The sequence below is a fragment of the Klebsiella sp. JN_Kp127 genome (genome assembly GCF_040062505.1).
Lineage (GTDB): Bacteria > Pseudomonadota > Gammaproteobacteria > Enterobacterales > Enterobacteriaceae > Klebsiella > Klebsiella quasipneumoniae.
In genome coordinates, this window is the sequence record NZ_JBEAHS010000044.1 from 1 (window position 1) to 55,467 (window position 55,467).

Here is a 55,467-nt window from a genome sequence, read left to right on the forward strand (position 1 = left end):
GGGCAAGATATCAGGCACGGTACCTGTAATTTCGCCGGGTGGCGGCTGTCGCCTTGCCCGGCCTACAGGGCCCTCTCACAGGCTCCCCCCCGTAGGCCCGCGCAAGCGCAGCGCCGCCGGGCATGAGGAGATTTACTTCCCGGCTTCCGGATGGGTATCGAATGCCGCCATCACCGCCGCCAGCGCCGCTTCGCTGAAGCCATGTTTAGGATCGTCCACGCCGAGGCCGAAGCGGGTCTGCAGCCCTTCGTACAGCGCGGAGACATCGGCAAAATCGACCTTCTCCACCACGTGGTTATTCTCCCAGTGGGTAAAGTGGAAATTGGTGAGGGTCATTTTGCCGCCGTCAGGCAGATGACGGCACATCAGCAGGTGGTGACGGAAGTGGGACTGCGGCCAGTGCGCCGACCAGAAGTTACCCATCACATAATCAGACGCATACTGGCGGCCTAAATCGAAATGGTACATCGACTGCCAGTGTTCGTGATGGTTGAACTGCAGCGTCCACTCATCCCCTTCATGCACCAGACGATAGCTGCCGTGCGGCGTCTGCTGCGGGATATCGGCCAGCAGCTTGATCGGCGCGGTCAGCGTCTGGCCGCCGAAGCCAACGTCGGCTACCCAGCGCTCGCCCGCCACTTCCACCAGCAATAAACGGTGAGTGCGCGGCGGCATCTGCGGCGGATTGGCCAGCACCACCCGGCCAAGCAGGCTGCGAACGTTAAAGCCTATTTCGCGCAGCGCGCGCTCCAGCAGGCCATTTTGTTCAAAACAATACCCCCCGCGGCGGCCGGCGATCAGCTTCTCTTCCAGCGCCAGGTCGTCAAGATGGATCTCGCGCGGCAGCAGGACGTCGAGGTTTTCAAAGGGGATGGCGCTGTTATGCTGCAGATGCAGTTGGCGCAAGGTATCAATAGAAACATTAGGCTCACCCGTCCAGCCCAGACGGGAAAAATAGGCGCGTAAAAAGGGACTCATCAGGGTCTCCAGCTGTAGGTGTCCGACATTTATAGCCTATTTTTCCGCGCCGACCCTCTTTTTTGTGCGCTTGCCGTTAACCGCGCGTGCTGCGCTGCATCAGCGCCAGCGCCGTCAGCATCAGGACCAGACCGGTCAACAGCGTCAGGCTGGCCATCGCCATGCCCTGACCAACGGATCCCTGTTCAAACTGGCGCCAGATAATCACCGCCACGGTCTGCGTGCCGGCGGGCGACAGCAGCAGCGAGGTCACCAGCTCCCGGGACTCCACCGCGAACACCATCAGCATCGCCGCCAGCAGCGCCGGAAAGACCAGCGGCAGGACAATCAACCGCAGCGCCCGCAGCGGCGACGCGCCGTGCACCCGGGCGGCGGGCTCAAGGTTCGGGCCCAGCTGGCGCAGCGCGCTGCCGACATAGCGCACCGGCCAGGGCAGCAGCAGGCAGCAATAGGAGAGCAGCAGCATCCACAGCGTGTTGTAGGGCGAACGCGGCCAGAAGGGCTGATTCCACAGCAGGATCAATCCCACCCCCACCACCACGCCGGGCAGCGCCGCCGGCATTAGCGACAGCGCATCCACCACCCCGCGCCCTTTGATCTTCTGCACCATTACCAGCCAGGCGGCCAGCAGCCCCAGCGCGCCGACGATCAGCGCCGAACCTAACGCCAGCGACACGCTGACGCCGAGGGCCGACAGGGCATCGCCCTGCTGGTCGAACAGCGCCGCGAAGTGACGCAGCGTGACATTCTCCAGGCTCACCCCGCCCGAGAGGGTGCCCATCAGGCTGGTGAGCATCATCGAGACGGCGGGGACCCCGACCGCCAGGCCGCCGACGGCCGCCATCACCAGCAGCGCGGGCAGCGTCATCCAGCCCAGCGACGCTCCGCGGTTTTCTCCCGGTTTACCGGTGACGCTGGTGACCTCCTTCTCACCCACCAGCCGCGTTTGCAGCCACCAGGCGAACAACGCCACCGCCATCAGCAGCAGCGACAGCAGCGCAGCGCCGGTGAGATCCACCGGCCAGTCAGCCAGCTTTTTCTCAATGCCCACCGTCAGCATCACTACTCCCGCCCGACTGCCCAGCGCCGCCGGGACGCCAAACTCCTCGATGGCGAGAGTAAACGCCAGCAGCATCCCCGACGCCAGCGCCGGGAAGAGCATCGGCAGCGTCACGTGCCAGAAGGCGCGCCAGGCGCTGGCGCCATGGCCCCGGGCGACCATCGCCAGCCGTTGCCCGCTCGCCAGCAGGCTGCGGGAGACGGCAAAGTAAACCACCGGAAAAATGTTAAAGGTCATCACCAGCACGATCCCGCTGCGGCTGAACAGCAGATCGTTTAGCTGCCAGCCGGTCAGTTGCTGCAGATAGCCCTGGCTTTGCAGAGCCAGCATCCACGAGAGCGCCGAGATATAGGGCGGCGTCAGAAAGGGGATCAAAAACAGCAGGTCCCACAGCCGGGGTAACGGCAACGAAAACATACCGCGCAGAATACCGAGCGGCAGACCGATCATCACGCTGGCCAGCGCCACGCCGCCGGCAATCCACAGCGTACCGCCGAGCATCGACGGCAGCTGGGGGTCGGCCAGCAGCGGCCAGACGCCGCCAAAGGCGTCATGGAGCGAACCGGCGCTAAAATGGGGGAAAATCGCCTGCAGCAGAATAAACAACAGCGGTAACGCGACCAGCAGCGTCAGGGCGGCAAGCGTCACGCCGGAAAGGAATTTTTGTTTCACAGCGGTTCCTGAAACGAAGCGTTCTCCGGCGGCCAGCGCCGGAGAACCGTGTCAATTAGTGGGCATACAGCTGACTGAAGCGGCTGAGGACGGCGCTACGCTCGCTACTCCCCTCGCCGCTGGTGGGCAAGACCTTCAGCGCGTCCAGCAGCGGGCGTTTGGCGGCCACATCGCGGCGAGCGGGCATCAGCCAGGCGTCGGCGACCCGCGCCTGACCTTCCGGCGACAGCACGTAATCGATAAAGGCTTTGGCCTCGTCGGCATGCTGGCTGGTTTTGAGGATCATCATCGGGCGCGGGGCGATCACCGTCCCGCTGGCCGGGAAAATCACCTTCAGCGACTCGCCCTGCTGAATATTGCCGTAGGAGACATAATCCACCGCGCCGAACACCGCCGCTTTCGCCCCCTGCATCACCGGCGTCACCGCCTGGGCGTTGGGGCCGCTGACCACCATGCCGTTCTTTTTCAGATCGTCAAACAGCTGCCAGGCCTGGTCGCCCATGCTGTTTTGCAGGCCAATCAACAGATCCAGCGACGCGCCGGAGAGCGACGGGTCGGGCGTGGTCACCTTGTCTTTAAACGCCGGCTGGGTGAGGTCGCGCCACTCTTTCGGCTCCGGAGTGCCGCTTTTGCTGTTCCAGACGATGCCAAGCGCCGAGACTCCCTGGGCGATATAGTCCGCCGATTTCAGATTAGCCGGTACCTTGTCGGCGTTAGCACTGTGAAAAGGCAGCAACCAGCCCCGGTTGTGCAGATCCTCCGCGGTATCCCATGAAGCGGAGATCAGCACATCCGCCTGCGGGTTGGCCTGCTCGGCCTCCAGACGGGCCATCACTTTGCCGGTGGTGGCCTGGAAAACGGTCACCTTCACCCCGGTCTGTTGTTCAAAACCACTGGCCAGGTTTTTCGCCAGCGAGCCGGGGCCGGCGGTGTAAACGGTCAGCGCATGGGCGCTGGAGAGCATCATGGCGGAGAGAGCCATCGCGAGTACCACTCCTTTCTTAACGGTCATAACGGTGTTCATGCAACTTCCCCTGAGGTTGGCGTAACGGCGCGGACAGCGGCCACGCGGCCCGCGGATAAATGGACGATCCGGTCGGCTAACAGGTCGGCTTCACGGCGGTCGTGGGTGACATACACGGCGGTGGTGCCGAGCTGTCGCAGCAGACGGCTCATTTCGCCACACAGCGATTCGCGCAGTTCGCTGTCCAGGTTGGAGAGCGGCTCATCAAACAGCAGCACCCGCGGCGCGGCGACGATCGCCCGCGCCAGCGCCACCCGCTGCTGCTGGCCGCCGGAAAGGCCTGAAGGTTTACGTTCCGCAAAGCCGTCGAGGCCCACCCGCGCCAGCGCCTCGTTCACCCGGCGCTCGCGTTCGGCGCGGGCAACGCCGCGCATGCGCAGCGGAAAGGCGACGTTCTGCGCCACGCTCATATGCGGCCAGAGGGCGTAATCCTGGAAAACCATGCCGATATCGCGCTGTTCCGGGGGCAATCCCCATCCTGCGCGGGCGACCAGCCGATCGCCAAAGCGAATTTCACCGCTGGCCGGCACGCTCAGCCCGGCCAGCAGGCGCAGCAAGGTGCTTTTGCCGCAGCCGGACGGGCCCAGCAGCGCCACAATGCTGCCGGGTTCGATATGCAGCGAGAAGCCATCGAGAATGGGGGTCTCTGCGAAGGCGAATGAGACCGCCTGCAGAGTGATAGGAGTCAGCGCGCGCATTGTCGCCCTCCCTTGCGGGAAAGCAACCCCTGCCCGGCGGTCGACATCCGACGGGGCGCGCTCACCTGGGATAACATCAGGGGAGCCAACATATTGTGATCCTCTTTGGGACTTTGTGCTGGCGACTATAGTCAGACGAGATGACGTATTGATTACATTTTCATTGCGGCTTAACGTGTTACCTGCCAACCGACCCATTACTCAAGGAACGCCTATGAGCCGCTTTCGCCACGTGGAACTGCAGTATGCCAGCCGCCTGCTCAACCACGGCCCGACCATTTTGATCACCAGCTACGACGCTGCCTCCGACCGGCGCAACGTCATGGCCGCCGCCTGGTCGATGCCGGTGGAATTCGCCCCGCCGCGGGTGGCTATCGTGGTGGATAAAAGCACCTGGACGCGGGAAATCATCGAGCGCAACGGCACCTTCGGCATCGTGGTTCCCGGCGTGGCCGCCGCCAGCTGGACCTACGCGGTCGGCAGCGTCAGCGGCCGCGATGAAGATAAATTCAATGCTTACGGAATTCCGGTGGTGAGCGGTCCGGAACTGGGACTGCCGCTGATCGAGGAGAAGTGTCTGGCATGGATGGAGTGCCGCCTGCTGCCGGCGACGGCGGCCCAGGAGCAGTACGATACGCTGTTTGGCGAAGTGGTTTCCGCCGCCGCCGATGAGCGCGCGTTTGTCACCGGACGCTGGCAGTTCGATGACGATAAGATCAATACCCTGCATCATCTGGGAACCGGCAATTTTGTCGCCAGCGGCCGCCACGTGCGGGCCAATACTCCGGAAGAGTAGCTCTCCTCGCCTCCGGGGCAATCCTTCACCACCCTGCGCGTCTCTCCCGGGGGCGGCGCGCAGCGCCTTGCCCGGTCTACCGGATCGCAGACCGCTGAGGACGCGTAGCCCGGACAGATGCGCAGCATCGCCTCCGGGGAGAGAACTAGCGCTGCAAACGCCGCCGGTCTTCGCTGGGCGTCAGGCCAAAAACCTTTTTATATAAAGTGGTAAAGTGATTACTGTTGGCAAAGCCGCATAGATAGGCCACTTCGGTAATCGTCATATCGGTCTCGCGTAATTTTACGCGCGCCGAAACTAATCGCAGACGCTTTAAATAATTATCCGGCGTCAATCCCGTCGCCTCTTTAATATGGCGAAAAGCGGTACGCGTGGTCAGATGGAATTTCTCCGCCAGTTGCTGCCAGTTATGCTCTTCAAAGCAGTGCTCCTGTAACCAGGTCAGCAATTTATGCAGCTTATATTTGGTGGTGCTATATTCCGCTTCGGTTTCGGCATGCAGAATCGTCGTCACCAGCTGGAAAAACGCGGCTTCGCGCAGAGCAATATTTTGCCCTTGTCGCAGCTCGGCAGAAAATATCTTATCCACCAGTTCCTTGCAGATATGGCGGGTGTCCGGCGCCAGCCAACCGTAGCAGGACGCATTCTGCGCAGAGAAAGTCTGTAATAAGGTATCGAGAGGCTGTAAATAATGAAAGCCTACCAACGGATTAATCAGCACATTAATTAACTTAAGCGTTCCCAGCTCATCATAATAATGAACGTCGCCAGGCTGAACGTAAAAAACGTCGCCCTGTTGAATATATAGTGGCCTGCCATTAATAACGTGTAAACCGTGCCCTTCCTCAACGATCACCAGCTCAGCAAATTCATGACAATGTTCATGGCTATTATCTTCCGGATCGCTGGCATACATGCCCAGCTTATCCTGCGGATGGGTGAAATAATACTCAACGGTCAACATCATCATCTGTAAAGTCCAAAACGGCTTACGGCGCAGAGGCAAGATAATGCATTTTCCCGACCGCCACGAGCAAGATGTTTGGAATTGTGATCGGCAACTCGCCCATCTCATTATCAGTGCCAATCTGGCAAATGCATTGGCATTGCCAGAGTGGTTGCCCCCGTGGCCGCCATCTTATGCTGCGGACAAATAAATACAGAGGACGCAGTATGTCACAGGCAATTCAGCATAATTCTCAGGTCTCGATGACCCGCCACCCGGATTTTCTACGCACCGCCGAGACGCTCCGGCCCGCGCTATGCCGCCAGGCGTACCCGCCGATCGCCGTGGTGGAAGCCCACGCCGACGCCACGGCGCTGTTTGGCTGGCGCGCTGAGCCGGTAAGTTCCCTGGCCGCGTTTTATCAGCGCGAGCTGAGCAGCGGCGATAGCGTCATTATTGATTTTGGCAGCCACTTTGTTGGCTACCTGCATTTTCTCTGTCAGAGCGTCGGGAGCCCGCCGGACGCTCCGGCCCATCTGCAGTTCACCTTCGGCGAAACGCTGAGCGAAGTGTGTGAGCCGTTCAGCGATTACCAGGGCTGGCTCAGCAGCAGCTGGCTGCAGCAGCAGGATCTGTGGCTTGATGTCCTGCCGGCCTACGTTGATCTGCCGCGCCGCTACTGCTTCCGCTATCTGAAGGTGGAGGTCAAAGCCGTGTCGCGCAAGTTTCGTCTGCAGTTCAACCAGATTCAGGTGAATGCCGTTACCTCCGCCAGCGGCGCATGCCCGGCAGCGACAACCGCCGACCCGCAGCTCAAGGCCATCGACAGCGTTGCCGTTCTGACTCTGCAAAACTGCATGCAGGAGGTGTTTGAGGATGGCCCCAAACGCGACCGCCGCCTGTGGCTCGGCGATTTACGTTTGCAGGCGCTGGTGAACGATGTGACCTTCGCCCGTCACGATTTAGTACGCCGCTGCCTGTACCTTTTCGCCGGGCATACTCGTGAGGACGGTATGGTATCGGCCAACGTGTTCGTGCAGCCGGATGTCATTGCTGACGATACCTTTCTTTTTGATTATTCTCTGTTTTTTGTTGACGTTCTCTACAACTATCTGCAAAGCGCGGAGGATATTGCTACGGCCCGCAAGCTGTGGCCCACGGCCCGTCGTCAGATTGAACTGGCGCTGAAACGCTGCGACGCCTCCGGGGTTGTGCGCGATAGCGACGACTGGTGGGTGTTTATCGACTGGCAGGCATCGCTGAATAAACAGGCTTCAGCGCAGGGCGTGCTGATTTACTGCCTGCAGCGCGCCGTCTGGCTGGCGGAGCGTTTCGAACCTGAGCTGGCCGTCCGCTATCGCCAGCGTTTACAGCAGCTTAAAGCTGCGGCCCTCGATGTCTTATGGGACGAGCAGCAAGGCTTCTACATCAGCGGCGAGCAGCGGCAGGTCTCATGGGCATCGCAAATCTGGCTGGTACTGGCGGAAGTCGGTACTCCTCAGCAGCGCCGGGAGATCATGCATAATCTGGAGCAAAATCCCCCCGCGATCGCCATGAACACGCCATACCTACGTCACCACTATATTGCCGCCCTTCTGCAGTGCGGGCTGCGCGACGACGCTATTGCGCAGATCAAAGCCTACTGGGGAGCAATGGTCGACTACGGTGCCGATACCTTCTGGGAAATCTTCGACCCGGCGCATCCTGATTTTTCCCCTTATGGCAGCAAGCTGATAAACAGTTATTGCCATGCGTGGAGCTGCACCCCGGCCTGGTTTATTCGCCAGTACGGACTTTAACAACAACGATAAGCGAGTGTACTTTTATGGCAGAAACAACCTTTACCCTTTGGCGGCAGCGCCTTGGCTATGGCATCGCCGACCTCTCCTGCAACCTTGTGTGGCAGATGATCTCTCTTTATCTGATGTTCTTTTACACCGACGTAATGGGCCTGCCCGCTTATTACGTAGGCCTGATGTTCCTCGTGACGCGCCTGGTGGACGGCGTTGCCGACGTGCTAATGGGGCTGGTTATCGACAATACCGCCACCCGCTGGGGGCGCTGCCGTCCGTATCTGCTGATTGGCGCGATCCCCTTCGGACTGCTGTGTATTCTGGCCTTCTACGTGCCTGATTTCGGCACCACCGGTAAGCTGATCTACGCTTTTGTCACCTATCTGTGCCTGTCGTTTCTCTATACCCTCGTTAATATTCCATTCTGCGCCATGCTGCCGTTTCTGACGAACGACTCGCGGGAGCGCACGACGCTGTCGGCGGTACGTATTCTGCTCGGCTCGCTCGGCGCGACTATTGTCGCGGTCGCCACGCTGCCGCTGGTTGGCGCGCTGGGGAAAGGCAATCAAGAGCACGGCTTCTTCTATACGGCGGTGGTTTTCGGCGTTATTGCCACCTTTTTTCTGCTGGTGAGCTTCCGGAACGTTAAGGAAAATATCAGCATTACTCAGGAGCGTATGACCTTAAAACGCGCCTGGGTCAGCCTGCGCGCCAACCAACCATGGTTCGTCTTCGCCATCAATATTTTCCTGATGTGGGGCGCGTTTTTCTTCCAGACCGGGGCGCTGGTCTACTTCTTCCATTATTACGTCGGTAATAACGATCTCACGGCGATCGTCGCCGGGATCTCCACCTTCGTTCCTCTGCTGGGTACCCTCACCGTTCCGCTGCTCGCCAGCCGGATGAAAAAGCGCCACGTCTATCTGGTCGCCAGCGCGATCAACCTGGTCGGCATGGTCATGATGATGGCGGCAGGCGTTAACAGCTGGGGTCTGGTTGCCGGAGCGGTCGTACTCTCGCTTGGCGCCGGACAGCGCACGGCAATTTACTTCTCTATGCAAGCCGATCCGGTGGATTACGGAGTATGGAAAACCGGCATCAATACCGCCGGCATTTTAACCTCCATCAACGGCTTTCTTGGCAAGGTGGCGATGGCGGGCGCGGGAGCCATTACCGGGGTCCTGCTCTCATCCGGCGGTTATATCGCTAATCAGACGCAAAGCGACGGCGCGATGCTGGCGATAAAAGCCTGCTACCTCTATATCCCGGCGCTGCTGATTGTCGCCTCAATGCTGTGGATGGGTCGCTTCTACCGACTCGACGACCAGTACGAGCAGATCCGCGCCGACCTTGACGCTGGACGCCGTGCGCCGTCGAACCCATCGCCCGTTGCTGGAGAAAACCACGCCCTGTAAGGCGCAGCACCCCCTAATACCTCTGAAAAAAATAAGGATTGATATGCGTATCTCTTTGATTAGCGCAGCGGTTTGCTGCGCCCTTTTTTCGGCTTACGACGCGAGTGCGGCCCCGCTCACCGTCGAACAACGGCTGGCGCAGCTGGAGGCCCGGCTTAATCATGCGGAGCAGGAGGCCGGAGAGGCCAAACGTCGGGCGCAGCAGGCGGAGCTGCGCACCAGCGCCGCGGAACAACGCGCGGCGGCAGCGGAAAAGCAGGTGCAGACCCTCAGTCAGCGCACCGCAGCGACCGAGCAAAAGCAGCAGGCTGCCGACAAACAGCTGGCGAAAAGCAGCCTCAGCGATGGCTTCGAGTTCAACGCCTACGCGCGCTCCGGGATGCTGGTTGACAGTCATGGTAAAGGCGCGCGCGGCGGGCCGGGAATCTCCCCGGCCAGTTCGCTCAACGGCGATGCCCACGTTGGCCGTCTCGGCAACGAGAAAGATAACTACGTAGAGCTCAGCTTCGGCAAAAAAATGACCTTCAGCGACGGGTCATGGGCGCACTTTAAAACCATGCTTGCCGACGGGGCAACCAACCCGGATCCATGGGTACAGGATAACGACAGCCACCACCTGAACGTGCGTCAGCTGTACGTCGAGATGGGCAATTTCGCCGATTTTTCCGGGCCGTTCAGGAGCGCGTCCATCTGGGCGGGCAAGCGTTTCGACCGCGATAATTTCGATATCCACTTTACCGATAGCGATATTATGTTCCTCGGCGGTACCGGCGGCGGGATCAATGACGTGAAGTGGGGGGATACGCTGCGCGGCGATTACTCGGTCTATGCGCGTAACTTCGGCGATCTGGGTAGCGATAACTACCAGGATAACGATATACAGAACCTGATGTTCACCGCCAACCACTTCTGGAACAACTGGCAGCTGATGACCACGGCGATGACCGCCCAGGGCAATGATGATCTGAAAGATAATACCTCGACCACCGGCAGTTACGCTCTGCGCAGCGATAATACGGCGAAAAACGGCTACTACGCGATGCTGGCATATCACGACAAACAGCAATTCTATGGCCTCGCGCCGGGCGTATCTGAGAGCGCCCTGCAGTATGGCGGCGGGCTGGGCGCCGAGGCGCGCCAGCCCGGTAGCGATGGCGATCTTACCGAGAACGCTAAGTCCCTGCGTTTTGCGTCCTACGGCATTTTGCCGTTGGGGAAAAACTGGCAGCTTGCACCATCGGTTATCGCCCAGCATAGCGAAGATCGCTACCGCGATGGCGACCGCTACGATTGGGCAACCTTTAACCTGCGGGTTTCCCAAGGGATCACCCGCAACTTCGCCCTGCTATACGAGGCGTCCTGGCAATATATGGACCTGAATCCCAACGGCCGAACCTATCGCTATAATGACAACGTGTATCAATACCAGGCGGTGAGCGGCGATTTTTACAAGCTGACCTTCGCCCCGACGTTCAAGGTGGGCGATGTGTTTGATATCAAAGCGAGGCCGGAGATACGTTTCTTTGTCACGTGGATGAACTGGGATAAAGACCTGGATCATTATGCGATCAACGATGATTTCGGCAGTAAAGGCTTTACCGCCGGAGGAAACTGGAACTTTGGCGTGCAGACGGAGATTTGGTTTTAATAAAGTAGCCCGTCCGGGGCAAACGCCTGGACGGGTTTATTTAAATACACGCTGTTACTTAACGCCAACGGCCGCTGCAAAGTCCTGCTGTTTTAAACCTGTGGCTTCACGTATCGCTTTCACGTCAATTTCGCTGAAGCTATGAACGTGCTGCTCCTTCGGCATTTGTTGACCTTTCTCGATCCTGACCATTTCTTCTGCACTCGCCAGCAGATCGGCAAACAATTCGTCTTTCATATACACCTCAGTTGGCTCTCTGGCGCTTAGGATAGATGAACATGATGTTTCTCTCAGTGCGTAGCCGGAGAAGCCCCTGCCGGAGGCGGCGCAAAGCACCTTGTCCGTTGGACAGATGCGCAGCATCGCCTCCGGGGCGCCGGGTTACATGCTATAACCCGGCTTCTTAATCAACTGCGCCATCTGCGGGGCGATCTCGCTGTCCCACACCGCCTGCCACGCGTCCGGCTCAACCTGAGTGAGCGCGACGCTGACCGCGCCCTCTTTACTGTTCAGATGGCGGATCAGCACCTCGGTAATGTCGGCGGCCAGCGCGGTTTTTTGTTCGTCAGTCAGTTCACGGGGAAAGCATTTAATATCAACATGCGGCATAGCAAAGACTCCTTGTGGTGAAGGCCATAACGCTACCACAGAATGGCGGTTGCGGTTGACATCGCGTGCGTTAAATCAGCTTGTTACGTCGTAGCGCCGCGGCCAGCTCCGGTCGCTGATAGACCGCCAGGGCGACGGCGGCAAATTTGGGCGTATGGGCGTTAAACCACGCCTGCCTGGGCCCCCAGCTATACATCGCCGCGATATAGCAGTCCAGGAGGGTAACCGACGCGCCCAGCGCCCAGGGCCCGGCGACCAGCTGCTGTTCGAACCAGAGATAGAGGTTGTTCCGGTACTGGCGACAATTTTCCACCAGCTGCTCCGCCGCGGCGGGCGCCCAGCGTTCCGGGTAGTCGGCATAGGTAAAGGTGGGATAGACATTCGCCACCAGCCAGATCAGCAGACGCTGAAACTGCTGACGCTGCGGCGTCCCCGGCGCGGGGGCCAGATCGGGGCGTTGGTCGAGGATCATCAGCGCGATGGCGGCGGTTTCGGTCATGATGCTGCCGTCGGCCAGCCTGAGGGTGGGCACCTGGCACAGAGGGTTAATCTGCCGCAGGCGCTCGCGCGCCGGGCCGGGCTGATCAAAGCCCTCGACGTCAACCACCTCGTAGGGAATATCGGCCAGGGAGAGCATCAGCTCGCTAATCGTCGAGCCCCATCCCGGCACGCCATATACGGTAATCATGGTCTGCCTCCAGGGTAAAGCCTAAGTGTAGGCAGAAAATTGCCGCTCACCCACCCGGCATACCCTGGCCCTGGCGGTTAGTAGGTGATCCCCGGCGGGTTGACCACCGACTGCGCCACCGCTTCGCCCTGCTCTCCCCAGCGCGCCAGCACCTGTTGATATTCACCGCGCGCGATCGCCCCGTCGAGGGCGGCCTGCAGGGCAAAGACCAGTCCGTTGCCTTTTTTAGTGGTCGTCGCCACCCACGCTTTTTTCGGCCCCAGGCCTACCACCCGGGTCTGGCCGTTAAGGGCCGCTTTATAGGCGGCCACCGACTGCGGACCGAAAAAAATATCCGCCCGCCCGGACTGGATATAGAGGTTGCCGGAGGCATCATCGGTCAGGTAGACCGGCTGGGCCGGCGGCCGCCCGGCGGCCCGGTTGTCCTCATTCCAGCCCAGCAGGATCCGCTCCTGATTGGTGCCGGACCCAACGATCACTTTGCGCCCGGCAAGGTCCGCGGGTCCATGCACCGCGGCGATGTCGCTGGTGGATTTCACCGAGAAGGCCAGAGAGTCCACCCGATAGGTGGCGAAATCGAACTTCTCTTTGCGCTTCTCGGTTACCGCGATATTAATCAGCGCCACGTCATAGCGGCCGGCGGCGGTGCCCAGCGGCCAGTCCTCCCACGCAGTGGGCACCAGCCTGAGCTTCAGGCCAAGGCTCCCGGCCAGCAGGCGGGCTATATCCGGGTCGCTGCCGATCCGCGTGCGGTTGTCGCTGGCCAGCAGCGCCAGCGGTGGCGAATTGAGCGCCGAGATCGCCACCGTCAGCGTTCCCGGCTCCACGAAGCGGTAGCCCGGCGGAATTTTCGCTATCGCCTGCGGGTCGCGGGTGACCGGCAATGGCTGCTCATTGGCGCGCAGATCCAGCGCCGCGTGAGCGTCCAGCGCCAGGGCGCTGAATACAAGGGTCGCTATCGCTCTGTTCATGACGGCAGCACCCTGGATAAAAACTGCCGGGTACGCGGATGCTGCGGATGGTTGAGCACCTCGTCGCTGCTGCCCTGCTCGACGATCCTGCCGTCGACCATAAACACCACCTGGTCGGCCACCTCGCGGGCAAAGCCAACCTCGTGGGTGACCACCACCAGCGTGGTGCCAGAGCGCGCCAGCTTCTTGATCACATCCAGCACCTCGCCCACCAGCTCCGGATCCAGCGCCGAGGTGGGCTCATCAAACAGGATCACCCGCGGGTCCAGCGCCAGCGCCCGGGCTATGGCGATACGCTGCTGCTGGCCGCCGGAGAGATGTCGCGACCAGGCGTCGGCTTTATTGCGCAGTCCGACGACGTCCAGCAGCTCCCAGGCACGGGCAATGGCTTCTTTGCGCGTGACCTGCCTGTGGGCGATCGGCGCCTCTATCAGGTTCTCCAGCACCGTCAGGTGTGGAAACAGGTTAAAGTTCTGGAACACGTAGCCGACGTTGATCCGCTGACGGAGGATCTCCTTCTCTTTCATCTCATACAGCTTGTCGCCTTTGCGGCGATAGCCAATATAGTCGCCATCAATCTGAATAAACCCCTCATCGACGCGCTCAAGGTGATTAATGGTGCGCAGAAGCGTGGACTTGCCCGAACCGGAAGGGCCGAGGATCACCGTCACCGTGCCCGGAGGTATCTCCAGCGACACATCGTCCAGCGCCTTGTGGCGGCCATAGTATTTGCTGACCCCGGTGATAGAGATATGGCCATTACGAGAGCTGGGCATGGACGGCCTCCTGGGGCTGTGGTTGACGTGCGGGTTGATTCAGACGGCTGCCGCGGGCGCTGTTCACCGCCGAGCGGCGCTCACTGCGCGCCAGGCCACGTTCCACCAGGTACTGAATGGCGGAGAGGACGCTGGTGATCACCAGATACCAGGCGGCGCCGACCATCAACAGCGGGATCACCTCCTGGGTACGGTTGTAGATCATCTGGATGGTGTAGAACAGCTCCGGCATCGCCAGGACGTACACCATCGCCGTTCCTTTCGCCAGACTGATGATCTCATTGAAGCCGGATGGCAGGATGGTGCGCAGCGCCTGCGGCAGAATAATGCGCAGCGTGCGTCGCCAGGCGGGTAGCCCCAGCGCGGCGGCGGCTTCATACTGCCCGTGGTCAACGCCGAGGAACCCGCCGCGAATAATCTCCGCGGTATAGGCGCTCTGCACCAGGGTCAGGCCCACCACCGCCGTGGAGAATTGCCCCAGCACGTTTATCGTCTGGTAGCTGGCCCAGGTGACGTCGGTAAACGGGATCCCCAGCGACAGGGTGTCGTAGAGATAGGAGAAGTTGTAGAGAATGATCAGCACGACAATCAGCGGCAGCGAGCGAAACAGCCAGATATAGCCCCAGGCGAGGCTGCTGAGCAGCCATGAAGAGGACAAGCGGGCCAGCGCCAGCAGGCCGCCGAAGATCACGCTCAGTACCGTGCCGAGCAAGGTCAGAAGCAGGGTTTGCCCCAGCCCTTCGAGGATCACCGGGTCGAAGAACCAGCGGGCGAAGACGCCCCACTCCCAGCGCGGGTTAAAGGCCACCGACTGGATCACTACCGCCAGCACCAGCAGGGCCACCAGGGCCCCGACTACCCGCAGCGGATAGCGCGCCGGCACCACTTTGATCGTTTCAGATGAATGCATCATGCCTCCTCAGGCGCTGTGGCTGAAGGCGCTCACCGCCAGCGCTTTAGTGAACCGCAGTCGGCCATCGTAGGGCGGCTGACTGTACTCTTCGGGGTCTCGCGCGAGGTCGAACTGCGCCTCATACCCCTGGCTGAGATAGAGCTTGACCGCCTCCGGCTGACGAAAGCCGGTGGTCAGGTAGATATGGCTGTACCCGGCCAGCACCGCCCGCCGCTCCAGCTCCTGAACCACTTTCGCCGCCAGCCCCTGCTGGCGCAGACGGCGGTGCGTCCAGATACGTTTGATCTCTGCGGTGTGGCGATCCTTCGGCTTATAAGCGCCGGTGGCGATAATTTCGCCCTCACGCTCAAGGACGATAAACAGCCCCTGCGGCGGCAAATACCACTCGCTCAACTCCACTTCCGCATCGCGGGAAAAATAGTCACCGTAGCGGGCGGCGTATTCGGCAAACAGCCCGCTAATAATCGGCTGCAGCTCCGGTGCGTCCGGAGAAATATCGCGGAATGCTTCGCTCATCGCGCCTCCTGTCAGTCGCCCAGTCCGGGCGGGTTGATCTCCGATTGCGGAATGCTTTCCACTCCCTCTCCCCAGCGGTTAAGCACTTTGGCGTAGTCCCCGCTGGCGATAGCGCCGTTCAGCGCCGCCTGGACGGCATTCACCAGCCCGCTGTCTTTTTTCAGCGTCACCGCGATATGCGCCGCTTTCGGCCAGCCGCCGTCAACGCTGCCCACCAGTTTGGTTTTGCCGGTCAGCGCCGCCTTCCACGCGCCAATCACATTGGGGCCGAAAAAGGCATCGGCTCGTCCGGTCTGCAGCGCCAGAGTCTGGGCGGCATCATCCTTGGTGTAGACCGGGGTAAACGGCTTCAGCCCTTTTTTGACGTTCTCCGCGTTCCACGCCAGCAGGATCGCCTCCTGGTTGGTACCGGAGCCGACGATAATCTTCAGCCCGGCGATGTCTTCCGCCTTGTCAATCTTGCTCAGCGGACTGCTGCTTTTGACGTAGAAGCCCAGCGAGTCTTTGCGGTAGGTGGCGAAATCGAACTTCTCTTTCCGCGCTTTGGTGACCGTAATATTGCTGATCGCGGCATCATATTTGCCGGAGGTGACCCCTAGCGGCCAGTCTTCCCAGGAGGTGGGAACCACGTTCACCTCCAGCCCGAGACTCTCCGCCACCAGCCGGGCGATATCCGCCTCGCTGCCGAGCAGGGTTTTGTTGTCATCGGCGAAGACCGTCAGCGGCGGTGAGTTCAGGGCCGCCACCGCGACGGTAAATTTCCCCGGCACCGCCAGATGCAGATCTTTCGGCAACAGGGCAATGGCCTGCGGGTTTTTCGCTGTGTGAATGGGCGTTTTGTTGGCCTCAAGGCTTACCCCGGTGCCATTGATCTTGACGTCCTGTGCCCACGACGAGGCGCTAAATGCCAACGCGACGGCCAGCAAGAGTGTTGTTTTCTGCATAGCGTGATTCTCTTTTCTTATTTTTGGAATTGATTAGCGGGTAGCGCCAGTCCCAGACTTTCCCGCAGGGTGGCGCCCGGATAGTCGCGACGGAACAGGCCGCGCGCCTGTAACAGAGGCACCACCTCATCCACAAAGCGCGGAAAGGTTTCCGGCGTGCCGCCCTGAATAATGAAGCCGTCCGCCGCGCGCTGTTCGAACCACAGTTGCAGCCCGTCGGCGACATCGCTGGCGGTGCCGGTAAAGCGCGGACGCGGGCTCGCTGCCTCCAGGGCCACCTGGCGCAGGGTTAATCCGCGCTCGCGGGCGTGACGTTTAATCTCGTCGGTGGTACTGCGGAAGCTGTTTTGCCCGAGGTCGCCAATATCCGGGAACGGTTCATCAAGCGGATACTGCGAAAAATCATGGTGTTCGAAATACCGCCCCAGATAGTTCAGCGCATCCTCGATGGAGACCAGCGCCGCGGTGGTCTGGTACTGGCGCTCCGCGTCTTCGGCGTCATCGCCGACAATGACGCTGACGCCCTGGAAAATATGCAGCTGATCCGGAGTGCGCTGCCAGGCCGCCAGCTGGCTTTTCACGTCCTGATAAAATGCCTGCGCCTCGGCCAGCGATTCCTGATGGGTAAAAATGGCATCGGCGTGGCGTGCGGCTAATTTTTTGCCGTCGTCCGACGCGCCAGCCTGGAAAATAATCGGTCGTCCCTGCGGCGTGCGGGCAATATTCAGCGGTCCGGCCACTTTAAAGAAATCGCCGTGATGATCGAGCGTATGCAGCTTATTTTTGTCAAAGAACTGACCGGTCGCTTTATTGCGCACAAAGGCATCCTCTTCCCACGAATCCCACAAGCCTTTCACCACCTGCAGATATTCATCGGCAATGCGATAGCGCAGCGCATGATCCGGATGCTGGGCCCGGGAGAAGTTTTTCGCCGACCCTTCCAGCGGCGAAGTGACCACGTTCCAGCCCGCCCGCCCCTGGCTTAAATGGTCGAGGCTGGCGAACTGGCGGGCGGTGGTAAACGGCTCGCTGTACGAAGTGGATAAGGTCCCCACCAGCCCCAGCCGCCGGGTGACCGCGGCCAGCGCGGAAAGCACCGTTAAAGGTTCGAAGCGATTTAAAAAATGGGGAATCGATTTTTCATTAATATATAAACCGTCGGCGACAAAAATAAAATCCAGTTTTCCCGCTTCCGCTTTTAACGCCGTCTCTGTAACAAAATCAAAATTAATACTGGCGTCCGCTTGCGCCGCCGGATGACGCCAGGCGGACATATTTCCCGATGCGCCATGTAATATCGTCCCCAGACGCAATTGTCGATTTTCAGACATAGCTACCCCTTCCCCTGTCATCCATTAAATGTGTTGTAATGCCTGCTCCGCCAGACGGGCGAAATAGTGCGCTGCGGGTGCAATAAGCCGTTCGTCCGGATTAAATGCCGGATGGTGCAGACCATATTCGCTGGCGCTGCCGATACTGACGAACGCCCCGGGAATATGCTGAAGATAGACCGCAAAATCTTCACCGCCGAGATGCAGATCGGCGTGGTGGGTGCGGTACCCGGCCTGGGCCGCTACCTCGCTGGCGAAGTCGGCCCAGCGGGCGTCATTGACCAGCGCCGTCGGGCCGGCATACCAGAAGACGTCAATCTGCGCGCCAAAGGCGCTGGCGAAACCGGCCGCAATCTCGCTGACCCGGGCCTTGACCCGCTGCTGCACTTCACTGCTGTGGGTGCGCAGCGTCCCCTCCAGCTCGACGCTCTCCGGCAGCACGTTCCAGGTATTGCCTCCCTGGATCCGCGTCACGCTGAGCACCACCGAGTCGAGGGTGTTCACTTCCCGGCTGGCCACGCTCTGCAGCACCGTCACCAGTTGGCTGGCCAGCAGGATCGCATCCTTGCCTTCATGGGGGCGGGCGGCATGCGCGCCCTTTCCGGTCACTTTGAAGACGAAGCGGTCGACGTTGGCGTAGAACGCGCCGCCGCGGGTGGCAAATTCACCCACCGGCAGGCCGGGCTCATTGTGCATACCAAAGATCGCCGACACCTCCTCCAGCGCCCCGGCGCGGATCAGGGTTTTCGCCCCGCCAAAATTTTCTTCCGCCGGCTGGAACAGGATCCGCACCCGCCCCGGGAGTTCCGCTTCCCGATCCTTCAGCAGCAGCGCCGCTCCCAGCATTACGCTGGTGTGAATATCGTGCCCGCAGGCATGCATCACCCCTTGATTCTGCGAGCGGTAAGGCAGACCGGTCGCCTCCTCGATGGGCAACGCGTCGATATCCGCCCGCAGGGCTATCACCTTGTCGCCGCTGCCGACTTCGGCCACCAGCCCGGTTTTCAGATCGTAAGGCAGCAGGGTCAACCCACCGCTTTGCAGCCAGTCGCGGATCCGCGCAGTGGTGGCCACCTCCTGCAGGGAGAGCTCCGGGTTCTGGTGCAGCTCGCGCCGCCAGCTAATCAGTTGTTGTTCAAAGGACATTCAGCACCGCCTTGACGTAGTGAGCCTGCGCCAGCAGGCGCAGGGAGCGCAGGCGCGCAGGCCCGTCGCTAATAGGGGTATCAATGATGAGTTCATCCAGCTGATCTTCCGCCTGCAGCGCGTCAAGCCGGGCTTTAACCTCTTCGGGAGTACCGGAGATCAGTGAGGATTCGCGGCGGTGGATGCGTGTCGGCCGGCTGCCAGCCTGGCGGGCAAAGGCGACGGCCTGCGCCTCACTGCCGACGGTCACCCGCTGGCCGTTCTCCAGCTCAACGCCCCACGCCTCCACCTGCTGCGCAAGCGCGGCGGCGGTAGCGGGATCGTCGGCGACCACCACCTGCACGGCGACAATCGCCTCGCGCGGGCTCAGCTCGCGCCAGCGGTTGAGCACCGTGCGGCGCAGCGCGCTGTCGCCATTGAGATGGGCGGCAAAGACAAAGTTCCAGTCAAGGCGGGCCGCCAGTTCAGCACTCTCCAGGCTGGCGCCGAGCAGAAAACCGTCTGCCCGGCGCGGCGGGATCGGCGTGGCGCGCAGGCTCTCTTCCCCTCCGGGCTCAGTCAGCGACAGCCAGTTATCCAGCTGCGCCAGCTGGTCGGCAAAGGCGCCTTTCTCTTCCTGATGCAGGCCCTGCTGCAGCGCGCGGGTGGAGAGCGGCAAGCCACCAGGCGCCTTGCCGACCCCGAGATCGATGCGGCCCGGCGCGAGGGCGGCCAGCAGGTTGAAGTTTTCCGCAACCTTATAGGGGCTATAGTGCTGGAGCATGACGCCGCCGGACCCGAGGCGGATCCGCCGGGTGTGGCCCAGCAGCCAGGCGATAACCAGCTCCGGCGAGGGGCTCGCCAGCTGATCGGTATTGTGATGTTCGGCGACCCAGAAGCGGTGATAGCCCCAGGCTTCGGCGTGTTGCGCCAGCGTTAATGTACGCGCCAGCGCCTGCGCGGCGGTTTCCCCGGCGGCAAGCGGACTTTTATCCAGGATACTGATTCGATAAGACATTTCGCAGGCTCATATGAAAGTACGTGCCTGCATTATTAAAATCTCTGCTAACTATTGAGAAACAATTAATTCACATGTGTACTGCTGAAAATTAGATATGCCCGCCTGACCGCTGCGCTTCCAGCTCGCGGAGCAGCGCCTCGGCCTGCCGCGGACTGCGCAGCCGGACGAAGCGAATATGACGATATTGCGGATCCTGCATATCGGCCAGATAGCGTCGGCGATTCTGCCGCCAGGTTTTCAGCGTCCAGAGGATGATGGATTCCCGGCTGCAGAACGAACGGCGGAAGCTCTCGCGGTTGCCGGTGCCCGGCCACAGCTCCTGACGTCGCCACGCCCGGCTCGCGGCCCGCCACACCGCCTGGCGCAGCGTGCGCCAGAGGCCATAATCCAGCCAGATCACCAGATCCACCTCGCGCCATTTGACACCGCGGCTGCGATTGTAGTTGCCATCCAATACCCAGCCCGGGGTGGCCGTCGCGGCGGCAATGGCGGCGAAAAACGCCTCATCCGGCGCGCCCTGCCAGTTCGGCCGCCAGTACAGGCGATCCAGTTCGATGCACGGCAGTCCCAGCCTGTGCGCCAGGCGACGAGCCAGGGTGGATTTGCCTGAGCCGCTGGTGCCGACCACGTTGATGTTCATCTCTGTTTCTCCCTGGTAGCCATTTCCGTTGTTTGTCGCCTTTGCCCGGATGGGAAAAGGCAGTATGTACAGCCGCTTACGACAGCAAGCAAAAGGCAAAAAATTTCCGGCTGATCGCCCCACCTGTCATCCCGCGCCAGTGGAGATAGCGCCGCCGCCGACAAAGCAGTCTTTATCCAGCGTCAGGCTGGCGATCTTATACACCGGGCCTTGCATACAGACCTGAAAATCCGCGCCGAAGGTGATGCGCAGCTGGCCGCCTGGCATGTTGACCTCCACCCGATCGTCCACCTTCCCTAACCGGCGCATGGCGCTGGCCGCCGCGCAGCTGCTGCTCCCGGAGGCCATCGTAAACCCGGCGCCCCGCTCCCAGATACCAATCTTCAGCGTATGGCGATCGACAACTTCCACGAACTGCACATTGCAGCGTTTGGGGAACAAAGGATGATGTTCAATTTGCGGTCCTAAGCGATGGACCTGTTCCAGGTCGAGCTTATCCACGAGGACAACGCAGTGGGGATTGCCCATAGAGACCAGCACGACGGACAGGGTTTCATCCGCCAGCGGCAAGGGATAATTCACCGCCTCGGGCAAATTCACCAGGGCGGGTAACGCCGCCGGATTGAAATTCGCCCGCCCCATGTCGACGCTAATCTGATGAAAATCGCTCTCCACGGTGCAATAGACGTCTCCGCCCGCCGTGTGCACTAAAAAGGGCTCATGCCCGACACGACCGATATCAAACAGATAGCGCGCATAGATCCGTAGCCCATTCCCGCTTTTCTCCGCCTCGGAGCCGTCCGGATTGATAATACGCAGCGTGGGGTGGGTTCGATCGCCGCTGTCGATCAGGAGACCATCAGAACCGACGCCATAGTGGCGATGGCACAGAATTCGAATATGCTCGTTGCTCAGCTGGTCGGCAACGGCGCGATGGCATACCAGGTAATCATTACCCAGTCCGTGATATTTATGAAAGTGCAAGGGTGTCATTGTGTGGGGTCGCCTGGCGCTACGGGTATGGTTTTCCATCTTACAATACCTGCCCCGGCAGAATGAATTAAACAATAAGGGTTAACCGCTCTGTTCATTCTGCTCCCCTGCAGGCATCACGCTTCCTCCGCCTGCGTGGCGCCGTGACCAACGCGGAAGCCATTTATGCTGGAATAACCGGATATTAACATCAAAATCACTGATGATAATGGCTAAAAAATGGTCGTGGATGACCGGTTAAACGCCCGGCTGCGACCCGGCGAGCAGGTGGCCATCGCCCGTGGCCAACGGATGCAAAAGCAGCGAACTGCGCCTCCGCCGTCCCCTGACAAGCTCGCGCTTACCCTAGTCGACGCCAGCATACCAGCGCTTTCATTCTGTTGCGGGAAACTCTGCGACGCTGATCTCATTGATAAATCTGTCAAATGCTATCGGTAAATGTTTTAGGTGCGTAACTATTAGGTTACGTGTAGGATTCAGCGCCATGTCTGAGCTTATCTCCTACGTCAGAATGATGAGAAAGCCAGCATAATGTGCCAGCCGTCCTCCACGCCGGCTGCAAACATGGGCATTGACAGGAAACTGATACATCAATGAATACGAAACACGACACTGCAGCGGAGCACCATGCTGCAAAACGCCACTGGCTCAACTCACATGAAGCGGGTTATCACAAAGCGATGGGCAACCGTCAGGTACAGATGATCGCCATCGGCGGCGCCATCGGTACCGGTTTGTTCCTCGGCGCCGGGGCACGTTTACAAATGGCAGGGCCAGCGCTCGCACTGGTCTATCTGGTCTGCGGCATCTTCTCTTTCTTTATTCTTCGCGCCCTCGGCGAACTGGTTCTCCACCGCCCCTCGAGCGGCAGCTTCGTCTCCTATGCCAGGGAATTCCTCGGCGAAAAGGCCGCCTACGTGGCCGGCTGGATGTACTTCGTTAACTGGGCAATGACCGGGATCGTCGATATCACCGCCGTGGCGCTGTATATGCACTACTGGGGCGCGTTTGGCGATGTGCCGCAGTGGGTCTTCGCCCTCGGCGCGCTGGCCATCGTCGGCACCATGAACATGATCGGCGTGAAGTGGTTCGCCGAGATGGAGTTCTGGTTCGCGTTGGTCAAAGTGCTGGCGATCGTCGCGTTTCTCGTGGTCGGCACCATTTTCCTCGGCTCCGGTAAGCCGCTGGACGGTAATGCCACCGGCTTCCACCTGATCACCGATAACGGCGGCTTCTTCCCGCACGGCCTTCTGCCGGCGCTGGTGCTGGTGCAGGGCGTGGTCTTCGCCTTCGCCTCCATTGAGCTGGTGGGCACCGCGGCCGGTGAGTGTAAGGATCCGGAGACGATGGTGCCGAAGGCCATCAACAGCGTGATCTGGCGTATCGGCCTGTTCTACGTCGGGTCGGTGGTGCTGCTGGTGCTGCTGCTACCGTGGAACGCCTACCAGGCGGGACAGAGCCCGTTCGTTACCTTCTTCTCAAAACTGGGCGTACCGTATATCGGCAGCGTGATGAACATCGTGGTGTTAACCGCCGCCCTCTCCAGCCTCAACTCCGGCCTCTACAGCACCGGGCGTATTCTGCGCTCCATGTCGATGGGGGGCTCCGCGCCGAAGTTCATGTCGAAGATGAGCCGTCACCACGTCCCTTACGCCGGGATCCTGGCGACGCTGGCGGTGTACGTGGTCGGGGTGTTCCTCAACTATCTGGTGCCGTCGCAGGTGTTTGAGATCGTCCTCAACATCGCTTCGCTGGGGATCATTGCGTCCTGGGGCTTCATCGTGGTGTGTCAGATGCGTCTGCGCAAAGCGATTAAGGAAGGAAAAGCGGCTCAGGTGAGCTTCAGAATGCCAGGGGCGCCGTTCACCTCCTGGCTGACGCTGCTGTTCCTGTTTAGCGTACTGGTGCTGATGGCCTTCGATTATCCGAACGGCACCTATACCATTGGCTCCATCCCGTTGCTGGCGGTGCTGCTGGTGGCGGGCTGGTTTGGCGTGCGTAAGCGCGTGCATGCGATTCACAGCACAGCGCCGACGCTCAAGCAGTAAATGGCAGGACTCCCGGTTTGTCCATCGCGGGCAAACCGGGAGGTCAGGACTTAGTTATCCTCAACCAGCTGCGACACGTCGCTGCTGTTAATTTCCCGCTTATTACCAGACTCATCGATATAGCTGGTCATCCCCGTTTCTTTATCCAGCTGCGGCTTGCCGTGGGTGACGATCGTCTGACCGCTTTTGGTGGTCATAACGTAGTTGGACGAACAGCCTGCCAGCAGCGCCAGCATCGCGCCGGCGCAAATCACCATGAATGGTTTTTTCATTTTATCTCCACTGATTACCACTGCCCGCGCGAGGCGGGAAAGCGATAAGTGTATAACCTTCAGGTTTATCAGGCCAATACGCGTTTGTAACAGAGGGTGAGATGCCGGGCGCAACCACCGGTGACGATGGTCGTCGCGCCCGGGACCTTACAGGGCGATGCGGATCACGTCGTCCGGCGCCGTGGCCTCTTTCTCACGGCTGGATGCTTGTTTCACGCTGACGTACAGCGTTTTGCCGTCATCAGAGAGCGCCAGGCTGTTGGGATGGGTCGGCGTTTTAAAGGTCTTCACCACCTTATAGCTCTTGCCGTCGATAACGCTCACTTCCCCCGCCTTACGGTGCGTCACATAGGCTTCATTGCGGGTGGGGTTAAACAGCACCGCCAGCGATTCCGGCGCGGTGATTTTCTCCAGCACTTTGCCGTCGCGGGTATCGACCACCAGCACTTCCGGCTGCTTGCTGTCGGTAATAAAGGCGCGGTGGCCGGCGGTATCGAGGCTCAGGTTAAGGTAGAAATGCGCCTTGCCGTCATCCAGCAATTTTTTGCGCGACACAATGGTGTTGCTCTCGCTGTCGATGGTCAGCAGTTCGCCGTCGGCATTGGTGGTATAAAGGCGTTTCGCCTGCGGATCGATCGCCAGGCCGGTGGCCATCGCCCCGGTGCCGGTAATCGTCGTTTTCAGCTTCAGGGTAGCGCCATCCACCACCCAAATCACGCTCTCTTTGCCCAGACCGGTAATGTAGATAGTGTTGGTCTGCTCATTGACCGCCAGCTCGCGCGGCTGCAGCGGGCGCACGGTTTCACTGCGCTGACGCTCGTCCAGCACCAGTCGCCCCTTCACAGCGCCGGTTTTGGCGTCAATGGCGGTGACGGTGCTGTCGACGGTATTACCAAACCACAGCGTACCGGTGGCATGGTTGATAGCGGCGCCAAACGGCTTCAGATCGTTGTGAATAATCTGCGTCACGTCGAGGGTGGTGGGGTCAAGACGATAAACAATCCCCCCTTTGTCCAGCGAACGACTTTGCGAAGTGGCGACCCACAGCGCGTTCTCCTGCTGGCTGTAGGCCATTTCGTAGGCCCCTTTCCCGACGGCCTTGCGCAGCATCTCTTCCGCGGCGTGGGCGCTAAAGCTGCCTGCCAGCAGCAGAGAAGTGAATAACAGTGAATGGCGCAGACGCGGCGCGGCAAACTGACGTAATGACATGACGACTCCCTTTGATGAACCTGTATGTGCTGACCCGACATCGCTTCCGGCGGCAAAGTCATGGCTCTGCCTTATTTTGAATGCGAATAGTAATCATTAATTATCTCAAAGTGGAGCGCTAATTGTTGTTGCCCGATAAATTCGTCAGCCTGGAGCACTATCCGTTAACCAACGGCAGTTAATAATTTTCAAATATTTTACAAACGGGGTAACATATATACATATGTTCCATTTGGTTCGTCTCCCGAGTACTATCGATGAAAATCCTATCCGTGCGACACGCGGCCCTGCCGGCCCTGCTGCTGCCGCTCATCGCCGCCGCCCAGGCCGCCGATGAACAAACCATGGTGGTGACCGCTGCGCCAACCACTGTTTCTGAACTGGATACCCCCGCCGCCGTCAGCGTGGTCAATGGGGATGAGATGCGCCAAGCCGCGCCGCGCGTCAACCTCTCTGAATCGCTGGGCGCCGTGCCGGGCCTGCAGGTGCAGAACCGACAAAACTATGCGCAGGATCTGCAGTTGTCGATTCGCGGCTTTGGCTCCCGCTCTACCTACGGCGTGCGCGGGCTGCGCATCTATGTGGACGGCATCCCGGCGACCATGCCCGACGGCCAGGGGCAGACCTCCAATATCGATATCGGTAGCGTCGACACCCTCGAGGTGCTGCGCGGCCCCTTCTCTGCCCTCTACGGTAACTCGTCCGGCGGGGTGATCAATGTCACCAGCCAGACCGGCACCCAGCCGCCCACCGTGGAAGCCAGCAGTTACTATGGCAGCTTCGGCACCTGGCACTATGGGATGAAAGCCACCGGCGCCGTTGGCGACGGCAGCCACGCAGGCGATGTGGATTACACGGTGTCGACTAACCGCTTCACCACCCATGGCTATCGCGATCACAGCGGCGCGCGCAAAAATCTGGCCAACGCCCGGCTGGGGGTGCGCATCAACGACGTCAGTAAGCTGACGCTGCTGCTGAACAGCGTTGATATCAAAGCCAATGACGCCGGCGGCTTAACCGCCGATGAATGGCGCGATAACCCGCGCCAGTCGCCGCGCGGCGACCAGTATAATACCCGCAAGGATACCCGGCAGACCCAGGCTGGCCTGCGCTACGAGCGCCAGCTGAGCGCCCAGGACGATCTCAGCGTCATGATGTACGCCGGGGAACGCGAAACCACCCAGTACCAGTCGATCCCGCGCGCGCCGCAGCTGAAGCCGAGCCATGCCGGCGGGGTGATCGACCTCACCCGCCACTACCAGGGGATCGATACCCGGCTGACCCATCGCGGCGAGCTGCTGGTGCCGGTCACCCTGACCGCCGGTCTTGACTACGAGAACATGAGCGAGCGCCGCAAGGGCTATGAAAACTTTGTGATGGTCAACGGCGCGCCGCAGTATGGCGAACAGGGCGCGCTACGCCGTAACGAACGTAACCTGATGTGGAACGTCGACCCTTACCTGCAAACCCAGTGGCAGCTCACCGACAAACTTTCGCTCGATGCCGGGGTGCGCTACAGCTCGGTATGGTTCGACTCGAATGATTACTACATCACCCCAGGCAATGGCGACGACAGCGGCGATGCCAGCTATCACAAATGGCTGCCCGCAGGCTCGCTGAAGTATGCCCTGACCGACGCCTGGAACGTTTACCTCTCCGCTGGCCGCGGCTTCGAGACGCCGACCATTAACGAGCTGTCATACCGCGCCGATAACCAGAGCGGTCTCAACTTCGGCCTGAAGCCCTCCACCAACGACACGGTGGAGATCGGCAGCAAGACGCGGATCGGCAATGGGTTGCTCACTGCCGCCCTGTTCCAGACCGATACCGATAATGAGATCGTTGTCGACAGCAGCAGCGGCGGACGCACCAGCTATAAAAACGCCGGCAAGACCCGTCGTCAGGGGATGGAGCTGGGACTGGATCAGCAGTTTGGCGAGAGCTGGCGCCTGAAGGCGGCCTGGACCTGGCTTGACGCGACCTATCGCACCAACGTCTGCGGCGACGCCAGCTGCAACGGCAACCGTATTCCGGGGATCGCGCGCAATATGGGTTACGCCTCCTTCGGCTATCAGCCGGAGCAGGGCTGGTACGCCGGGAGCGATATTCGCTACATGAGCGACATCATGGCGAATGACGAAAACACCGCCAAAGCCCCTTCCTGGACGGTGGTCGGCCTGACGACCGGCTATAAGTGGAGCTATGGCAGGATGGATATGGATCTGTTCGGCCGGGTCGACAACCTGTTCGACCGCGAATACGTCGGGTCCGTCATCGTTAACGAGTCCAACGGACGCTACTACGAGCCCGCGCCCGGACGCAACTACGGTATCGGGCTGAACCTCGCCTGGCGCTTCGAGTAACGCCCGGCTTCGCCCGCGGACCGGCGGGCGAAGGCGTTACCCTCAGGCGCTGGCGCCCGGGGCGCTGATTAAAGCAGGTTTCTCAGCGACAATTCGAAAATGATCTTTTCCGCCTGGCAGGAGAAGGCGATGGACAGATCGAGTTTCACCTCGTCGCCGGCGGCGTCGAGCGTGTAGTCAACCTGCGGTGGTTCACTGGCCGGCGCCGCCGCGGCGGCACGCTCGCGAACGGCGGCTACGGTTGACTCCGCTTCCTCGCGGCTCGGGAATAATTTCTCAGCCCGGTAGACGCAGTCCTCGTTATCAATAATTGTCCCGACATCAATGGCGCAGCCTTTGGTGCTGCATTTATCTACTACATCTTTCATCGTCATAACCTCTTGAGTTTTCTTAAGGATAAGAATCCGCTCGCCGAAAAGCAAACCATTAATATCCGTAAGGATTAGCGATTTTTATTCTATCGCGCCGCGCCGGACGCTAGCTTGCGCCATCGCAAGGCGAGGCATGATGATGCAGGACCGCCGCGACTCACCGCGCGATTGCCCCTGCAACCGTGCTAGCCATCACACTATTCTGCACACTTTCTCGTCTGCCTCGCGCCGCAGCGTTAGTCTGGTCACAGAACAACGCCAACAAGGAGCTGCTATGGCACTGCCGATAATGATTGATTGCGATCCGGGACATGATGACGCGATCGCCCTGGTCCTCGCCCTCGCCTCGCCGGAGCTGGAGGTGAAAGCCGTCACCGCCTCCGCAGGCAACCAGACCCCGGAGAAGACTCTGCGCAACGTGCTGCGTATGCTGACCCTGCTGAACCGCGCGGATATTCCGGTCGCCGGCGGCGCGTGGAAGCCGTTAATGCGCGATCTGATCATTGCCGATAACGTGCACGGGGAAAGCGGACTGGATGGCCCGAACCTGCCGGAGCCGGCCTTTGCGCCGCAAAACTGCACCGCCGTCGAGCTGATGGCCAGGGTGCTGCGCGAAAGTCAGGAGCCGGTGACGCTGGTGGCCACCGGGCCGCAGACGAACGTGGCGTTGCTGCTCGCCAGCCATCCGGAGCTGCACGCGAAGATCGCCCGCATCGTGATCATGGGTGGCGCTATGGGGCTGGGCAACTGGCAGCCGGCGGCGGAGTTTAATATCTACGTCGATCCCCAGGCGGCGGAGATGGTCTTTCAGTCGGGGATCCCGGTGGTGATGGCGGGCCTGGATGTCACCCACCGGGCGCAGATCCTTCCTGCGGATATTGAGCGATTCCGCCAGATTGGCAATCCGGTATCGACCATCGTCGCCGAACTGCTCGACTTCTTTATGGCCTACCACAAGGACGAAAAGTGGGGCTTCGACGGCGCGCCGCTCCACGACCCCTGCACCATCGCCTGGCTCCTCAAGCCGGAGCTCTTTACCACTATCGAGCGCTGGGTCGGCGTGGAAACGGAAGGCAAATATACCCAGGGGATGACGGTGGTCGATTACTACCATCTGACCGGCAATCCGCCCAATACCACCCTGATGCTGGATGTGGACCGCGAAGCCTTTGTCGATCTGCTCGCCCAGCGGTTAGCCTTTTACGCTTGATATTGATGCAGCGCCTCTCTTCCCGGCCGGGAGAGAGGCGCGTTCAGGCTATACCCGGCGTATTAGTCGTCCGCCGACACGCGGATCACCACCTTACCAAAGTTTTCACCTTTCAACAGGCCGATCAGCGCCTGCGGCGCCTGCTCCAGACCGTCGATCAGCTGTTCGCGATATTTAATTTTACCCTCCTGCACCCAGCGCCCCATCTGCTGCTGGAATTCCGCGATCCGATGCCCATAATCCTGGCCGATAATAAAGCCCTGCATCCGAATGCGTTTCTTGAGGATGGTCGCCATCAGCAGCGGCAGACGGTCCGGCCCGTCCGGCAGACCGGTGGCGTTATAGCCGCTCACCAGCCCGCAGACCGGAACCCGCGCCGCGGTGTTGAGCAGCGGCAGCACCGCGTCAAAAACCTTGCCGCCGACGTTTTCGTAGTAAACGTCAATGCCCTGCGGGCAGGCCTGGGCCAGCTGTTCGGCAAAGTCCGCCGCGCGATGGTCAAGGCAGACATCAAAGCCTAAGGTGTCAACCGCATAGCGACATTTGTCCGCGCCGCCGGCGACGCCGACGGTACGGCAGCCCTTAATTTTGCCGATCTGTCCGACCGTAGCGCCCACCGGCCCGGTGGCCGCAGCGACCACCAGCGTGTCACCCGGCTTCGGCTGGCCAATGTCCAGTAATCCCATGTAGGCGGTGAAGCCCGGCATCCCCAGCACCCCCAGCGACCAGGACGGGTGCTGCGGGTTGTCCCCCAGCTTCACCAGCCCGCTGCCGTCGGAAAGCTCATAATCCTGCCAGCCGCTGTAGCCCAGCACCCAGTCGCCGGGTTGAAAATCATCATGCTGCGAGGTCACGACGCGACTCACGGTCCCGCCCACCATCACCGCGCCGATGGCCACCGGCGGTGAATAGGACGGCGCGTCGCTCATCCGCCCGCGCATATAGGGATCCAGCGATAAATAAACGGTACGCAGCAGAACCTGACCCGGCCCCGGGGTGGGCACCTCGCGCTCTTCCAGGCGGAAATGCTCTGCCGTCGGTTCACCATGGGGACGGGAAGCCAGTACCCAGCGGCGATGGCGTTGCGGTTGTTCTGACATAGCAAACTCCTCTTGTTAGCAGACAGTACTGAGGCTAGCTGCTTTATGCGCAATGCGCTTTATCATTAAGAGCCGGATGGCGATTGATTAAGGCGCACCACCAGATAGACGCAGGTCTCTGCGGATTCATTGATAAAGCGGCAGTCGTTCGGTGGGCCGAGCTCCAGACAGTCCCCGGTCTGCATCTCGTGGCGGGTATTCCCTTCCAGGAACACCAGCTCGCCCCGCTGCAGCCAGATCAGCTGGCGTGCCAGCGCATAGGACGAAGCCGGCATCGGCACATCGCTGCCGGGCGGCAGCTCGATCTGCACCAGGTCAATGGGCAGATCGCTGCGCGGCGAAACGTGGCGGCGGAGATAGTGGCTTTGCGGGTCGTGCCATACCGGCTGGCTGGCAAAACGCAGCAGCTTGCCTTCCTGCATTTCCGCCCTGGCGATCAGGGTCGACATACTGATGCCGAAGGCGCCGGAAAGGCGGCCCAGCATCGACGCCGTCGGGCTGCTTTCGCCGCGCTCGATTTTATGGATCATCGCCCGCGAGGCGCCCGCCCGTTCGGCCAGGTCGTTCAGCGACCAGCCACGGGATTCGCGCTCGATGCGGATGCGCGCGCTGATACGCTGATTGAGGTTGTCTTCTATAGTATTCATAACGTAACACTATAGTGTGCGCGCAGGCATTACACAACCGCCCGTCGAGCCGCGTAACCCTTGGCCCATCAGGAAAAAATTTGCTGAAAACGGATGACAGCGTAGCGTTCATTATTGTAATAATATCGTACTACTATAGTGTACGAAAAACTGAGGTTTGCTATGTCCATCCGCCCTGCCATTAAAGACGATTGCGCGGCGATCGCCGAGATCTATAACCACGCCGTCGTGCATACCGCCGCTATCTGGAATGACAAAACCGTGGATACCGACAACCGCATCGCATGGTTTGAAGCCCGCCAGCTGGCAGGCTTTCCGGTGCTGGTGAGCGAGGAAAACGGCGTCATCACCGGCTATTCCTCCTTTGGCGACTGGCGCGCGTTTGACGGCTTTCGCCACACCGTGGAGCATTCGGTGTACGTTCACCCCGAGCACCAGGGGAAAGGCCTGGGCCGCAAACTTCTGGTCGCCTTGATCGCCGAAGCGCGTCGGCTGAATAAACATGTGATGGTCGCCGGGATCGAGTCGCAGAACCACGCCTCGCTGCACCTGCATGAAACGCTGGGCTTTATCACCACCGGGCAGATGCCGCAGGTGGGAACCAAATTTGGTCGCTGGCTGGATCTGACCTTTATGCAGCTGCAGCTTGATGCGCGCCAGGACCCGGACGGCCAGGCATGAATGGGTCGCTTACCCTCGCCTTTCTGGTGGCCGCCGGCGTAGGCCTGGTGGTGCAGAACACCCTGATGGTGCGCATCACCCAGTCGGTGTCGACGATCCTCATCGCCATGCTGCTCAATTCGCTGGTAGGTATCGTTATTTTCGTGACCTTGTTGCTGCTGCGCCAGGGCGTCGCCGGCTTTCATGAGCTGGCCCTGAACGTGAAGTGGTGGACGCTGATCCCCGGCATGCTGGGATCCTTTTTCGTCTTCGCCAGCATCAGCGGCTATCAGACCGTGGGCGCAGCCACCACCATCGCGGTACTGGTGGCCAGCCAGCTGGTCGGCGGGTTGATCATGGATTTAATTCGCGCCCACGGCGTACCGCTGCGGGCGCTGATCGGGCCATTATGCGGCGCGGTGATGCTGGTGGTGGGCGCCTGGCTGGTGGCCAGACGCCAGTTCTGAGCGCCTGTTCAGAGGATCGCGCCGCCTTTGGTCAACTGCTCGCGGCGCGCGTCCTGCTCTTCCTGATGCTGTCGCCCATGGTGAGCGATGGCGGTGCGCAGGCGCTGCTGTTGAGTATAGCGTTCCTCACGACTGAGCTGCGCGTCATCGCTCAGGGCGATCAGCAGCTCATTCATATGCGCGATAACGCCCTCGGCAAGGATGTCATCGACTTTAACGATGACCTCATCCAGATGTGCCATTCTGTTCTCCTTTCACTTAATTCAGCTTCGCTTTGGAAAAATCGCTCCCCATCATGCTCACAGTGTAGCCGCTGACGTTGCTGCGGGTGGCATAGAAGGTCTTGCCGGTCGCCAGGGTGATCCACGGCGCCTGCTGGTAAAAGATCTCTTGCGCCTGTTCGTAGAGTTTGGCGCGCGCCTGCGGATCGCTCACCAGCAGGGCTTTCTTCACCAGCGCGTCATACGACTTATCGCACCAGCGGGCGGCATTAGAGCCGGTCTGGATATTATCACAGCTGAGCAGCGTGCCGGCAAAGTTGTCCGGGTCGCCATTGTCTGACATCCAGCCGTACAGGGCGCTGTCGTGTTCGCCTTTACGCATGCCGGCCAGGTATTCGCCCCACTCATAGCTGACGATCTTCGCTTTCACCCCGACTTTCGCCCAGTCGTTTTGGATCATTTCAGCAATGCGTTTTGAGTTCGGGTTGTAGGGCCGCTGAACCGGCATCGACCACAGGGTCACTTCCGCCCCTTGCTCCAGACCCGCCTGTTTGAGCAGCGCCTTCGCTTTCTGCGGATCGTAGTCGTAGTCCGGGAGGTCTTTTTTATACCCGAGCATGGTGGACGGGATCGGCGACTTCGCCACCGTACCGGAATCGAGGAACACCGCCCTGACGATGGCCTGTTTGTCGGTGGCGTAGTTTAACGCCTGGCGCACCAGAACATTATCAAACGGTTTTTTCTCGGTGTTGAACGCCAGATAGCCGACGTTCAGCGCCTCGACGGCGTGCAGCGTCAGATCGTTATTGCCCTTGATCACCGGGAACTGTACCGGCGAAGGCGCCGGAATAATCTGGCACTCGTTAGTCTGCAGTTTAGCCAGTCGGGTCTCGACGTTCGGCGTGATGGAGAAGATCAGGTGCTTCGTCGGCACCTCGCCTTCCCAGTAGTGGGGATTGGCGATATAGCGGATTTGCGAATCCACTTTATACTGCTGCAGAGCATAGGGTCCGGTGCCGACAGGCCAGTTATCGACGTTTTCTGGCGTTCCTTTCTTCAGCATCGCCTCGCCATATTCCGCCGACAGAATAGAGGCGAAGTCCATTCCCCAGTCGGCAAGAAACGCCGCGTTCGGCTGATTGAGCACAAACTGGACGTGATAGTCATCGACCTTTTTCACCGACTTAATCAGCTTATCGAGGCCCACGTCGTGGAAGTACTCATAGTTCCCCTGCGACACCTTGTGATAAGGATGCTGAGGATCCATCTGGCGCAGTACCGAAAACAGGACGTCGTCGGCGTTAAAATCGCGGGTCGGTTTGAAGAATTTATTGCTGTTGAACTTCACCCCCTGACGCAGCGTGAAGGTCCAGGTTTAGCCATCTTCAGAGACGTGCCACTCGGTGGCCAGCGACGGGATCGGCGTGTTCTTCACCGGGTCAAAGGTGACCAGGCGGTTATACAGCACCTGCGAGCTGGCGACGAACGACGGGCCGGAGCTGGCGATCTGCGGGTTGAAGGACTCCGGGGAGGCCTCTGAGCAATAGACCAGCGTGTCATTGCCCGCGGCCCATGCGGCGCTGGCCGGCAGCAGCGCGCTCAGCAGCAGCGCCAGCGTGGTTTTCCCTGTAGACATGGTTATAAGTCCTGATTATTGATTATAAGAACCGTAATAACAGCACAGCCCCTGGCCCCCGGCAAATAATCAATGGCTATCACCTTATGCCAATCGCGCTGAATTTGCTGGTTTAAACGGCGTCGCGCTGCTTTTTGCGCCAGGTACGGTTGGGATGTTGTGAGCTACGCACAATTCCGGCAAAAAAATGTGCGATAACCGCCCCGCTCACGCCCGCCGCCAGCCGCGACCGGTACACTGGAGGAACCGCAGAATAAGAGGTTACCTCCATGACAATCACCTGCAATCTGTACATTGCCGGCCAGTGGCACGATGCCGAAGACCATCGGACCTTTACCCGGCGCCACCCTGCCCACGACGACATCGCCTCGGTTGCCGCTGCCGCCAGCCTCGCCGACGGTAAACGCTGCGTCGAGGCCGCGGCCAGCGCCTTCCCGCAGTGGCGCGATACATCCCCGGCGGAACGGCGACGCTTACTGCTCGACGCGGCGGAACATATGCTGCTGCGGGAAGCTAAATTTATCGCCGCCATGGCGGCGGAGACCGGCGCCACCGCCCACTGGGCGGGATTTAACGTCCATCTGGCGGCCGATATCCTGCGCGAAGCGGCGGCGCTGACCACCCAGATCGAAGGGCAGATCATTCCATCCAACGTGCCGGGCAATCTGGCGATGGGGGTCCGCCAGGGTGCCGGCGTGGTGCTGGGCATGGCGCCGTGGAACGCGCCGCTGATCCTTGCCACCCGGGCGCTGGCGACGCCGCTGGCCTGCGGCAACACGGTGATCCTCAAGGGCGCTGAGCTCTCCCCGGCTACACAAGGATTGATTATCGACGCCCTCGACGCGGCGGGCTTCCCGCCGGGCGTGGTGAACTATCTAACCTGCGCGCCTCAAGAAGCGCCGGCGCTGGTGGAGTCGCTGATCGCCCATCCGGCGGTGCGGCGCGTTAACTTTACCGGCTCCACGCCGGTGGGGCGGATTATCGCCCGCACCTGCGGGCAGTATCTGAAACCGGCGGTGCTGGAGCTCGGTGGCAAAGCGCCGCTGCTGGTCCTCGACGATGCCGACATTGAGCAGGCGGCGGCGGGCGCCATTTTTGGCGCCTTCGCCAACGCCGGACAGATCTGCATGTCCACCGAGCGCATTATTGTCGACAACGCCGTGGCGGAGCACTTTATCCCTCTGCTGACCAGGCGCGCCGCTTCTCTCCCCGCCAGCCTGACCGGCCCGGTGGTCGACATGAACACCGTCACCCGCTGCAACGCGTTAATCGACGATGCCTTAGCCAAAGGCGCCCGCCTGCTGACCGGCGGCAAAGCCAGCGATACCCACATGGCGCCTACCTTGCTGGACGGCGTCACCCGCGAGATGCGGCTGTGGAACGAAGAGTCCTTCGGCCCGGTAAAAGCGATTATTCGCGTTAATAACGACGAAGAGGCGCTGGCGGTAGCCAACGACAGCGACTATGGCCTTTCCGCTGCGGTCTACAGCCGCGACAGCGCCAGAGCGTGGAACCTGGCGCAACGTCTGCAAACCGGCATCTGCCATATCAATGGTCCAACTGTTCATGATGAAGCGCAAATGCCGTTTGGCGGCTGTAAAGCCTCCGGCTATGGCCGGTTCGGCGGCCGGGCCGGGATTGCGGAATTTACCGAGCTGCGCTGGATAACGCTCCAGACCCAGCCTCGCGAACTGCCATTCTGACGCTGACTCCCCCTTAGCCGTGGCTGGCGATGAGCTGCGCCAGCCCTTCCGGGTTTTCCCACGCCATCGAGTGCCCCGCGTGGGGCACAATCCCGACCGGGATCCCTTGCGCCTCTACCCGTTCGATATCCGCATAAGGGAGCGACTGCTCGCCGACGATCAGCATCTTCTGACAGCGCAGCTGGCAGAGCTGAGTAAACCAGGGGGTGTCGCTGCCGTGTATCAGGCTGCTGGCGGCTCGCCAGACGGCCCAGGGGGCGCTGTTTTGCAAACAGCCGGCCCAGGGCGAGCGCTCTTCCGCCAGCATCCTGGCGTAACCTTCGGCGATAAAGGCCGCCTCTGACTGCGCCGCTATGCGCCTGCTGTACTCGCCGCCTCCGGCGAACAGGTTGGGTTCAGAAACCAGCAGCGTGGTCACCCGCTCCGCCAGCAACCCTGCCGCTTCGATGGCGATGCTTCCCCCCATGCTATGCCCGTACAGCGCGAAGCGCTGCAGGCGCAGGTGGTCGAGGACTTGCTCCACCGCTTGCGCTTGTCTATGTATGTTGTAACTAAAGTCGTGCGGTTTATCGCTGTAGCCGAAGCCCGGTAGATCGATAAGTATTTTGCGCCGCCCGTTGAGCGCGGGGGCGCTGGCGACGCGGGGGTAGTCGTAAGATGACGCGCAGCCGAGGCCGTGGATAAACACCAGCGGAAGCCCCTCTCCCGGAAGATCGAGCCAACGCAATGTGGCGCCTGCGACGGACGAAAAGAAACCGTTCACCTGTTTGCCTCCATGATAAGGTTACTGTGTTTTTATACAGTAACCTTATCCATGCCGCCACCCTTTTCTGTCGTCCGCCGCCGGAGCGTTAAAACAGCGAGACGAGTAGCGCCATCGGGAAGCTGAACGGCCAGGTGGCGCCGATCAACAGGGCCGCCAGCAGGCGGATCACCCGGCTCTCTTTGGTTAAAAACCAGCTAATTACGGCGCAGATCACGCCCATAATGGCGTAAAACACCAACATTTTTTGATATAACGTCATTCTTCGTTTTCCTTCCCTGAGGAGCGTTCCATGGTGGGATAATTATCTGCCATGACGTCGTGATTCAGAGATACCTGTATAACAAATTCAGAATTGGGCTGAATATTCAGAACAAAGCCCGATTCGTCTTAATCCGATAGCGCAACCGCGCCCGCCGTACTATACCTTTAGGGACTTACTCATTAAGGTGGCGTTATGGATGTCTCCAGCAAGACCGTCGTTATGATTAATGTCTGCGCCGCGTTCGCGCTTATCAGCCTGCTGTCGGTGAGATTTGGCTGGTTTTAATCATTTTACTCAGCAACGAAACCTAAAAAAGCAGCCCTCTGGGCTGCTTTTTTACGTGCGGAGGCTCGCGCCTATATTAGGGTCATAAACAATACGGGCTGAGTGGCCTGCGAAAATAACCTTGTTTAGCGCAGGGTTATAATGAGGCAAAACATTCACTTTCTCACTATCCCATTCGGCGGCGGCGCAAACGGCCTGCCCCACTCCCGCGCTCTCACAGCCCTGAATACGTTTTGCCGGCGCGTTACCATAGCTCAGCGCCACGGTGCCGACAGCCAGCAGAATAAAAGCAAAAATTTTCACAGCGACATCAACGTTAAAACCGAATATGCGTGAAATGATCGCATGAGCGGCGGCGGAAAGTCAAACCCGGGAGCGTGCGCCACCGCGCTGGCGCGTATGGCGGATTGACGCGCCGGTTATTAAATATTGCGAATAAATATTACCCGTTAACCGTAAATATAAAAGCCTTATTTATCGTCGTGAAATAGTTTCTGTTCAGCGCAACCTGATTCGTCTGATAAAGATAATATTTCGCCAATCGCAAACCAAAAGATTATCGCGCGTTGGCCGAAAATGCGATATACCGCGCAGGCGCTGGATCTTAATAAGATAAAAGGCGGCTACAAGCCGTTGTAACTTAACCTTTTCATGTCAGGCCTCGCTGGCGAGGGCCCCCAATAGCGCTAAATGACAACAAATATCATTTGCCTTCTCTTCAGAGAATACTTACATTCATAACTATTGGTAATGTTTTTAGCGCTGTGCGCTTTTATATTTCGAGGTGGATATGTCCGGAATCATCACCCTGGTCATCGCGCTGATCCTGCTGGTCGCGGCGGTGTATAATCTTATTTCCTATATACGGGACCGTCGCAGCGCCAGCTTGCCGAGCAAAAAAACCAAGCGCTGAACACGGTTAACGCGATTTCCTTCCTGCGCCAGCATCGCTGGCATACTCCTCTTCCTGGCTTAGTGCAGACATAAAAAAAGCCCCTGCCATCAGGCAGGGGCCGGTATTGGGTCGCAAACCGCGACGTTGCCGCCTCACCCACCGGGCGCGACGCGCCCAGGGTGACTGGCGAACCCCATCCGGCGCTTATCTCCGGCACTCACGATGGCTTAGCTCTTGAAGGGGTATCAGAATAATCTCACATTCCCCGCCGCGAGTTTTAACCATTTTTGCCATCGTGACTATTAGCGAACTAACACACCCATTGCGTAATCATTCGTTGCCGCTTATGGGTCAATCCGTTAGCCATGTTTAACCATCACATGGCGGACCACGGTGTAATCCTCAAGGCCATACATCGACATGTCTTTCCCATAGCCCGACAGCTTCTGACCGCCATGCGGCATTTCACTCACCAGCATAAAGTGGGTATTGACCCAGGTGCAGCCGTACTGCAGCCTGGCGCTGAGCCGGTGGGCGCGGCCAACATCTTTCGTCCACACCGAAGAGGCCAGACCATACTGGGAGTCATTGGCCCAGCTCAGGGCCTGCGCTTCATCGCTGAAAGGCGTCACGCTGACCACCGGGCCAAACACTTCGCGCTGCACGATGGCGTCTTCCTGCCGGGCGCCGGCGAGCAGCGTCGGCTGGAAATAATAGCCCGCGCCGTCCGCCCGATTGCCGCCGGTCACCACTTTAATATGCGGTAGCGCCTTTGCGGCTTCCACCGCGGCGCTAACGCGCTCAAGATGGGCCAGCGAGCTCAGCGGTCCCAGCTCGGTGGCGGCATCCTCCGGCGCCCCCATTTTCAGGCTGGCCACCGCCGCCCCGAGCTTCTCCACCAGCTGCTCATAAATACCCTGTTGGGCGTAGATCCGGCAGGCGGCCGTACAGTCCTGGCCGGCGTTGTAAAACCCGAAGGTCCGAACGCCATCCACCACCGCATCGATATCCGCGTCGTCAAAGACGATGACCGGCGCCTTACCGCCCAGCTCCATATGGGTACGTTTAATCGACGAGGCGGTATGGCCGATGATATGCGCGCCGGTGGCAATCGACCCGGTCAGGGAAACCATTCGCACTTTCGCGTGGGCGGTCAGCGGATCGCCCACCGTTTTGCCACGGCCGAACAGTACGTTGACCACCCCTTCCGGGAAAATATCTTTTGCCAGCTCAGCCAGCTTCAGCGCCGTCAGCGGGGTGATCTCGGAGGGTTTTAGCACCACGCAGTTGCCTGCCGCCAGCGCCGGGCCCAGCTTCCAGGCCGCCATCATCAGGGGATAGTTCCACGGCGCGATGGAGGCCACCACGCCCACCGGGTCGCGACGGATCATCGAGGTATGCCCTTCCAGATACTCTCCGGCCGCCATTCCCGGCAGGCAGCGGGCGGCGCCGGCGAAGAAGCGGAAAACGTCCGCAATGGCCGGCATCTCATCGTTAAGCACGCAGTGCAGCGGCTTGCCGCAGTTCAGCGACTCCAGCTGCGCCAGGGTCTCCGCCTGCGCCGCGATGGCATCCGCCAGCTTCAGCAGACATTCCGCGCGCGTTTTCGGCGTCGTCTGGCTCCAGGCGTCGCACGCCCGATCCGCCGCCTCAACGGCGGCATCCACCTGGGCCGCTGTCGCTTCGGCAATCTCCAGGATCACATCGCCGGTCGCAGGGTTGTATACCGGCACCTTCTCGCCTTCACCTACCACTAACTTACCGTTTATCAAGAGGTTGTGTTGCATAGCATTATCCTGTTTCATGGTTTTATTTCCCGTTTCCGGCGACGTTCTCGCCGTCGCGGGTGAGCCACCAGGCCCCTAAGATTGGTATCGTTGTTACCAGCATCACCAACAGCGCGACAACGTTGGTGACGGGCACATCTCGCGGCCGCCCCAGCTGATTCAGTAACCACAGCGGCAAAGTTCGCTCATGCCCCGCGGTAAAAGTCGTGACGATGATTTCATCAAATGACAGGGCGAATGCCAGCATCCCGCCCGCCAGCAGCGCCGATCCCAGATTGGGCAGCACCACGTAGCGAAAGGTCTGCCAGCTGGTCGCCCCCAAATCCATCGAGGCCTCCACCAGGCTCCAGGAGGTCCGGCGGAAGCGGGCGATGACGTTGTTAAACACCACCACCACGCAGAAGGTCGCGTGCCCCACCACGATGGTCAGCAGACCAGGCTCAAGGCCGACCGCTTTAAAGGCGGTCAGGAGCGCCAGGCCGGTAATAATCCCCGGCAGGGCGATGGGCAGCAGCAGCAGTAGCGACACCGCGTTCTTACCAAAAAAGGTGCTCCGCCACAGGGCTCCTGCAGCAAGCGTGCCAAGCACTAAGGCGATGGCCGTCGACAGGGCGGCAATTTTAAGTGACAACGTCACTGCCTCCAGAATATCGCTGCGCCCTGCCGCCTCGCTGAACCAGCGCAGCGTCAGCCCCTGCGGCGGAAAACTGAAGGCGGCATCTTCCGTATTAAAAGCATAGATGGCGATGATCAGCAGCGGAAAGTGGAGAAAGACCACCCCGCCCCATGTCGCCAGTTTCAGATACCAGGGTGCGCGTTCAGAGTGCATCGAAGGCTCCCAGACGTTTCACGAACGCCAGATAAAGGGCAATCAGCACGATCGGCACGAGGGTAAACGCCGCCGCCATCGGCATATTGCCGATCGCCCCCTGCTGCGAGTAAACCATATTGCCGATAAAGTACCCCGGCGGGCCGACCAGCTGCGGCACGATAAAATCGCCCAGCGTCAGCGAAAAGGTGAAGATCGACCCGGCGGCAATCCCGGGAATAGCCAGCGGCAGGACCACGTAGCGGAAGGTCTGCCGCGGGGCGGCGCCAAGATCGGCCGAGGCCTGCAGCAAAGAGCCCGGGATACGCTCCAGCGCCGCCTGCACCGGCAGGATCATAAAAGGCAGCCAGATGTAGACGAAGACCAGGAAGCGTCCGAGTCCGGAGGTGGATAAGGTGTTGCCGCCCACCGCCGGGACGGTCAGCAGAGCGTTCAGCGCCCCTTCCAGCCCGAGATGGCCGAGAAACCACTGCGCCACGCCATCTTTGGCTAACAGCAGCACCCACGCGTAGGCTTTGACGATATAGCTGGCCCACATCGGCAGCATGACCGCGATATAAAAGAAGGCCTTCATTTTGCCGCTGGTGTAGCGCGCCATATACCAGGCCATCGGCAGCGCCAGCAGAGCACTGGCCAGCGTCACGCACAGCGCCATGACCAGGGTGCGAACGATAATGTCGTAGTTGGCAGGGTTGAACAGCGCCTGCAGATTGGCCAGCGTGAAGTCGCTGGTCACCGACATGGTGAAGTCGTCAAAAGTATAGATACTCTGCCACAGCAGGGTCAGCAGCGATCCCAGATAGACGATGCCAAACCACATCAACGGCCCAAGCAGCAGCAAAAACAGGCCCAGCGCCGGCCGGCGCCAGAAGATCCCCGATACGCGACCGGCCTGCGCAGGAACAATCGCCATGGTCATCTCAGCCTCCGCTTTCCAGCGGGGTCATCGCCGCGCGCGACCATGACGCCTGCACCGTTTGCCCGGCTCGCGGAACGCTCGCCGCCGCCGCGCCGTCGATATTGGCCTGGCTGACCAGCAGCTTGTCGCCATCCGCCAGCCGGAGCTCGATCCGCGTTGCCGCCCCCTGATACTGTACCGCCTGCACCACGCCCTGCACCTGCACTTCGCCGCCGCCCTGCAGGCGAACATGTTCCGGGCGCAGCGACCAGCAGCCCGCCAGGCCGCATAGCCGCCGGGCCGCCTCGGCCTCAAAGACGTTGGCGGTGCCGACAAAACCGGCGACAAAGGCAGTCTTCGGATGCAGATAAAGATCCTGCGGGGCATCCACCTGCTCAATGCGCCCGTTGTTAAACACCGCCACGCGATCGGACATCGACAGCGCTTCGCTCTGGTCGTGGGTGACGAAGATGAAGGTGATCCCCAGCGACTGCTGCAGCTTTTTCAGCTCCACCTGCATCTGCTCGCGCAGCTTTAAATCCAGGGCGCCCAGCGGCTCGTCGAGCAGCAGCACCCGCGGCTGGTTCACCAGCGCCCGGGCGATGGCGACCCGCTGCCGCTGACCGCCAGAGAGCTGGGAGGGCTTGCGATGGTGCGCAAAACCGAGGGCCACCTTCTCCAGCGCCTCCTGGGCGCGGGCATGGCGCGCTTTCTTCGCCACGCCTTTGACCATCAGGCCGTAAGCGACATTGTCGAGGATCGACATATGGGGAAACAGCGCATAGTCCTGGAACACGGTATTGACGTCCCGCTGCCAGGGCGGCAGCTCGCTGGCCGGCTGACCGAAGATCCGGATGGTGCCGCCGGAGAGCTGCTCAAAACCGGCAATCAGCCGCAGGCAGGTGGTTTTCCCCGAGCCCGAAGGTCCCAGCATGGAGAAAAACTCGCCGTCGCGGATACCAATGCTGACCCCGTCCACCGCCCGCACATCGCCATACAGGCGCGATACATTCTGAAACTCGACCGCGTACGTCATTGTTTGCCTCCGATCCTTAGCGGCCGCCCATTATCGCAATGTAGTCCTGCGTCCAGCGGCTGTAGGGAACGTATTTCCCCCCCTCGGCAACCGGCGTTTTCCAGAAGTGGATGCGGGCAAACTGGTCATAGCCGTTGGTCTCACAGCCCTTCTCTCCGAGCAGCGCGCTGGCTTTACAGCCCTCAGGCACCACCGGCAGCGAGCCGAACCAGGCCGCTACATCGCCCTGCACCTTCGGCGTGAGCGACCAGTTCATCCATTTATAAGCGCAGACCGGGTGCTTCGCCTCGCTGTGCAGCATGGTGGTATCCGCCCAGCCGGTCACCCCCTCCTTCGGAAATACGGTAGCGACAGGCTGGCCTTCCGCCTTCAGGCCGTTGGCCTGATAGGGCCACGAGCTGGAGGCGGCCACCCCTTCGTTTTTGAAGTCGTTCATCTGCACGGTGGCATCATGCCAGTAACGGTGGATCAGCGGTTGCTGGTCACGCAGCACCTTCAGCACCGCGTTGTACTGGGTTTCGGTCAGTTGATAGGGATCTTCGATCCCCAGCTGCGGTTGGGTGGCTTTGACAAACAGCGCAGCGTCGGCGATATAGATCGGGCCATCATAGGCCTGCACCCGCCCCTGATTGGTTTTGCCATCCGGAAGATCCTGCTTCACGAAGACCACGCTCCAGCTGTCCGGCGGCGTCGGGAATACGCGGGTGTTGTACATCAGCAGATTCGGTCCCCACTGATACGGCGTGCCGTAAACTTTGCCCCCGACGTTAAACCATGCCCCTTGCGCAATGCGCGGGTCGAGAGTGTGCCACCCGGCAATTAGCGCTGTGTTAATCGGTTGAACGCGTTTGCCCATGATCAGACGCAGCGAAGCATCGCCCGAGGCAGTCACCAGATCGTAGCCGCCCTTGGCCATCAGGCTAACCATTTCGTCAGAGGTGGCGGCAGTTTTCACATTAACCTGACAGCCGGTCTCCTTTTCAAACTGGCTGACCCAGTCGTACTGCTTGTCGGTCTGACCGCGTTCGATATACCCCGGCCAGGCAATAATATCCAGCCGCCCTTCCGGTTTATCCAGCGAGGTGAGTGGCTCAGCCGCCTGGACGGTCAGGCAGGCCATCCCCAGCACATAAAGGCTGCAACGGGCCAATTTTTTGCTCATCAGGTGTTACTCCTGTCACAAGGGAATTAGCGGCAGCCGTGCCCTAAAAATATCTCCTGAAATAAGGGTAGTCAGCGGATTAACGCCCTCGGGGGAATTTATTCAGGTTGTGACCCGGGACGCATTACGCAAAAATCGCCAACACAAGACTAACTTTATGGATTATAGACAACGAGTTAGAGAAAAAGGAGGGGTATGCGTATTTCCTATGGTGAGCGCCGGTAAAATAATGACCGGCCTCGATAAAAATCCATCTTCGTTTATTTTTAGCGATTGTTTATCGCGGCGAAAAATAGCCAAAGCGATCAGGAAAGCTGCTCACGAATTAGCTCGCCCAGGCGCTTCACCCCCTGCTCTTCGCGTTCTCCCCAGCCCCAGGCGGTATTAAAGCGGAAAAACGAGGTCCAGCTGGCGGAGGTGGAGAACATTTTTCCCGGGGCGATGCTGATGTGCGACGCCAGCGCCCCGGCGCTCAGCACGCTCGCGTCGGCCCCTTCCGGTAGTTCGATCCACAGAAAATAGCCGCTGTCGCTGTGATGGATAGTGACCTCCGGCGGCAGATGGCGCAGCAGCGCCTGCCAGGCCTGCTGTTTACGTTCCGCCAGCTGGCGACGGAGACGGCGCAGATGGGCGTCATAGCGTTTGGTCGACAGGTAATCCACCAGGGCTAACTGCATCGGCGAGCTGGTGGAGAGCGTACTCATCAGCTGCAGCTGCTGGATCCGCCGCGCCTGTTTCCCGGCCGCCACCCAGCCGATGCGAAAGCCGGGCACCAGACATTTTGAAAACGAACTGCAGTGCAGCGTCATATCCTGTTGATCCCAGAACTTCGCCGGCAACGGCTTCTCGCGGCCAAAGTAGAGCTCGCTGTAAACATCATCTTCAATCAGCATCACGTCATAGCGCGCCAGCAGCGCCACCAGCGCTGCTTTTTTTTCGGCGCTGAGGGTGAAGCCGAGCGGGTTCTGGCCGTTGGTCATCAGCCAGCAGGCCTTGACCGGATAGTTTTGCAGGGCCGCCTCCAGCGCCGTCAGGTCAATGCCCTCTTTGACGTCGGTGGCCACCGACAGCGCCTTCAGACGCAGCCTCTCCAGCGCCTGCAGGGCTCCGTAGAAACAGGGATTCTCCACCACCACCCAGTCGCCGGGCTCGGTCACCGCCTGCAGGCTGAGGTTTAGCGCCTCCAGCGCTCCGGCGGTAATGACGATCTCGTCGGGCGAGACGTTCATCCCCTGCAGGGCATAGCGCCGGGCAATGGCGTGCCGTAGCTCCGCGTTGCCCGGCGGCAGGTTCTCAATCACGCTCATGGCGGTGGCGGTTTTACTCACCTGCGCCAGCGAACGGTTAAGCTGCTGGAGTGGAAAGAGACGCGGGTCCGGGAAGGCCGAGGCAAAGGGCAGCATTGACGCCTGGCGGCTGGCCTGGAGCACCTCAAAGATGTAAGTATTGATATCGACCGCTTCATCGCGGGTCACCTGAGCAGGCGGCGCCGGCTGACGAAGCTTCACCGGCTGGGGGGCGACGTAATATCCCGACTGCGGTCGGGCGACGATGCGCCCCTGGCTTTCCAGTAGCTGATAGGCATGGCTGACGGTCATAAAGCTCATGCCGCTGCTGACCACCTGCTCGCGCAGCGAGGGGAGCCGATCGCCCGGCAACCAGACGCCAAGCGCGATCTGGTCGGTCAGCTGCTGCGCCAGCTGTTGATACTTTTTCATTGTCACCCTTTCCTTGCTGCAACCTCCCTTTATCATATATCAGTTGTTATAAATTAACACTTTTAAGTAACTGTTATGTAAAACAGCGCAACCCGGTCACACAGAACGCCCGCAGGAAAGGTTCACGAGAAAATTGTCCAAAAAAACGATATGATGCATAACCAAAAAATGAACATGATACCGATGGTAATACATAAGCTATGTAATCCTTTTTCTGACATGACCATTCCCTTTTATTGATATCCTGAGAATAAAATACAAAGCACGGCTAAACACGACAATTTAAAATTATTTAATTCATAATTAACTGACTCATCCTTTTTACTGATTCTCATACTAACAAACGTGTGCAGACGTTAAATTCATTAATAAAGAACAGATAATAAAATGCTATATCTGTCGTAATCAGAGGATATTGCTCACAAAAATTAAACGACCGCGCTTTCCCGGGCAGCTACAGGTCTAAGCTGATCCGTAAGACTACGATAATACAGTGAAATAGATTATTAATATTTTCCTGGCCAACAATCTGGCTTTGCTTTCAGCGTTAAAAATGACGCTGTTCCCCTGGGGGATCTCCATGTTGGCGGTCCCCGGAGACAGGCAAAAAGATCATAACAGGCGCCAACTGTTATGATAAAAAATGAACCGACTGCCTCTGCCCCCCTTGCCTCCACCCTGCCTAAAATTGCGCTGAATCAATTTTGTTGTGGAGTCCTGCATGTTCGGTCTTGATGCATTCCATCTGGCGCGAATTCAATTCGCCTTTACGGTCTCGTTTCATATTATCTTTCCCGCCATCACCATTGGCCTGGCAAGCTACCTGGCGGTTCTCGAAGGCCTGTGGCTGAAAAGCAAAAATCCCACCTGGCGCTCGCTGTACCATTTCTGGTCGAAGATCTTCGCCGTCAACTTCGGTATGGGAGTGGTGTCCGGGCTGGTGATGGCCTATCAGTTCGGCACTAACTGGAGCGGTTTTTCGCAGTTCGCGGGCAGCATCACCGGCCCCCTGCTGACCTATGAAGTCCTGACGGCGTTCTTTCTGGAAGCCGGTTTTCTCGGGGTCATGCTCTTCGGCTGGAACCGCGTGGGGCCGGGGCTGCACTTTTTCGCCACCTGCATGGTGGCGCTGGGGACTATCATCTCGACCTTCTGGATCCTCGCTTCCAACAGCTGGATGCAGACCCCGCAGGGGTTTGAGATCGTCGATGGCCAGGTGGTGCCCGTCGACTGGCTGGCGGTGATCTTTAACCCGTCGTTCCCCTACCGCTTGCTGCACATGACGGTGGCGGCATTTCTCAGCAGCGCGCTGTTCGTCGGCGCCTCGGCGGCCTGGCATCTGCTGCGCGGCAATCAGTCGCCAGCGATCCGCAAGATGTTCTCCATGGCGCTATGGATGACGCTGCTGGTTGCGCCGGTCCAGGCGCTGATCGGCGATATGCATGGCCTGAACACCCTGAAACACCAGCCGGCAAAAATCGCCGCCATTGAGGGCCACTGGGAAAACCCGCCCGGCGAGCCGACGCCGTTACTATTGTTTGGCTGGCCAGATATGGAACAGGAGCGCACCCGCTACGGGCTTGAGATCCCGGCGCTGGGCAGTCTGATCCTCACCCACAGCCTGGATAAACAGGTGCCGGCGCTGAAGGAGTTCGCCCCTGAGGATCGGCCAAACTCCACCGTGGTGTTCTGGTCATTTCGCCTGATGGCTGGTCTCGGCATGCTGATGTTGCTGCTCGGGGCGCTGGCCCTGTGGCTGCGCCGCGGCGACCGGCTGTACCACTCGCGGCCGTTTCTGCGCTTTGCCCTGTGGATGGGCCCCTCAGGACTGATTGCGATTCTCGCCGGCTGGGTGACCACCGAAGTGGGCCGCCAGCCATGGGTGGTGTATGGCGTTCAGCGCACCGCCGAGGCGGTTTCCGCCCACGGCGATCTGCATATGTCGGTCAGTTTGTTGACCTTTATTGTGGTTTACAGCGCCGTCTTCGGGGTCGGCTACAGCTACATGCTGCGCCTGATCCGCAAGGGGCCGCAGGAGGTGCAACCCGCGACAACCGGTACGCCAGCCCGCCCGCTGTCCGCCGCTACTGAAGGTTATCTGCAGAAGGAGTCTCGCTAATGGGTATCGAATTATCGGTGATCTGGTTCGTGATTATCGTCTTTGCCACGCTGATGTACATCGTCATGGACGGCTTTGATCTGGGCATTGGCATGCTGTTCGGCACGGTCCGGGGCAGCACAGAGCGCGACGTGATGGTGAACAGCGTCGCCCCGGTATGGGATGGCAATGAGACCTGGCTGGTGCTGGGCGGCGCCGGTCTGTTTGGCGCCTTTCCCCTCGCCTACGCGGTGATAATCGACGCCCTGTCGATCCCCCTGACCCTGATGCTGATCGGCCTGATCTTTCGCGGCGTGGCCTTTGAATTTCGTTTCCAGGCCACGCCGTCGCACCGGCCATTCTGGGACCGCGCCTTCTTTGGCGGTTCCCTGCTGGCGACCTTCAGCCAGGGCGTGGTGGTCGGAGCGGTGATCGACGGTTTTACCGTCAGCGGTCGCGCCTTCAGCGGCGGCATGTTTGACTGGCTGACCCCGTTCAGCCTGTTTTGCGGACTCGGGCTGTGCGTGGCCTATGCGCTGCTCGGCGCTACCTGGCTGGTGATGAAGAGCGAAGGCGCGCTGCAGCAGCGGATGCGCAGCGCGTCGCGACAGTTGCTGGTTGCCCTGCTGGCGGTGTTTGCCGTCATCAGCCTGTGGACGCCGCTGGCGCACCCGGCGATCGCCGCCCGCTGGTTCAGCCTGCCGAATCTCTATTTCCTGCTGCCGGTGCCGCTGCTGGTGCTCCTGATTAGCGCCTGGCTGTGGCGCACACTGCCTCTGCACGACCGCCATGTCTCGCCTTTCACCCTAACGCTGGGCCTGGTGTTTCTCGGCTTTAGCGGCCTGGGGATCAGCATCTGGCCGCATATTATTCCGCCATCGATTACCTTGTGGCAGGCCGCCGCCCCGCCGCAAAGCCAGGGCTTTATGCTGGTGGGCGCGCTGCTGATTATTCCGGTTATTCTTGGCTATACCTGCTGGAGCTATTACGTGTTCCGCGGCAAAGTCCAGCCAGGGGAGGGTTATCATTGATGAAAACCGTCTGGTCGAAACGTCTGCTGTGGCTGATCGCGCTGTGGGGAGGCAGCGTGCTGACGCTGGCCGCCATCAGCCTGCTGTTTCGCCTGCTGATGACCGCCGCGGGTCTTAAAGTTTGAACCAGGATGCAGAGTCATCCGGATCCGGAGCTCTCCATCTTGTCTTCACTTTTACCTGCTGAAATACGCGGACACATCAGAAGAAAGGATATTGCTATGAAGAAGTTAGCTTTACTGTCTGCCGCGATGACGCTGGGAATATCGTCATGGGCTTTCGCTGCCGACAACCCGCCGCCGCCAGAAAAAGGCGCGCAGCATCAGGGTAAATCGGCGGCGAAAAACGGCCAGCACGACGGTAAGCAAGCGCAACACAACGGCAAGCAGCCGCGGCATGATGGCAAGCAGCCGCAACGAGACGGCAAACAACCGCAGCATGGTGGTAAGCAGCCGCCAAAAGGCGGTGAGCACAGCGGGAAACCACTGCCGCCAAAAGCGTAATCCCTCACGCCTGGCCTTCTGCGCCAGGCTTTTTTCACCCTCTTTCAGCAGACATTGACAAACCCTTGCCCTTCTTTGATAAACCGGGAAAAAAACCTGCACAGCGCCTGGCATAGTAAGCCCACGCCATTGATTCACAGAGAAAAGGTATGTTGAGGAGAAGCATGAGCGCCCTGCTGTTGCTGTGCGCGCTTTTTTCCGGGCATCTGCTGGCCCACCGTCAGGGGCACGATTACTTTCCGGTACAGAGCCTCGAGCAGCAGCTGCTGCACGAGGCGGATAGCGATGAGCTTCGCAGCCGGTGCGAAGAGAACGCCGCCGACCTGCGCGAGCACCACCGCTGGCAGGACGCCCGCAAACCGCGGGCATCACACAGCCAGTAGCGTCGCCGCGGATCAGGCCCCTTTGCGCTTCGGCAGGGTCTTCATCAGCTCGTCCGGGCTGACGGAGGCCACGATGCTACCCGGGTGCGGCATTTTGAGGATATGGTTTTTGATCTTGCCGACCACGTGCATTTCGCACGGACGGCAGTCAAACTTCAGGGTCAGCACTTCATCGCCATGGATCAGCTGCATCGGCGTGGCTTTCCAGCTCTTGATGGAGCCTTTCGCCTGTTTCGGACAGAGGTTGAAGGCAAAGCGCAGGCAATGTTTGGTGATCATCACCGGCACATCGCCCTTCTCTTCGTGCGCTTCATAGGCGGCGTCAATCAGCTGCACGCCATAGCGCTGGTAGAACGCCCGCGCCTTGTGGTTATAGACGTTGGCGAGGAAGGAGAGATGGGTCTCCGGGTAGACCGGCGGCGGCACAGAGACCGGCTTACGGGTGCCGCGCTGCCAGGCGTTGAGCCGCGCGTCATCCAGCATTTCGGCCGTTTCACGCCGCAGCTGGTTGAGCAGGCTGTTGGGCACAAACAGCGGCGGCAGATTGACCTGCACCTCGCGCGCATAGTAAATGGTTTGCCCCAGTTTTGTGACACCGTCACGCAGATTGGCCAGCGCTTTCTCCGCCTGGTTAGCTTCGGCGAACTCCCCGTCAAGGGTGTGGGTCACGCTGACGCCATCTTCACAGGTCATGGTGAGAACCAGCTGCTCCTGCCAGCCGCTTAGGGTGACGTCTACGGCGATGCGGCGTTCGCTGGAGGTCTTCAGCAGCGCCTGCTGCCAGTTGTGATCGAGGTTGCGGTTGAGCGCCTGATGCGGGCGCACTTTGTGCAGATCCGCAGGCATCTCGTTCGGCCACACCCGATAGCGATTTTCGCCGGTTTTTTCCACGGTATTGGCGCGGAAGCCCACCACTTCACGCTTAATCATCACGTTAAGGCCATCGCCGTTGGTTAACGGTTCGCTGACCTCGACGTCGAGATGGTCTTTACCCACCTTCAGCACTTCGCCCACCGGCAGTCCGATAAATTTTGGCGAATCAAAGGCGCCGATATCGCCTTTACGGGCATTAACGAAGTAATCGGTGCTGCCGCGGTGGAAGGTTTTATCGGTGGACGGGATAAAGAAATGCTCGGTGCGCCCTGCCGAGGCGCGCACGAGATCGCCGCGGTCTTCAATAATGGCGTCCAGCATCTGGCGGTAGTGAGCGGTGATGTTTTTCACGTAGCTCATGTCTTTGTAACGGCCTTCGATTTTGAAGGAGCGCACCCCGGCATCGATCAGCGACGCCAGGTTGGCGGTCTGGTCGTTGTCTTTCATCGACAGGAGATGTTTTTCATAGGCCACCACTCGCCCCTGATCGTCCTTCAGGGTATACGGCAGGCGGCAGGCCTGCGAGCAGTCGCCGCGGTTGGCGCTGCGTCCGGTCTGGGCGTGGGAAATGTAGCACTGGCCGGAATAGGCCACGCACAGCGCGCCATGGATAAAGAATTCGATGGTGGCGTCAGTATTATCGTAGATGGCTTTGATTTGACTGAGGTTCAGCTCGCGCGCCAGCACGATCTGGCTGAAACCAGCGTCGGAGAGAAACTTTGCTTTCTCCACGCTGCGGATGTCGCACTGGGTGCTGGCGTGCAGCTCGATCGGCGGCAGGTCCAGCTCCATGATCCCCATATCCTGGACAATCAGCGCATCGACGCCCGCGTCGTAGAGATCGGTAATCAGCCGCTGCGCCGGCTCCAGCTCATCGTCATGCAGAATGGTGTTCAGCGTCACAAAGACCTTGGCGCCAAAGCGATGGGCGAAAGGCACCAGACCGGCGATGTCGCTCAGGCTGTTGCTGGCGTTGTGGCGGGCGCCAAAGCCAGGTCCACCGATATAAACGGCGTCGGCGCCGTGAAGGATCGCTTCGCGAGCGATACCGGCGTCGCGGGCAGGACTAAGAAGTTCAAGACGATGATTGTGCAGGCGCATACGCGTGTTGTTATCCAGTATAAGGGGGTCGAAATGGCGGCTATTGTAGTCAGAACCGGGCGCAGACGAAAACCTTTTCCGCCGTCGCGGGACGACGAATTTTCAGTTTTCAGCAAAGTATTGAAGGAAAAGATATTTCCCTCAAATCACCGTACAGAGTACTGTCATCACGTATTCCGGATTTTCCTCGTCACGTTGTGAGTGGTTATCATCAGTCATCTTGTCTGGCCGCGGGTTCGCCCGCGGTTTTTTCTTTTGGATAGTGGATAAGCGAATGGAAATGAGCCGCCTGGGCGCCGCTGTTCCGGTAGGCATGCGCCGCATCGCCGGCGAAGCGCCGACCCTCACCCGCCTGCAGCGAGTGCCACTCCCCCTGTAAGCAGAGATCCAGGGTACCGCTAATCACGACAACATGCTCAATCACCCCTTGCTCATGCGGCGTCGATTCGCTCAGCGCCCCGGGAGCAAGGGTTATCGAGAAATGATCAAAGCGCAACTCCGGGTCCCACGGGAAGACCGGGGTCACCACCATCGCCTGCTGCTGCGGGTCAAACGCGGAGGGCGCCGCGCCGTCATCCGGAACGATAAACGCCGAAAACGGCACGTTCAGCCCGGTGGCAATCTTCCACAGCGTCGCGACCGTCGGACTCGATTCATTCCGCTCAATCTGCCCGAGCATGGCTTTCGACACCCCGGTCTCTTCCGCCAGACGCGACAGGCTCCAGCCGCGCTGCTGACGCAGATTTTTGAGGGTGGCCGCCAGATGTTGCGCAATATTCATCCTACCTCCTGATTTTTCAGCCCAGAGTATACCTCCATTTGCCTGATTCAACAGGGCGATTAGCGGCATCGCGGGCTGTTTGCGACAAGAGCCTCGGTGCGCAGCCCTCACCACGCAGGAACCTTGTGCGCTAAAACGCACAATGATAGAGTAATTGGACGTTATAACGCACAAGAGAAAACTATGCGCTCGTTTACCGTTCCGCTTCCCACCCTGTTCGCCGGCTTCGTCGCCGTGCTGGTGGGCTACGCCAGCTCTGCCGCCATCATCTGGCAGGCTGCCGCTGCCGCCGGCGCCACGCCCGGGCAGATCGCCGGCTGGATGACGGCCCTGGGCCTCGCCATGGGCGTCAGCACCCTCGCGCTGAGCGGCTGGAGAAAAGTGCCGGTGCTCACCGCCTGGTCAACGCCGGGCGCCGCCCTGCTGGTCAGCGGCCTGCAGGGGGTGACCCTCCCTGAGGCGGTGGGGGTATTTATCTTCGCCAATGCGCTGATCGTCCTCTGCGGCGTTACCGGCCTGTTTGCCCGGCTGATGAAAATCATTCCCCATTCGCTGGCCGCCGCGATGCTGGCCGGCATTCTGCTGCGTTTCGGTTTGCAGGCCTTCGCCGGCTTCCAGGATCATCTGCTGCTGTGCGGCGGCATGCTCGCCGCCTGGCTTCTGTGTAAGGCGCTGTGGCCCCGCTTCGCCGTGGTCGCCGCGCTGGTTGCCGGGGCGCTGATTGCCGCGGCCTCCGGGGAGGTGGCCAGCGCCGCTGTGCCGCTGGCGTTTGTGGCGCCGGAATGGATCGCCCCGCAGTTTACCCCGGCGCTGCTGCTCAGCGTCGGCCTGCCCTTCTTCCTCGTGACCATGGCCTCACAGAACGCGCCCGGATTCGCTACCCTTCAGGCATCAGGCTATGCCGTACCAGTCTCCGCGCTGATCGTTGTCTGCGGGGGGCTGGCGCTGCTGCTGGCGCCGTTTGGGGTCTACTCGATCTGTATTGCGGCGATCACCGCCGCCATCTGCCAGAGCCCGGAGGCGCACCCGGATCCGCAGAAGCGTTGGCTGGCTGCCATGGCCGCAGGCGGTTTTTATCTGCTGGCCGGTCTGTTCGGGGGATCGATCACCGCGCTGATGTCGGCCCTGCCGACAGCGTGGATCCAGATGCTGGCCGGCCTGGCGTTGCTCGGCACCATCGGCGGTAGTCTGTTTCAGGCGGTACATCAGGCCAGTGAGCGCGACGCGGCGGTGCTGACCTTTCTGATCACCGCCAGCGGCGTGACGCTGGCGGGAATTGGCTCGGCATTCTGGGGCGTGGTGCTCGGCGGAGTGAGCTACGGCGTGCTATCCGCGCTGCGCCGCCCGTAGCTGGGACGGCGTCAGGCCGGTGGCGGCTTTGACCCGATGGCTGAAATGGCTGGCGGAGCTGAAACCGCAGGCCAGAGCGATCTCGGTGAGCGGCAGCGCGCTGTGGCAGATCAGGTTTTGCGCCTTCGCCATTCGCTGCTGCATCACATATTGATGCGGAGCCATATTCAGCGACTGGCGGAACATACGGGCAAAATGAAATTCACTCAGTCCCGCCTGCTGCGCCAGGTCGGCCAGGGTCAATGGCTGATCGAGGTGAGCGTCGATCCAAGCCAGCACATGACGCTTCACCCCCGGCGCCAGTCCCCCGGTGACCGAGGGCAAACGCCACTGCACGGTGGAATAGTGCTGGATCAGATGGGTGAGCAATAAACTGCTGGCGGCGCTAAGGGTCAGCTGGTTCGCCGGCTGTCGCCAGTCATTAGCCAGCAAAAACTGACGATACACGGTGGTGATTTTGTCATCGCTGGCAAAGGTTTTCTCCTGCAGGGTGAAGTTCGCCGGGCTGCGATCCCACACCTCCTCCCCGACGCGGCGCAGATGCGCATCGGTACAATAGAGATGGACAAACGACAGATCGCCGCGGATATCCCAGACGCTTTCATCGCCTTTCGGCATCAGGCAAAAGCGATCCGGGCCGCCGCCATTCTTCCAGCCGTGCGGCGTCTTTTGATAGCTTTCATAACCATCGGCGACGTACAGGCTTAAGGTATGATGATCGCTGCGTACCGTTACGGTATCGCAGTTGTTATACCAGGCGGCCAGTTGAATACCGGAATTCAGCTCCATGGTGCCCTTCAGCACCGCGTTCTGTCGCCGTAATGTTTCAAACGTCCCGTAACCCATCGCCTTCACGCATCTGTCCTGTCTGGAAAAACTCTAGTCTAGGGAGACTGCGACGCGGTTTCCAGTCCTCACCGCCGGCGAAAGACAAATAAGCGCAAGAATTTGCAAGCCGACAACAAGCGGGTGAAAGCCGCAGGTTGCGGCAGGCGGCATACTCCTCCCTTCAACAGGCAGAGGAGAATCAGGGTGAACGCATTACTTTATGCACTCGTTGTCGTTATCTGGGGAACGACGTGGATTGCGATTTTTTTACAGCAGGGGCCGGTGGCGGCGCCGGTATCGATTTTCTGGCGTTTCGCCGTGGCCAGCGTCACGATGCTGGCGATTCTGCTCGTCACGCGACGTCTGCGGCCGCTGGGCGCGAAGGACCATCTCTGCTGCCTGCTGCAGGGCTGCTGCGTCTTCTGCTTCAATTTCTGGTGCTTTTATACCGCCGCCGCCTGGATCAACACCGGTCTGGAATCGGTGATCTTTTCCATGGCGGTGCTGTTTAACGCCATCAACAGCTTTCTTTTCTTCCGTCAGCAGGCGCCGGGACGCTTCTGGGCTGCCGCCGCGCTCGGTCTGGCCGGTATCGTCACCCTGTTCTGGGATGACCTGCTGGCCAACGGGCTGAACGCTTCACTACTGTGGGGGATCGGTCTGAGCGCGCTGGGCACTTACGGCTTTTCGCTGGGCAATATGTTCAGTATTCGTCACCAGCGGCGGGGGCTGGAGACGCTGACCACCAACAGCTGGGCGATGCTGTACGGCACGCTGGTGATGGGCGCCATCGCACTCCTCCGCGGGGATAATTTTATGCCGGAGTGGACCGTCAGCTATCTTGGCGCCCTGCTTTACCTGGCGCTGTTCGGCTCAGTTGTCGCCTTCGGCGCCTATTTCACCCTTGTGGGGCGCATCGGCGCCAGCAAAGCCGCCTACAGTACGCTGCTGTTTCCGCTGGTCGCCCTGTCCATCTCCACCGTCTATGAAGGCTATGTATGGCACAGCAACGCCGTTATCGGACTGGCGCTGATCCTGTTGGGTAATCTGGTGATGTTTGCCAAACCGGAACAGCTGCTGCTGCGCCGAAAGCTGGCCTGAAACGGCGGAACGCCGTCGGCAGACGGCGCTGGCGAGATTACCGCTGGGAAGGGTCGAATTTGACGGCGTCGACCGCCATATCATCGATCACCTGCTTCATGGTTTCGATGGTCAGCGGCGTGTTTTCATTAGCCAGGGTTTTTCCTTCCCCTTTACGAACCACTTTGATCACCGGCTTGTTGGTGCTGGCGTCAATCAGTTCGGCTTCAAAATAGAGGTCGGTGTCCATCGTACGATGGCCGGTGGCGGCCTGAGTACCGGCAACAATCATCGCGACCGGAACCACTTCATAGAACTGCAGCCCTTCTTTGCTGGA

The 55,467-nt window shown here is 60.0% G+C and carries 54 protein-coding genes and 3 pseudogenes (1 of these 57 only partly in view); 20 read left to right on the plus strand and 37 right to left on the minus strand.

Annotation, left to right across the window (positions count from 1 at the left end):
• Positions 1-132: 132 nt before the first annotated feature.
• From nhoA to ABLV04_RS16785, 4 genes are all read right to left on the minus strand, one after another.
• Positions 133-978 (minus strand): N-hydroxyarylamine O-acetyltransferase, encoded by an 846-nt coding sequence (gene nhoA / locus ABLV04_RS16770; RefSeq protein WP_130952734.1) that lies wholly within the window; start codon positions 976-978, stop codon positions 133-135.
• Positions 979-1,054: 76 nt separating this feature from the next.
• A complete protein-coding gene (locus tag ABLV04_RS16775) occupies positions 1,055-2,710 on the minus strand; it encodes an iron ABC transporter permease (RefSeq protein WP_348815930.1) in 1,656 nt (551 codons plus the stop codon).
• Positions 2,711-2,765: 55 nt separating this feature from the next.
• Positions 2,766-3,734: an ABC transporter substrate-binding protein gene (locus ABLV04_RS16780; protein ID WP_048297610.1), complete on the minus strand. Its 969-nt coding sequence runs from the start codon at positions 3,732-3,734 to the stop codon at positions 2,766-2,768.
• Entirely contained in the window at positions 3,731-4,432 is a 702-nt protein-coding gene (locus tag ABLV04_RS16785; RefSeq protein ID WP_117136129.1) for an ABC transporter ATP-binding protein, read from the minus strand. Before ABLV04_RS16785 ends, ABLV04_RS16780 begins: the two co-directional genes overlap by 4 nt.
• A 214-nt stretch (positions 4,433-4,646) precedes the next feature.
• Between ABLV04_RS16785 and ABLV04_RS16790 the strand changes: the two genes are divergently transcribed.
• Positions 4,647-5,228: a flavin reductase family protein gene (locus ABLV04_RS16790; RefSeq protein WP_048297612.1), complete on the plus strand. Its 582-nt coding sequence runs from the start codon at positions 4,647-4,649 to the stop codon at positions 5,226-5,228.
• 145 nt (positions 5,229-5,373) lie between these two features.
• Here the strand turns inward: ABLV04_RS16790 and ABLV04_RS16795 are convergent, their stop codons facing one another.
• A complete protein-coding gene (locus ABLV04_RS16795) occupies positions 5,374-6,198 on the minus strand; it encodes a helix-turn-helix domain-containing protein (RefSeq protein WP_072420096.1) in 825 nt (274 codons plus the stop codon).
• A gap of 203 nt (positions 6,199-6,401) precedes the next feature.
• Here ABLV04_RS16795 and ABLV04_RS16800 point away from each other — a divergent pair, with 203 nt between their 5' ends.
• From ABLV04_RS16800 to ABLV04_RS16810, 3 genes are read left to right on the plus strand one after another with little or no spacing between them, the layout of a single operon-like run.
• Positions 6,402-7,973, plus strand: a complete 1,572-nt coding sequence (locus ABLV04_RS16800; protein WP_348815934.1) for a sugar hydrolase — start codon at positions 6,402-6,404, stop codon at positions 7,971-7,973.
• Positions 7,974-7,999: 26 nt separating this feature from the next.
• Positions 8,000-9,382, plus strand: a complete 1,383-nt coding sequence (locus tag ABLV04_RS16805) for a glycoside-pentoside-hexuronide (GPH):cation symporter (protein WP_044523481.1) — start codon at positions 8,000-8,002, stop codon at positions 9,380-9,382.
• 43 nt (positions 9,383-9,425) lie between these two features.
• Positions 9,426-11,030 (plus strand): carbohydrate porin, encoded by a 1,605-nt coding sequence (locus ABLV04_RS16810; protein WP_117136125.1) that lies wholly within the window; start codon positions 9,426-9,428, stop codon positions 11,028-11,030.
• A 60-nt stretch (positions 11,031-11,090) separates the two neighbouring features.
• On the opposite strand, the pseudogene ABLV04_RS16815 reads toward ABLV04_RS16810, so the two are convergent.
• The 12 genes and pseudogenes from ABLV04_RS16815 to dapF all read right to left on the minus strand — a co-directional run.
• A pseudogene (locus tag ABLV04_RS16815) lies at positions 11,091-11,267 on the minus strand (transcriptional regulator); the annotation flags it as partial.
• A 144-nt stretch (positions 11,268-11,411) separates the two neighbouring features.
• A complete protein-coding gene (gene pptA, locus ABLV04_RS16820) occupies positions 11,412-11,639 on the minus strand; it encodes a tautomerase PptA (protein ID WP_004891592.1) in 228 nt (75 codons plus the stop codon).
• 70 nt (positions 11,640-11,709) lie between these two features.
• Complete coding sequence (locus tag ABLV04_RS16825) at positions 11,710-12,327, minus strand: glutathione S-transferase family protein (RefSeq protein WP_023289870.1); 618 nt, start codon at positions 12,325-12,327, stop codon at positions 11,710-11,712.
• Positions 12,328-12,404: 77 nt separating this feature from the next.
• Positions 12,405-13,256 carry a transporter substrate-binding domain-containing protein gene (locus ABLV04_RS16830; protein WP_167878180.1) on the minus strand — a complete coding sequence of 284 codons (852 nt, stop codon included), beginning with the start codon at positions 13,254-13,256 and terminating at the stop codon, positions 12,405-12,407.
• Positions 13,257-13,294: 38 nt separating this feature from the next.
• A complete protein-coding gene (locus ABLV04_RS16835; RefSeq protein ID WP_032453069.1) occupies positions 13,295-14,074 on the minus strand; it encodes an amino acid ABC transporter ATP-binding protein in 780 nt (259 codons plus the stop codon).
• A complete protein-coding gene (locus ABLV04_RS16840) occupies positions 14,058-14,984 on the minus strand; it encodes an amino acid ABC transporter permease (RefSeq protein WP_087827038.1) in 927 nt (308 codons plus the stop codon). The genes ABLV04_RS16835 and ABLV04_RS16840 overlap by 17 nt, the downstream gene beginning before the upstream one ends.
• Before the next feature lie 9 nt (positions 14,985-14,993).
• On the minus strand, positions 14,994-15,503 hold the full coding sequence (locus ABLV04_RS16845) for a GNAT family N-acetyltransferase (RefSeq protein WP_004202731.1): 510 nt from the start codon (positions 15,501-15,503) through the stop codon (positions 14,994-14,996).
• A gap of 11 nt (positions 15,504-15,514) precedes the next feature.
• Positions 15,515-17,778: pseudogene (locus ABLV04_RS16850) on the minus strand (NtaA/DmoA family FMN-dependent monooxygenase).
• Between the two features lie 24 nt (positions 17,779-17,802).
• The gene (locus ABLV04_RS16855) at positions 17,803-18,924 is read right to left on the minus strand and encodes a M20 peptidase aminoacylase family protein (protein ID WP_048297620.1); all 1,122 of its coding nucleotides are present in this window, start codon (positions 18,922-18,924) and stop codon (positions 17,803-17,805) included.
• Positions 18,914-19,921 (minus strand): MsnO8 family LLM class oxidoreductase, encoded by a 1,008-nt coding sequence (locus ABLV04_RS16860; protein WP_152842684.1) that lies wholly within the window; start codon positions 19,919-19,921, stop codon positions 18,914-18,916. The genes ABLV04_RS16855 and ABLV04_RS16860 overlap by 11 nt, the downstream gene beginning before the upstream one ends.
• A 91-nt stretch (positions 19,922-20,012) precedes the next feature.
• Positions 20,013-20,564: a (d)CMP kinase gene (locus tag ABLV04_RS16865; RefSeq protein WP_044523492.1), complete on the minus strand. Its 552-nt coding sequence runs from the start codon at positions 20,562-20,564 to the stop codon at positions 20,013-20,015.
• 126 nt (positions 20,565-20,690) lie between these two features.
• On the minus strand, positions 20,691-21,557 hold the full coding sequence (gene dapF, locus ABLV04_RS16870) for a diaminopimelate epimerase (RefSeq protein WP_147734153.1): 867 nt from the start codon (positions 21,555-21,557) through the stop codon (positions 20,691-20,693).
• Between the two features lie 593 nt (positions 21,558-22,150).
• Here dapF and ansP point away from each other — a divergent pair.
• Complete coding sequence (gene ansP, locus ABLV04_RS16875; RefSeq protein ID WP_023289881.1) at positions 22,151-23,605, plus strand: L-asparagine permease; 1,455 nt, start codon at positions 22,151-22,153, stop codon at positions 23,603-23,605.
• Between the two features lie 50 nt (positions 23,606-23,655).
• Here the strand turns inward: ansP and ABLV04_RS16880 are convergent, their stop codons facing one another.
• Both ABLV04_RS16880 and ABLV04_RS16885 read right to left on the minus strand, forming a co-directional pair.
• Positions 23,656-23,877, minus strand: a complete 222-nt coding sequence (locus tag ABLV04_RS16880) for a YgdI/YgdR family lipoprotein (RefSeq protein ID WP_002906779.1) — start codon at positions 23,875-23,877, stop codon at positions 23,656-23,658.
• Between the two features lie 147 nt (positions 23,878-24,024).
• Positions 24,025-25,086, minus strand: a complete 1,062-nt coding sequence (locus ABLV04_RS16885; protein ID WP_032453078.1) for a YncE family protein — start codon at positions 25,084-25,086, stop codon at positions 24,025-24,027.
• A 257-nt stretch (positions 25,087-25,343) separates the two neighbouring features.
• Between ABLV04_RS16885 and pqqU the strand changes: the two genes are divergently transcribed.
• Complete coding sequence (pqqU, locus tag ABLV04_RS16890) at positions 25,344-27,449, plus strand: TonB-dependent receptor PqqU (protein WP_044523495.1); 2,106 nt, start codon at positions 25,344-25,346, stop codon at positions 27,447-27,449.
• Between the two features lie 68 nt (positions 27,450-27,517).
• Here the strand turns inward: pqqU and ABLV04_RS16895 are convergent, their stop codons facing one another.
• Positions 27,518-27,817: a DUF406 domain-containing protein gene (locus tag ABLV04_RS16895; protein WP_180265648.1), complete on the minus strand. Its 300-nt coding sequence runs from the start codon at positions 27,815-27,817 to the stop codon at positions 27,518-27,520.
• Positions 27,818-28,094: 277 nt separating this feature from the next.
• On the opposite strand from ABLV04_RS16895, the gene rihA reads away from it, so the two are divergent.
• Positions 28,095-29,030 carry a pyrimidine-specific ribonucleoside hydrolase RihA gene (gene rihA / locus ABLV04_RS16900; RefSeq protein ID WP_023289884.1) on the plus strand — a complete coding sequence of 312 codons (936 nt, stop codon included), beginning with the start codon at positions 28,095-28,097 and terminating at the stop codon, positions 29,028-29,030.
• Between the two features lie 62 nt (positions 29,031-29,092).
• Here rihA and ABLV04_RS16905 read toward each other — a convergent pair whose 3' ends face one another.
• Both ABLV04_RS16905 and ABLV04_RS16910 read right to left on the minus strand, forming a co-directional pair.
• Positions 29,093-30,130, minus strand: a complete 1,038-nt coding sequence (locus tag ABLV04_RS16905; RefSeq protein ID WP_110238434.1) for an NADP-dependent oxidoreductase — start codon at positions 30,128-30,130, stop codon at positions 29,093-29,095.
• A gap of 65 nt (positions 30,131-30,195) precedes the next feature.
• Positions 30,196-30,777, minus strand: a complete 582-nt coding sequence (locus ABLV04_RS16910; protein WP_023289886.1) for an XRE family transcriptional regulator — start codon at positions 30,775-30,777, stop codon at positions 30,196-30,198.
• A gap of 162 nt (positions 30,778-30,939) precedes the next feature.
• Between ABLV04_RS16910 and ABLV04_RS16915 the strand changes: the two genes are divergently transcribed.
• Both ABLV04_RS16915 and ABLV04_RS16920 read left to right on the plus strand, forming a co-directional pair.
• The gene (locus tag ABLV04_RS16915) at positions 30,940-31,458 is read left to right on the plus strand and encodes a GNAT family N-acetyltransferase (RefSeq protein ID WP_023289887.1); all 519 of its coding nucleotides are present in this window, start codon (positions 30,940-30,942) and stop codon (positions 31,456-31,458) included.
• Entirely contained in the window at positions 31,455-31,904 is a 450-nt protein-coding gene (locus tag ABLV04_RS16920) for a DMT family transporter (RefSeq protein WP_023289888.1), read from the plus strand. The genes ABLV04_RS16915 and ABLV04_RS16920 overlap by 4 nt, the downstream gene beginning before the upstream one ends.
• 8 nt (positions 31,905-31,912) lie before the next feature.
• Here the strand turns inward: ABLV04_RS16920 and ABLV04_RS16925 are convergent, their stop codons facing one another.
• Positions 31,913-32,146 (minus strand): YdcY family protein, encoded by a 234-nt coding sequence (locus ABLV04_RS16925; protein ID WP_023289889.1) that lies wholly within the window; start codon positions 32,144-32,146, stop codon positions 31,913-31,915.
• A gap of 16 nt (positions 32,147-32,162) precedes the next feature.
• A pseudogene (locus ABLV04_RS16930) lies at positions 32,163-33,761 on the minus strand (ABC transporter substrate-binding protein).
• Between the two features lie 269 nt (positions 33,762-34,030).
• Here ABLV04_RS16930 and ABLV04_RS16935 point away from each other — a divergent pair.
• A complete protein-coding gene (locus ABLV04_RS16935) occupies positions 34,031-35,464 on the plus strand; it encodes an aldehyde dehydrogenase (protein ID WP_180265647.1) in 1,434 nt (477 codons plus the stop codon).
• Between the two features lie 13 nt (positions 35,465-35,477).
• Here the strand turns inward: ABLV04_RS16935 and ABLV04_RS16940 are convergent, their stop codons facing one another.
• Both ABLV04_RS16940 and ABLV04_RS16945 read right to left on the minus strand, forming a co-directional pair.
• Entirely contained in the window at positions 35,478-36,227 is a 750-nt protein-coding gene (locus tag ABLV04_RS16940; protein ID WP_117133183.1) for an alpha/beta fold hydrolase, read from the minus strand.
• An 88-nt stretch (positions 36,228-36,315) separates the two neighbouring features.
• A complete protein-coding gene (locus ABLV04_RS16945) occupies positions 36,316-36,489 on the minus strand; it encodes a GhoT/OrtT family toxin (protein WP_008804686.1) in 174 nt (57 codons plus the stop codon).
• Between the two features lie 195 nt (positions 36,490-36,684).
• Here ABLV04_RS16945 and yncL point away from each other — a divergent pair, with 195 nt between their 5' ends.
• Complete coding sequence (gene yncL / locus ABLV04_RS16950) at positions 36,685-36,777, plus strand: stress response membrane protein YncL (RefSeq protein ID WP_002906891.1); 93 nt, start codon at positions 36,685-36,687, stop codon at positions 36,775-36,777.
• 51 nt (positions 36,778-36,828) lie between these two features.
• On the opposite strand, the gene ABLV04_RS16955 is transcribed toward yncL, so the two are convergent.
• A complete protein-coding gene (locus ABLV04_RS16955) occupies positions 36,829-37,080 on the minus strand; it encodes a hypothetical protein (protein ID WP_032453085.1) in 252 nt (83 codons plus the stop codon).
• A gap of 487 nt (positions 37,081-37,567) precedes the next feature.
• Between ABLV04_RS16955 and ABLV04_RS16960 the strand changes: the two genes are divergently transcribed.
• A complete protein-coding gene (locus ABLV04_RS16960) occupies positions 37,568-37,690 on the plus strand; it encodes a small membrane protein (RefSeq protein ID WP_004175940.1) in 123 nt (40 codons plus the stop codon).
• 341 nt (positions 37,691-38,031) lie between these two features.
• On the opposite strand, the gene patD is transcribed toward ABLV04_RS16960, so the two are convergent.
• The 6 genes from patD to ABLV04_RS16990 all read right to left on the minus strand — a co-directional run bounded on the left by patD (position 38,032) and on the right by ABLV04_RS16990 (position 45,102).
• Positions 38,032-39,459, minus strand: a complete 1,428-nt coding sequence (gene patD, locus ABLV04_RS16965) for an aminobutyraldehyde dehydrogenase (RefSeq protein WP_180265646.1) — start codon at positions 39,457-39,459, stop codon at positions 38,032-38,034.
• Positions 39,460-39,481: 22 nt separating this feature from the next.
• Positions 39,482-40,288 carry an ABC transporter permease gene (locus ABLV04_RS16970; protein ID WP_180265645.1) on the minus strand — a complete coding sequence of 269 codons (807 nt, stop codon included), beginning with the start codon at positions 40,286-40,288 and terminating at the stop codon, positions 39,482-39,484.
• Positions 40,278-41,207: an ABC transporter permease gene (locus ABLV04_RS16975; RefSeq protein WP_004202776.1), complete on the minus strand. Its 930-nt coding sequence runs from the start codon at positions 41,205-41,207 to the stop codon at positions 40,278-40,280. Before ABLV04_RS16975 ends, ABLV04_RS16970 begins: the two co-directional genes overlap by 11 nt.
• Before the next feature lies 1 nt (position 41,208).
• Positions 41,209-42,222 carry an ABC transporter ATP-binding protein gene (locus tag ABLV04_RS16980; RefSeq protein WP_048294949.1) on the minus strand — a complete coding sequence of 338 codons (1,014 nt, stop codon included), beginning with the start codon at positions 42,220-42,222 and terminating at the stop codon, positions 41,209-41,211.
• Positions 42,223-42,238: 16 nt separating this feature from the next.
• Positions 42,239-43,384 carry a putative ABC transporter substrate-binding protein YdcS gene (gene ydcS / locus ABLV04_RS16985; RefSeq protein WP_023289895.1) on the minus strand — a complete coding sequence of 382 codons (1,146 nt, stop codon included), beginning with the start codon at positions 43,382-43,384 and terminating at the stop codon, positions 42,239-42,241.
• Between the two features lie 305 nt (positions 43,385-43,689).
• Positions 43,690-45,102, minus strand: a complete 1,413-nt coding sequence (locus ABLV04_RS16990; protein WP_180265644.1) for a PLP-dependent aminotransferase family protein — start codon at positions 45,100-45,102, stop codon at positions 43,690-43,692.
• A 721-nt stretch (positions 45,103-45,823) separates the two neighbouring features.
• On the opposite strand from ABLV04_RS16990, the gene ABLV04_RS16995 reads away from it, so the two are divergent.
• The 5 genes from ABLV04_RS16995 (at position 45,824) to ABLV04_RS17015 (ending at position 49,117) form a co-directional block, all read left to right on the plus strand.
• Positions 45,824-47,221: a cytochrome ubiquinol oxidase subunit I gene (locus ABLV04_RS16995; RefSeq protein ID WP_004202782.1), complete on the plus strand. Its 1,398-nt coding sequence runs from the start codon at positions 45,824-45,826 to the stop codon at positions 47,219-47,221.
• Positions 47,221-48,231, plus strand: coding sequence for a cytochrome d ubiquinol oxidase subunit II (gene cydB / locus ABLV04_RS17000; protein WP_023289897.1), 1,011 nt, complete (start codon positions 47,221-47,223; stop codon positions 48,229-48,231). Before ABLV04_RS16995 ends, cydB begins: the two co-directional genes overlap by 1 nt.
• Complete coding sequence (locus ABLV04_RS17005) at positions 48,231-48,356, plus strand: DUF2474 domain-containing protein (protein WP_004202785.1); 126 nt, start codon at positions 48,231-48,233, stop codon at positions 48,354-48,356. The genes cydB and ABLV04_RS17005 overlap by 1 nt, the downstream gene beginning before the upstream one ends.
• A gap of 96 nt (positions 48,357-48,452) precedes the next feature.
• Entirely contained in the window at positions 48,453-48,734 is a 282-nt protein-coding gene (locus ABLV04_RS17010) for a hypothetical protein (RefSeq protein WP_180265643.1), read from the plus strand.
• A 149-nt stretch (positions 48,735-48,883) separates the two neighbouring features.
• On the plus strand, positions 48,884-49,117 hold the full coding sequence (locus tag ABLV04_RS17015) for a DUF2554 family protein (protein WP_032428865.1): 234 nt from the start codon (positions 48,884-48,886) through the stop codon (positions 49,115-49,117).
• A gap of 12 nt (positions 49,118-49,129) precedes the next feature.
• Here the strand turns inward: ABLV04_RS17015 and ABLV04_RS17020 are convergent, their stop codons facing one another.
• Positions 49,130-51,091: a U32 family peptidase gene (locus ABLV04_RS17020; RefSeq protein WP_180265642.1), complete on the minus strand. Its 1,962-nt coding sequence runs from the start codon at positions 51,089-51,091 to the stop codon at positions 49,130-49,132.
• Between the two features lie 33 nt (positions 51,092-51,124).
• Between ABLV04_RS17020 and ABLV04_RS17025 the strand changes: the two genes are divergently transcribed.
• Complete coding sequence (locus tag ABLV04_RS17025; protein WP_032429169.1) at positions 51,125-51,292, plus strand: hypothetical protein; 168 nt, start codon at positions 51,125-51,127, stop codon at positions 51,290-51,292.
• 10 nt (positions 51,293-51,302) lie between these two features.
• Here the strand turns inward: ABLV04_RS17025 and ABLV04_RS17030 are convergent, their stop codons facing one another.
• On the minus strand, positions 51,303-51,872 hold the full coding sequence (locus ABLV04_RS17030) for an XRE family transcriptional regulator (RefSeq protein WP_023289901.1): 570 nt from the start codon (positions 51,870-51,872) through the stop codon (positions 51,303-51,305).
• Positions 51,873-52,055: 183 nt separating this feature from the next.
• Here ABLV04_RS17030 and ABLV04_RS17035 point away from each other — a divergent pair, with 183 nt between their 5' ends.
• Positions 52,056-53,222 carry a benzoate/H(+) symporter BenE family transporter gene (locus ABLV04_RS17035; protein WP_048297633.1) on the plus strand — a complete coding sequence of 389 codons (1,167 nt, stop codon included), beginning with the start codon at positions 52,056-52,058 and terminating at the stop codon, positions 53,220-53,222.
• On the opposite strand, the gene ABLV04_RS17040 is transcribed toward ABLV04_RS17035, so the two are convergent.
• Complete coding sequence (locus ABLV04_RS17040; protein ID WP_348815953.1) at positions 53,199-54,068, minus strand: AraC family transcriptional regulator; 870 nt, start codon at positions 54,066-54,068, stop codon at positions 53,199-53,201. The two genes, ABLV04_RS17035 and ABLV04_RS17040, sit on opposite strands and share 24 nt — an antisense overlap.
• 186 nt (positions 54,069-54,254) lie before the next feature.
• On the opposite strand from ABLV04_RS17040, the gene ABLV04_RS17045 reads away from it, so the two are divergent.
• The gene (locus ABLV04_RS17045) at positions 54,255-55,151 is read left to right on the plus strand and encodes a DMT family transporter (RefSeq protein ID WP_348815944.1); all 897 of its coding nucleotides are present in this window, start codon (positions 54,255-54,257) and stop codon (positions 55,149-55,151) included.
• Positions 55,152-55,188: 37 nt separating this feature from the next.
• Here ABLV04_RS17045 and ABLV04_RS17050 read toward each other — a convergent pair whose 3' ends face one another.
• Positions 55,189-55,467 carry the 3' portion of a DUF3313 domain-containing protein gene (locus tag ABLV04_RS17050; RefSeq protein ID WP_004202796.1) on the minus strand. 390 nt of this gene lie beyond the right edge of the window, so only the last 279 of its 669 coding nucleotides appear in the window; its start codon lies beyond the right edge, outside the window; its stop codon occupies positions 55,189-55,191.

Bases quoted from the DNA above. Each gene is read 5' to 3' on its own strand.
- nhoA (WP_130952734.1), bottom strand. From the start codon at position 978: ATGAGTCCCTTTTTACGCGCCTATTTTTCCCGTCTGGGCTGGACGGGT.
- ABLV04_RS16780 (WP_048297610.1), bottom strand. From the start codon at position 3,734: ATGAACACCGTTATGACCGTTAAGAAAGGAGTGGTACTCGCGATGGCT.
- ABLV04_RS16785 (WP_117136129.1), bottom strand. From the start codon at position 4,432: ATGCGCGCGCTGACTCCTATCACTCTGCAGGCGGTCTCATTCGCCTTC.
- ABLV04_RS16790 (WP_048297612.1), top strand. From the start codon at position 4,647: ATGAGCCGCTTTCGCCACGTGGAACTGCAGTATGCCAGCCGCCTGCTC.
- ABLV04_RS16795 (WP_072420096.1), bottom strand. From the start codon at position 6,198: ATGATGATGTTGACCGTTGAGTATTATTTCACCCATCCGCAGGATAAG.
- ABLV04_RS16800 (WP_348815934.1), top strand. From the start codon at position 6,402: ATGTCACAGGCAATTCAGCATAATTCTCAGGTCTCGATGACCCGCCAC.
- ABLV04_RS16805 (WP_044523481.1), top strand. From the start codon at position 8,000: ATGGCAGAAACAACCTTTACCCTTTGGCGGCAGCGCCTTGGCTATGGC.
- ABLV04_RS16810 (WP_117136125.1), top strand. From the start codon at position 9,426: ATGCGTATCTCTTTGATTAGCGCAGCGGTTTGCTGCGCCCTTTTTTCG.
- pptA (WP_004891592.1), bottom strand. From the start codon at position 11,639: ATGCCGCATGTTGATATTAAATGCTTTCCCCGTGAACTGACTGACGAA.
- ABLV04_RS16825 (WP_023289870.1), bottom strand. From the start codon at position 12,327: ATGATTACCGTATATGGCGTGCCGGGATGGGGCTCGACGATTAGCGAG.
- ABLV04_RS16835 (WP_032453069.1), bottom strand. From the start codon at position 14,074: ATGCCCAGCTCTCGTAATGGCCATATCTCTATCACCGGGGTCAGCAAA.
- ABLV04_RS16840 (WP_087827038.1), bottom strand. From the start codon at position 14,984: ATGCATTCATCTGAAACGATCAAAGTGGTGCCGGCGCGCTATCCGCTG.
- ABLV04_RS16845 (WP_004202731.1), bottom strand. From the start codon at position 15,503: ATGAGCGAAGCATTCCGCGATATTTCTCCGGACGCACCGGAGCTGCAG.
- ABLV04_RS16855 (WP_048297620.1), bottom strand. From the start codon at position 18,924: ATGTCCTTTGAACAACAACTGATTAGCTGGCGGCGCGAGCTGCACCAG.
- ABLV04_RS16860 (WP_152842684.1), bottom strand. From the start codon at position 19,921: ATGTCTTATCGAATCAGTATCCTGGATAAAAGTCCGCTTGCCGCCGGG.
- ABLV04_RS16865 (WP_044523492.1), bottom strand. From the start codon at position 20,564: ATGAACATCAACGTGGTCGGCACCAGCGGCTCAGGCAAATCCACCCTG.
- dapF (WP_147734153.1), bottom strand. From the start codon at position 21,557: ATGACACCCTTGCACTTTCATAAATATCACGGACTGGGTAATGATTAC.
- ansP (WP_023289881.1), top strand. From the start codon at position 22,151: ATGAATACGAAACACGACACTGCAGCGGAGCACCATGCTGCAAAACGC.
- ABLV04_RS16880 (WP_002906779.1), bottom strand. From the start codon at position 23,877: ATGAAAAAACCATTCATGGTGATTTGCGCCGGCGCGATGCTGGCGCTG.
- ABLV04_RS16885 (WP_032453078.1), bottom strand. From the start codon at position 25,086: ATGTCATTACGTCAGTTTGCCGCGCCGCGTCTGCGCCATTCACTGTTA.
- pqqU (WP_044523495.1), top strand. From the start codon at position 25,344: ATGAAAATCCTATCCGTGCGACACGCGGCCCTGCCGGCCCTGCTGCTG.
- ABLV04_RS16895 (WP_180265648.1), bottom strand. From the start codon at position 27,817: ATGAAAGATGTAGTAGATAAATGCAGCACCAAAGGCTGCGCCATTGAT.
- rihA (WP_023289884.1), top strand. From the start codon at position 28,095: ATGGCACTGCCGATAATGATTGATTGCGATCCGGGACATGATGACGCG.
- ABLV04_RS16905 (WP_110238434.1), bottom strand. From the start codon at position 30,130: ATGTCAGAACAACCGCAACGCCATCGCCGCTGGGTACTGGCTTCCCGT.
- ABLV04_RS16910 (WP_023289886.1), bottom strand. From the start codon at position 30,777: ATGAATACTATAGAAGACAACCTCAATCAGCGTATCAGCGCGCGCATC.
- ABLV04_RS16915 (WP_023289887.1), top strand. From the start codon at position 30,940: ATGTCCATCCGCCCTGCCATTAAAGACGATTGCGCGGCGATCGCCGAG.
- ABLV04_RS16920 (WP_023289888.1), top strand. From the start codon at position 31,455: ATGAATGGGTCGCTTACCCTCGCCTTTCTGGTGGCCGCCGGCGTAGGC.
- ABLV04_RS16925 (WP_023289889.1), bottom strand. From the start codon at position 32,146: ATGGCACATCTGGATGAGGTCATCGTTAAAGTCGATGACATCCTTGCC.
- ABLV04_RS16935 (WP_180265647.1), top strand. From the start codon at position 34,031: ATGACAATCACCTGCAATCTGTACATTGCCGGCCAGTGGCACGATGCC.
- ABLV04_RS16945 (WP_008804686.1), bottom strand. From the start codon at position 36,489: ATGACGTTATATCAAAAAATGTTGGTGTTTTACGCCATTATGGGCGTG.
- yncL (WP_002906891.1), top strand. From the start codon at position 36,685: ATGGATGTCTCCAGCAAGACCGTCGTTATGATTAATGTCTGCGCCGCG.
- ABLV04_RS16960 (WP_004175940.1), top strand. From the start codon at position 37,568: ATGTCCGGAATCATCACCCTGGTCATCGCGCTGATCCTGCTGGTCGCG.
- patD (WP_180265646.1), bottom strand. From the start codon at position 39,459: ATGCAACACAACCTCTTGATAAACGGTAAGTTAGTGGTAGGTGAAGGC.
- ABLV04_RS16970 (WP_180265645.1), bottom strand. From the start codon at position 40,288: ATGCACTCTGAACGCGCACCCTGGTATCTGAAACTGGCGACATGGGGC.
- ABLV04_RS16975 (WP_004202776.1), bottom strand. From the start codon at position 41,207: ATGACCATGGCGATTGTTCCTGCGCAGGCCGGTCGCGTATCGGGGATC.
- ABLV04_RS16980 (WP_048294949.1), bottom strand. From the start codon at position 42,222: ATGACGTACGCGGTCGAGTTTCAGAATGTATCGCGCCTGTATGGCGAT.
- ydcS (WP_023289895.1), bottom strand. From the start codon at position 43,384: ATGAGCAAAAAATTGGCCCGTTGCAGCCTTTATGTGCTGGGGATGGCC.
- ABLV04_RS16990 (WP_180265644.1), bottom strand. From the start codon at position 45,102: ATGAAAAAGTATCAACAGCTGGCGCAGCAGCTGACCGACCAGATCGCG.
- ABLV04_RS16995 (WP_004202782.1), top strand. From the start codon at position 45,824: ATGTTCGGTCTTGATGCATTCCATCTGGCGCGAATTCAATTCGCCTTT.
- cydB (WP_023289897.1), top strand. From the start codon at position 47,221: ATGGGTATCGAATTATCGGTGATCTGGTTCGTGATTATCGTCTTTGCC.
- ABLV04_RS17005 (WP_004202785.1), top strand. From the start codon at position 48,231: ATGAAAACCGTCTGGTCGAAACGTCTGCTGTGGCTGATCGCGCTGTGG.
- ABLV04_RS17010 (WP_180265643.1), top strand. From the start codon at position 48,453: ATGAAGAAGTTAGCTTTACTGTCTGCCGCGATGACGCTGGGAATATCG.
- ABLV04_RS17015 (WP_032428865.1), top strand. From the start codon at position 48,884: ATGTTGAGGAGAAGCATGAGCGCCCTGCTGTTGCTGTGCGCGCTTTTT.
- ABLV04_RS17020 (WP_180265642.1), bottom strand. From the start codon at position 51,091: ATGCGCCTGCACAATCATCGTCTTGAACTTCTTAGTCCTGCCCGCGAC.
- ABLV04_RS17025 (WP_032429169.1), top strand. From the start codon at position 51,125: ATGGCGGCTATTGTAGTCAGAACCGGGCGCAGACGAAAACCTTTTCCG.
- ABLV04_RS17030 (WP_023289901.1), bottom strand. From the start codon at position 51,872: ATGAATATTGCGCAACATCTGGCGGCCACCCTCAAAAATCTGCGTCAG.
- ABLV04_RS17035 (WP_048297633.1), top strand. From the start codon at position 52,056: ATGCGCTCGTTTACCGTTCCGCTTCCCACCCTGTTCGCCGGCTTCGTC.
- ABLV04_RS17040 (WP_348815953.1), bottom strand. From the start codon at position 54,068: ATGGGTTACGGGACGTTTGAAACATTACGGCGACAGAACGCGGTGCTG.